Genomic DNA, 57671 nt, shown 5'->3' with positions numbered 1-57671 from the left:
GGTACCTGAATTTTTTGGTATCCCATTCTCTACTCCGTTTTTCTGGTTAGGTGAATTGTCAGGGTCTATCAAACACTAAAACAGGGTGGTTGCTGTAGTTATTCTACAAGTTGCCACCTGTTTTTCTGGTTAGCCCTTCGTCTATAGTATAAGAACCAAGCCTTACTTTGCCGCTAAAATAACAGTTAATAAAAACTCATTCATTCACGACAGTATGAACTGACCCTATTTTGTCGGGTATTATGACAGTATTTGTAGTTTTATTACATAAACCTCATTAATCCCGGTTATTTTTTACATTTATACAACAACTGCTTTTCCTTTCTCTTGTCGTTGATTTTTAGCCAACATTTAACAACTATTCAACTTACTCGCTGCTGAGTATCCAGAGACAATCGTTATGATTTGGACCCCAAGAGCCACTGTTGCCACCATTGTAGAAAAAGATCAAACCTTCTTAACCGTCAGTGAACAGGTGAAAGGCCAACTCGTTTTTAACCAGCCCGCTGGTCATATAGAGGCTAATGAAAAAATTGTTGACGCTGCTATCAGAGAAACATTAGAAGAAACCGGCTGGGAGGTAAAACCGAGTTACCTTTTGGGCATATATATTTATCGACCACCCACCAGTGACCTTACCTTCCACCGCTACTGTTTTATTGCCAAACCTGTTCAGCATCATCCTGCCCATAGGCTCGACCCAGATATTGAAGCCACTCATTGGTTAAGTTTGGAACAACTCAGCCAACCTAGTATTCACCTGCGTAGCCCACTGGTCGTAGAATGTATTAAAGACTATCTTGCAGGAATACGTTATCCATTGGCAGTTATTCACGAGGATGAGTAGAATAGCTGGCTTTTTTAACATGATGTATATGGTTTGGTTTTATAATGGTTGATGATAATCACCCCACCCGCGTTGTCGTTGGTATGTCCGGTGGTGTCGACTCCTCCGTTTCAGCCCTCTTGCTAAAAGAGCAAGGCTATCAGGTTGAAGGGCTGTTTATGAAAAACTGGGAGGAAGATGATGGCACAGAGTACTGTACCGCCAAGCAAGACTTAGCTGATGCTCAAGCAGTTTGTGACAAATTGGGAATCCCCTTACACACAGCCAATTTTGCTGCTGAATATTGGGATAATGTATTTGAACATTTTTTACATGAGTATCAGGCAGGGCGAACGCCTAACCCTGATATCCTCTGTAATAAAGAAATTAAGTTTAAAGCCTTTCTCGATTATGCCGTGGTATTAGGCGCAGATTATATCGCCACCGGCCATTATGCCCGTAAACGCATCATAGAGGGTAAAGCCTGCCTGCTCAGAGGGCTCGATCATAACAAAGATCAGAGCTACTTTTTACATGCAGTTGGCACCGAACAGTTTGCCAAAACCCTGTTCCCTGTCGGGGAATTAACCAAACCCGAAGTACGGGCTTTAGCCGAACAGCACGACTTAGTGACTCACAATAAAAAAGACAGTACGGGCATTTGCTTTATTGGTGAGCGCCGTTTTAGTGACTTTTTAAAGCAGTATCTACCTGCCCAGCCTGGCAATATCGAAACCCCTGAAGGTGACATTATTGGCCAGCATCAAGGCTTGATGTATCACACTATTGGCCAACGCCAAGGGTTAAGAATTGGCGGTCTGAAAGGCGCCCAAGAAGCCCCCTGGTATGTTGCAGCTAAAGACTTGAACCGCAATGTGCTGATTGCCGTTCAAGGGACTGACCACCCATTACTTTTTGCCCAACGGCTCACTGCACCTGTTGTGGACTGGGTAGCGGGTGAACCACCCAGCCTGCCTGCACGACTAACGGCAAAAATTCGCTATCGTCAGCAGGATCAACCCTGCTTGCTAGAGCAGCTGCCTAACGGTGACTATCAAGCAACCTTTGATCAACCACAGCGGGCAGTCACCCTTGGCCAGTCGGTGGTGTTTTACGACGATCAAATTTGTTTAGGTGGTGGGGTAATTGCAAGTAGCGATTAACAAACTAGTACTTAACAAGCAATACATTACAAGTTGTACTGCTTAAGCTGTACCCCTTAAAGCATACCATGAATGTTAAAAGTACAAAGTGATATGGCCTCCCACAACTATCATAACCAACTGATTGCTTTAGCTGGCATATTTCAAGCCAGCCACCTGGTGGAACAAATTGCAAAACAGGGTCAAGCACCAACTGATGCGCTGGATACCTCCATTAACAGTATTTTATGCACGCAACCAGAAAATGTAGAAGCCGTTTTCAATGGGTTATCTGGATTAACGATTGGCTTTAATATTCTCAAGCAAATTCTTGAGCGGACAGGTAGCCAGCCCACCCATACCGATACCATTCGCTATGCGCTGACTTTGATTCATCTGGAGCGCAAACTGAGCAAAGCATCTGGCATGCTCCGAACCATTAGTGAGCGACTAACGCAAGTACAAGACCAGGTAGCTCACTTTGGTGTTAACCATGTTAATGTCATGGCCAACCTGGCATCACTATATCTTGATACTGTCAGTACTTTCCGGCCAAGAATTCAGGTGACTGGTGACCCTCAGTACTTACAGCAGCAAACCAATGCCGATAAAATCCGGGCAACGCTGCTGGCAGGGGTAAGAGCTGCCATGCTTTGGCATCAGGTCGGTGGTCGACGTTGGCATCTACTGATTTATCGCAAGAGATTACTGTCAGCCCTAAACCAGCTTGGCTATTAACAAGCAGGTGAAATAACGATATTAATTTTGACCCATTTATTTAAACCTATTTTTTAAACCCATGAGGGTGCCACAAAACGTTATGAGCGCAGCAAAGACAAGGCAAAAATCGATGAGAAAGTGGCGTTTACATCAAATAAACGCGCATTTTGAGTTGGTTTTTAACGTAGTATTTGCAAGTGCAATAGTTTTGCAACCCTTCCTAAAGCTGTGGACAATCACCTATGCAACTCTCTGCACTCACTGCAATTTCTCCCATTGATGGCCGTTATGGCAATAAAACTGAGGCATTACGCACTATTTTCAGCGAATATGGCCTGATTCGATTCCGGGTTATCGTAGAAGTTCGCTGGCTCCAGCAGCTTGCCAAGCACCCTGGTATTAGTGAGGTGCCTACCCTTTCAACAGAAGCAAACCAAGTGCTGGACGCCCTTCTGAACAACTTTTCAGTTACAGACGCCGAGCGGGTAAAAGCCATTGAAAGTACAACTAATCACGATGTTAAAGCGGTTGAGTACTTCATTAAAGAGAAACTCGCTGACTATCCTGAGCTTGCCGCTATCAGCGAATTTGTCCACTTTGCCTGTACTTCAGAGGACATCAACAACCTATCTCACGGTTTAATGCTACAGGCTGGGCTGAGTGAAGTATTGATTCCTCAAATGGAGCAAGTGACTACCGCAATCAAGCAACTCGCTGTTCAGTTTGCTGATTTACCTATGTTATCTCGTACCCACGGCCAAACAGCCTCTCCCACTACCTTAGGCAAAGAAATGGCTAATGTGGTAGCCAGGCTCAACCGCCAGCTGACCCAACTTAAGCAAATCCCATTACTGGGTAAAATTAACGGCGCAGTAGGTAACTACAATGCCCATTTGTCGGCTTACCCTGATGTTGATTGGCAAGCTAATGCCCAGCAGTTTGTTGAAAGCTTAGGGCTTACCTGGAACCCCTATACCACCCAAATTGAGCCTCACGACTATATCGCTGAACTGTATGATGCGATCAGCCGCTTCAACACGATCTTGATTGACTATAACCGTGATGTTTGGGGCTATATCTCGCTGGGCTACTTCAAGCAGAAAACCGTGGCTGGCGAAGTGGGCTCCTCGACAATGCCTCACAAGGTTAATCCCATTGACTTTGAAAACTCTGAAGGCAACCTGGGCATTGCCAATGCCATCTTCCAACATTTGTCTAGCAAACTACCCATTTCCCGCTGGCAACGTGACTTAACTGACTCAACTGTTTTACGTAATTTAGGTGTAGGCATTGGCCACTGCGTGATTGCTTTTCAAAGCAGCCTGAAAGGTATCAGCAAGTTGGAAACCAATGAAGCTCGACTGGCTGAAGACCTCGATAATGCCTGGGAGGTATTAGCCGAGCCCATTCAAACCGTGATGCGTCGTTATGATATTCCTGAGCCTTATGAAAAGCTGAAGGCCTTAACTCGTGGTAAAGCGATTACCCAAGCCACGTTAGCTGAGTTTGTGGATACCCTTGAACTGCCTGCAGAGGTAAAAACTCAGCTTAAGCAGCTGACACCAGCCAACTATATTGGTAATGCTGTAGACCAGGCCAAGGGGATTGAATGAGCTTACTGGGCAAACTGCCAGCAGCCACTTTTCTAAAAGACTACTGGCAAAAACAACCTCTTTTAATTAAACAGGCGCTTCCACAGTTTGAAGCGCCCATCACCCCCGACGAACTAGCAGGCTTAGCATTAGAGCCAGACATAGAGTCACGAATTATCCAAACCCAAGTAGGGGAACAGCCTTGGGCTTTACGCCGAGGCCCTTTTACTGAAGAAACCTTTGCCGAGTTGGGCGAGAAAGACTGGACTTTATTGGTCCAGGCAGTTGATCATTGGGTCCCCGAAGTGGCTGAACTGCTGAAGACCGTCAGTTTCCTACCCCGCTGGCGCTTGGATGACATCATGATCAGCTTTGCAGCAACAGGGGGGAGTGTTGGTCCCCACTATGACAACTATGATGTATTTCTGCTTCAAGCAGAGGGCACCCGTGAGTGGCAACTAGGTGGACACTGTGACAGTGACACACCTTTACTTTGCCATTCCGATCTACAAGTGCTTGAGCAGTTTTCTGCTGAACAAACCTATACTCTAGAACCAGGGGATGTACTCTATCTTCCACCTCAAGTGGCACACTATGGTATCGCTCTGACACCGGGTATGACTTTTTCCATTGGCTTTCGAGCACCGGCTTACGCCGATATGATTGGCATGTTTGCTGACTTTATCGCCAGTGAGCTAGTGCCAGAGCAGCGCTACCACGACCCAGACCTTGGCGCTTCTAAAGAACCAGGAAAAATTGATGATGTCACTATAGCCCGGCTACGCCGACAACTGCTCAACATCATTGACCAGCCAGATAAGTTGAGGCAGTGGTTTGGTGAACACATGACTGAGCCCAAGTACAGCACGCCACCTGTGCTAGCAAAAGAGCAACTACAGCCCGCTGCCATAACAGAATTATCTAACTTGTTACATGAAGGTTACCAAATCGTCCTTAACCTTGACGCTCGTCTGGCCTATAGTGAAACTAATCAAGAGCTCTTGGTGTTTGCGGATGGTGTGTCGGTCACCACTTTGAAAGAAGCACTGCCTATTGTCCAGCGGCTATGCGAACGTCACTCCGTTACTTGGCAGCACCTACAGTCGAAATCAGAAGCTGTGCTAACGTTTCTTGCAACTCTTTGGACAATGGAAACAGTGACGATTCATGACGACACTGATGGAAGCATTTAAAGCAGTATCTCTGGAGCAATGGCAAGCAGTGGCTGAGGCACTTGCTGAGCCACCTCCAGCACCCGATGATGTTCACCAGCTTGATAGCGCAGTGCCTTATGTCATCGTAAAAGGGGATGACCTGTTGGTTGCATCTGTTTGGCTACTAGCAGGTGATCCTCATCGAATTGATCATGTATGGGTCAACCCCAGCTATCGGCATCAAGGTTTAGGTCAACAGTTACTCAAGTTTGTCATTGATAAAGTGGCTGACCAAGCCATCACTCAGCTACATTGTCAGGCAGATGGAAACTGGGTCAGCTGGTTTGAAGCTGTAGGGTTTCAGCGGCTCAGTCAGCTAGATTCAGGCACTTGGCAACTCTGCTGGCAACAAGGGCAATGGCCTCCAATGCCTTATATGCCACCTTCCCATACCGAGCCATTTACCATTTTAAAAGCCCCAGACAAGCCTGATTATGAGCCTCGAGCTGGCAAAACAGGAGCCAACGGCCACCCCTTCATCCTAGGTGAGCACAATGAACCGGTTCATGTGACTGGTCATGACGCCATTATCAACCACTTGGTTAGCTTAATTAACCAAGCTGATGAGCATATACGGGTTTTCTCACCTGACTTGGATATCAGTGTATTTGGCCATTCCATTGTGGTTGCCAGTTTGTCTACATTTGCACGGCGTAACCCAGTTAGTCGAGTAGATATACTGGTGGCAGATACCCAGCCATTAGTACACCAGTTTCATCCGCTTTTTGCCTTACAACAACGCATACCCAGCCTGGTGGCGGTGCACCTAGTCCACCCACATTATCCACTGGATAGTTTGGGTACTGTTTTAGTTGATCGACTAGGCTGGCTAGAAATTATGGATCGGGATCGTTATGAAGCGGTAGCGAACTTTAACGACCCTGGCTATGTCAAACAGCACAATGAGCTATTTCGCTCAGCCTGGGAAAAAAGCACCATTCCACCGGACTTCAGGAATTTAGCCATATGACAACAGTTTCTCGCTTATCTCCATTAATGGGGGTAATGGCATTTTGTCAGCTTGCTTGGGGAGAATCCTTACATACTTATACCCTTGAACCTCGCTACCAACCGGCTGAAAATTTGGTTGAAACATTAAAACCATTAGTCGCAGCAAATGGTACAGTGACTACCTTCAACAATGTCCTAATCATTAAAACGACTGCAACTAACTATCAAGAACTTACCCAGTTAATTAATCAGCTTGATAAACCTATCAAGCAACTGTTAATCAGTGTACGCGATAACAGTCGTCAAACGAATACTGACCGAGGTTTTGATACTCAGGCACGGATTAAAATTGGCGATACCACCATCAGTAACACCTACCCTGTACCTGATAAAAACCGCGTTATTATTCGTCATGGCACACTAGCCAATCAAAATAATGGGATAAAACAGGTCAGAGCAGTGGAAGGACAGCCTGCTTTTATTCAGGTAGGCCAGCAGATCCCCGTTAAAGAGCATACGAGTTATGGCAACTATCACCAAAGCAGTACTTATTATAAAAATGTAACTGCCGGGTTTTATGTGACTGTGCGGGTCAGTGGTAACCAAGCCCATATCCAATTAAACAGCCACAATAATCGAGTGAATCCACAACAGCAGCGAACCATTGATATACAAGAAACCAATACAGCGTTTACGGCACCACTAGGCCAATGGGTAAATTTTGGCGGCATTACCAACAACAGCCAAACCAATAATAAAGAATTATTAAGTCGCCACTACTCTACTGCAAACCAACAGGCACAATACGCTATTAAAATTGATACGCTTTAATATATCCAGTGCGAATGGTATAACCAGTGGTAGGCGCTTAAACTGCTAGTTGAGTTCAGTAAGCTGCGTAGTTTTTGCTTTGTATTTTTGTAGCACAGCCATTAACTGTTTAATAGTCACTGGCTTGCTAATAAATTCATCCATGCCTGCCGCCAAGCACTTTTGTTGTTCATCATTTACCGCATTAGCCGTGAGAGCGATAATCGGTGTTGGTTTATCAACGTCCAAGTCAGTCTCTAATTGACGTATAATCTCAGTCGCCTCAAAACCATCCATCACCGGCATTTGGCAGTCCATTAAAATAACATCAAACTTACCATGCTGCCAGGCTTCCACTGCGGCCTTACCATTTTCAACTAAAACCGCCTGACAACCTAATTTAGTTAACATGGTTTTAGCCACTTTCTGATTAACCGGATTATCCTCTACCAATAACACATGCAATTGAATATTGCTCGATAATGCCTGAGATTCAGACTTATGATTCTCACGAATTGAATATTTGGTTAATACTTCATTATTATCCTTAGTTGCCAACGCTGCTTGCAATAGACTCTGCAAGTTTTGTTTACGACATGGCCGAGTAATAAAAGCGTTAATACCCACTTTTTTACAAAATTCCATATCATGATGAGCAGGCTCCGCCGTAGTCATCATTAATTTGATTTGACTAAGTTCAGGCGTTTCTCGAATGGAGCGGGCAATATCATACCCATTCATAAAAGGTAATATTTTATCAACAATCACTAGTTCAAATGGGTCATTATCTGCCAAGGCCGCTTTTAATGTAGGTAAAACATCAACTGACTGATTGATACAAAAGACTCTCATACCCCAACTGTTAAGTTGTTGTTCTGACACTTTTAAATTAAAGTCATGGTCATCCACTACCATCACTCGAACACCCCGTAATGACTTTTCTGATGCCATCAATACTGGCATTTGACTGTAAGCTTGAACACCAAAAGGTATTTCAAAATAAAAGCAGCTACCTTTATTCAACTCACTTTCAACCTTTAACTCTCCCCCCATCAGTTTGACTAAATTACTCGATATTGATAATCCTAAACCAGTACCACCATATAAACGCGTGGTTGAGTTATCGGCCTGACAAAATTTCTCAAATATCAGCGTTTGCTTTTCTTTACTAATACCCACCCCAGTGTCTTGCACTGAAATTGCAATCCAAGCTTTCCCCTCACTCTCCCTGGTTTTACGAATATCTAATATCACGTTACCATACCGGGTAAACTTAATTGCATTATTTATCAAATTTGTGACTACCTGACGAACACGCCCCGGATCGCTGATTAATCGCTTAGGCACATTGTCATCAATATAACTAAATAACTCCAACCCTTTTTCTAGTGCTTTGCTATGTAATAAATCAATAATATCTTCCATTAAATCAGTTAAACTAAATTCAATATGTTCAATATCTAGTTTACCTGCTTCTATTTTAGAGAAGTCCAAAATATCATTAATAATATTTAACAAGGCATGAGATGAAGAATAAATCGTTTTAACATAATCTTTTTGCTCCACATCTAGTTGAGTGCCTTGTAACAACGAGGTCATACCAATGATGCCATTCATTGGCGTTCTAATTTCATGACTCATATTGGCAACAAACTCGCTCTTGCGGCGATTGGCTAATTCAGCCTCATTTTTTGCTTGTAGTGTTTCTTGATAAGACAGGTGCAGACTACTATTCATCTTGTTAAAGGAGTTAACCAGGTAGGCCAATTCATCATCTTTCGCTTTATAACGCTGTAGCTTGAGCACCTCTCCACCCAAGCTCGTTAAGTCAGCCTTTGCCATCATGTCAGCCATATGACGCAAATGCCTACCAACCAACAAATAAACGATCAATAAAATCAAAGCTGATACGATAAACGTTTTTATGGCCTGACTTGATAGCACAAACAGTGCCTTATCAAACAAACGCTGATAAACTGCTTCTAAACTGACAACTACCTTTAATTCCCCAAGCGATAAGGTTTCACCTTCATATTGATAAAGTAATGGCCATTGCTTGGTCATGGAATAACGGGTTGTTGAGTGACCTAGTTCGATTTTTGAGCTATCACCTTGTATCACCGCAACATATTTAACATCTGGCAGTCGTTTAATCCCTTCTGCCTGTACTGTAGCCTGGGCAATATCCTCCACCCATAAGCTGGCTGTAATCGCAGGCAGCAAGCTTTTTTCTATTTGCACGACTCTTTCGTTGATGGCAGAAACATCATTTCGATAATCAATATAAAGCGTTAAATGTGTAATAAATAGTGTTAATAAAGAGCTCGCCAGCAATATCCAAAAGATCAGCTGACGACCCAGACCCTGTTTAAATTTCAAATTCCCTGCTTCCATTGATAAAGGGAGTTCCTTAGCTTTTGCTGATTTACAAGCCGTTCAATATATTGGTGTTATCACTGAGACTTCATATTTCATATAATAGTGTAGCTGTATCCGAATCAATAAGTCATGTTGAGCTATAGTTAATTTCATGTATATATACACTACTCGATTTATAGTATTGGTAGTGGCTATGCTATCTTTATTTTTAAAGGATGAACATTTCCAGAGAAGGATCACATGAAGATAAAGCTACTGCTTTTTACTGTAATATTACATTATGTTAACCAAACCTGGGCCGGAGACGTTAACTATGTTGTTATCAAAAATCAGGCACAGCCCTTCCAAATAGAAAACGATGGTAAGCAGCATTCAGGCATCGTTACAGATATTGTAAAAGAAGTTTTCAAGAATAGCGACTATCAACTTACTACCCATACATTTCCATTTAAACGAATGATTTCAATCATGGAGGAAAAGAAGTATAAAAACTGGGTAACCTTTGGTTCTCCCGCATGGCCTGGCATTCAAAATGAAAACCTATCTGCAGTACCTATTTATAGTGTAAAAAATATTATGCTTATTAAAAACCCAGGATTTAGCTATACAAAAACATCCGACTTATTTGGAAAAACAGTTATTTTAATGGATGGTTTTGACTACCCTGGACTAGAAGAGCTGATTAAGCAAGGTAAAATAAAAGAGATTAGAGTAAAGGATCACAGTTCCGCCTTTAAAATACTAGATCGACCTGTCATGACCAAGTTTACTGGCTTTATTGAGCTTAAAGTCAGAGTTTTATATAACTTACGCAAAACTAAGCGAAATGCAGATAATTACCAAATGGTCGATGTCAGCAGTATAGCTAACAATTATGACATTCACCTGGCATACTCAAACCAAATTGACGAAAATATTCAACGCTTTATCAATGACAGGCTAAATATCATTAAAAATAATGGTAAGTTGTCTGATATAGTTAGCAAATACAACAAATGAGAAAATCATAAAACAACGCATAATAAAAGAAAGAAACAAGTACCACTATTATTATGCATTATAAAAAACAGTACTTGTTTCAATATACATTACAAACTCATAAATCATACACAGGGCACCGCTTTACATAAATGAAATTCGATAGAATACTCTTTTAGCTCCTCATAAGCTTTTGCAATTATGGTTGTTTTTAGCCCTGCATTTTTGGTGATTTTCACTAAGGCATCCTCATCACCTATCACTGGAGAAAACCCATAAAGTAAATAGCCACCTGACCTCAAATATTTAGCCCCCTCGATAAAAAAACGTTCTACTGCTGCATACCCCATATCAAACACTGATCTTTGAAGAGTTGACAGATTAGCATTCACTTTACCAAAAGGAATATTCCAATAAATAACATCAAATTTTTCATTGTCATTTATTTCAGAAAACACATCAGAATAAAAGCAACTTACTCGATCACTCAGCTGATACCTATTAATATTTAAGATAGTATTTTTTACTGCATCTTTATTAATATCCACAGCAACAACACTCTCAGCACCTTTCAATACAAACATTATTGCAGTTACTCCGGTGCCACAACCAACCTCCAATATACATTTACCAGATACTTCAGGTATATTTTGCACAAAAAATGCTGTGTCGCGAAAATATGAAGGAGGAAATACGTTGGGCAGCACGTCAAATTTATTACCTAATATTTCGATTTCATATTGTTTTTTATTTTCATTTTGACTTCGTTCCAATAATGTAATAACACCTTTAAGATAAGCATTTTTTATAGGATCTTCCGACCATACTTGCTGCATATTTTCTCCTTAACATACTCTTTTTTCGACATTACATTAAAAAACTAAGACAAGCTAAAATCATCTTCTTTAGAAAACATATGTCGTAATTTACGAGACTTAGTTTCTAAATAGTTTTCATTATGTATATTATGTCCTTCCTGCAAAGGCACACGCTCTACTACGTTAATCCCTGCAATACACAATGCTTGTACTTTTCTTGGATTATTGGTCATTAACTTTACTTTATCTATTTCTAGATAATGCAACATTCCTTCACAAAAGTGATACTCTCTCATATCCGCAGCAAAACCTAATCGCTCATTCGCTTCTACAGTATCAGCGCCTTTATCTTGAAGATGATAGGCACGTATTTTATTAAGTAACCCTATTCCTCTCCCCTCTTGTCGTAGATATAATAATGCACCACTCCCATGAGAGACTATGGTTTCCAGCGATTTCTGCAATTGAAAACCGCAATCGCAGCGTAAGCTGTATAAAGCATCACCGGTCAAGCATTCTGAATGTAATCGGATTAATGCTGGTTTAGTTACATCCAGTTTTCCATAGGTAAGCGCCAAGTGCTCAACATTATTATCGGACTGAATAAACCCATGCATAGTAAACACCCCAAACTGCGTAGGCAACTGTGCAGCATCTACATAGCGAATTAGTTTATAAGGATGTTTGTTTTTCAACTCATCACGGAGCGCCATTAACAACTGCCCTAATCGATTTTTGCCATGGCCATCGCCCCCATCTCCCCAGTAGGCATCAGAAAAACTATGCTCAACAATAGGCTGTGTTTCAGTTGCTACTAACCAATGCGCCAGTGGGTGATGCTGATGAAACTTACAGCGCAAACCTCGCATCATCACAGTTTCTTTTATATTATTCCAATCTGGTCGTACTTGTTTACTGTATTGACGACTAACTTTAAAGGCTTGCTCAGGCGTTGCTGCATGATGTATTCGGGCAATAATATCTGCAGCTAAAAACTTACTGGATTGGTAATAATGTTCTACAGTAGGCCAAGTAACCCCATCGATGACAATAGAATGCAATGAAAAATTAGACAAAAATCCATAACGCTCTTTAGGTTCATAAAACTGAATAGCATCAGCCATAGCAAATCTCACTTTATATACGGTCCCTTACTTGTAGTTTAGCAACCTACTTACAAAGTATTTATAAAATGAGCACTACCAAATTATGCCTACAAATAATAATCGTTTAATAAAAATGTTGCTATTGTGTAATGTTTTTTAATGGTTGTAATTTACCTAGTCAGCTTGAAATGGCTTGCAGGTAACAGCTACTACACTTTGTATGAATTACATTCCACCATCCTTGGCAACCACACCATGCTTTTAATACTCTGTAGGCTCAGTTTTAATATTAAGTTTTTTGCAACAGAGAACATAGCCATGTAAGTCCATATAGTCTTTATATACTTATCCTAATACCTAATTTCCCAGCACCGATGAATTTTTGCATTACGCTGAAAATCTGGATCGATAGTTATTGGGGTAATTTCTTTCACCTTAAACTTGTCCAATAAGCTTTCATCTATTTTAAATTTACGGAAATTATTGGAGAAGTACAACACCCCCTCTCTGGTCAACAACCTCATTGCCTGCATAATCAGCTCACCATGATCTCGCTGCACATCAAAGTCTTGATTTAGTTTTTTAGAATTAGAAAAAGTAGGGGGATCAATAAAAATCAAGTCATAGCGCTGAGTTTGTTCTTTTAACCAAGCCAAACTATCAGCTTCTACTAGTTGATGACGCTGCTGAGAAAAGCCATTTAATCTAAAGTTTTTATCAGCCCAATTTAAATAGTTTTTTGATAAGTCAACACTGGTTGTTTTTACCGCACCGCCTTTTGCCGCATGGACAGAGGCTGATGCGGTATAACAAAACAGGTTCAGAAACCGTTTACCTTTCGCTTGTTGTTGAATGATATGCCTAATTGGCCGGTGATCTAAAAATAAACCTGTATCCAGGTAATCCTGCAAATTAACCAGCAGCTGGCAGCCATGTTCTTCAACCTGCATAAACTCACCACGACTGTCGCGCTTTTGGTATTGCTTTTTACCTTGCTGCTGTTCTCGTCGTTTGACAATGACTTGCTTTTCTGGAACGTCCAATACCACAGGTAATGCACTGATAATATCGTTTAAACGCGCAGCTGCTTTTTCTGGGTCAATTGACTTAGGTGGTGCATATTCCTGAACATGCACCCATTCATTATAACAATCAATTGCAACCGCATACTCTGGCATATCTGCATCATATAAGCGATAGCAATGGATATTATGTTGATTGCGCCATTTTTTTAATTGTTTTAGATTTTTTCTAAGCCGATTGGCAAACATTTCAGCCCCTTTCGATAGCCGAATATGTGTTGTTGCCTGTTGAACAGATTTATCAACGGATGCGCGTTTTATGGAAGCATCCGTTGCAAAATTTTCCTCAGGAATGGCAAACAAATAAAGAGCACACTCTAATGCTCCATTATACAATTTATAATGTTTATGGGAGCGTAACTGGGTTCTTCTGGCTAGGTCTGCGCTACTGGTTAAAAAAGCTGCCTGCCAACCAGAAAAGCACTGCCGCATTTTTTCGCCTAAATGTTGATAGAGATAAACCAGGCTGGCTTCATTGCCGAGCCGCTCACCATAGGGTGGGTTTGTTATCATTAAACCAGTGGGCATGTGTTCAATAGCACTAGGAGTTAGCTGTGCCAAATCCACCTGTTTTATCTTAACAACGCCAGCTAAGCCTGCCCTTTCAATATTTGCCTGCGCTTTAGTAAGCACTTTATAACCTGGTTCAAAACCACAAATAACCGGAAACTGTTGACTCATTCCCTGCTCACGACGTTGCTTAGCTTCAGCCACCAACTTATTCCATATGGCAGGAATATGTCCCAACCAACCCTGAAAACCAAAATAGTTTCTTAACAAGCCGGGAGCGATATCGGCAGCCATTAATCCCGCTTCAATCAACAGAGTGCCAGCTCCACACATGGGATCGACCAAACTGCCTGATTGAGCTTTCAAACTTGGCCAGCCAGCGCGAACTAACATCGCAGCAGCCAGGTTTTCTTTTAATGGTGCCATCCCTGCTTCACGCCGATAGCCTCGCTCATGCAAGCTAATACCAGCCAAATCAATGGCGACTGTTACCTGGTCATACTTTAATCGGACCGATACCCGCACCCCAGGTTGCTCTTTAGCAACATTAGGGCGCCTACCAAACTTGTTTCTAAACTGGTCAACAATCGCATCTTTTACTGTCAGTGCACCAAAGCGAGTATTGCGGATAGCCTCTGAGGCGCCAGTAAAGTCAATCAAGAAATCACTATCAACATCAATATGATCAGCCCAGTCAATGGTTTGTAGTTGCTGGTATAGCTCTTCTTTCGATTTTACTGGCAACTCAGCGAGTTTGAGCAGCACTCGGTTTGCTAACCGTGACCACAAGCAGGCTCGATAAGCTGTCTCCATAGTGCCAGTAAAATTCACTGCTGCGACTGTTTGCTTGATATCACTGGCACCTAGCTGACTAAGCTCTTCAGCTAATAGCTGTTCTAGCCCTTTTGGGCAGGTGGCAGTCAATTGAAATTGGGTGGGGCTGATCATTACCGCATTGCTCATTCGCTTCAAGAGCAGCGCATTCTAACGTACTTAACGGGGTAGTCCAGTATTATAGTCTATGCCGCCCCATAAGGGTGTCGCGAAAGGGCGTGATCAGTAAATATAGTTTCCGATATGGAGTGACAGGGTGTTCTGGAACTGCTGTCGGGAACAGGAAATAGTATCCCTTGTTAACACAACAGTTACTCAACAATAAAGCCAATACATTATAAAGAATACTCATAACTTACCATTCGGCACTTTTTTCACTTGTACTGGTCCATACTTAAACATAGATTATGAGAGTAGCATTCCGGCAACTAAGAAGCTGCTGCGATAATCAACTACCACAGCTATAAGCGACAAGGACCAAGGGATAGAGGAGTGTTGTATAAAAACGAATATGTCTATTCTTAATCAATTCTTAACACAAGTTACGCAATGCGCTATTCATATCATAACGCCTCACCAAATTAAGAGTGAATTGAGGGGGTATACATAATTACCTCTAAACACTTTCAGGGTGAAGCGGGTGTAAACATTGTCCTTTGCAGGGCATTACTTACTTGTGGCACAGTTCAGTTGTTACAAGTGCAACTTAGGCAAAACCAAAACCTCAAGAGAAGTTTCTGGAAAGAGTCCAGTGTATAACCAGTGAGGCTATTCACACTATGAGAAGACACAAAAGAAGCAAAGCTGAAAGAGCATTTCAAAAGGGTTATCAAGTTGGAATTTCAGGCCGTTCACAGGATGTCTGCCCCCACGGTCAAGATGAAGTAAAGCAGTCGTGGTTAAATGGCTGGCGAGAGGGGTGGTCAGATCAGTGGGACGGTTACACCGGCGTTTCCGGTGTTCATAAAATATACTCTAAACATTACTGACTTTCATGATTCACACTGGCCCGCTTAGGCGGGCCATTTTATTTCTGGTAATTTTCGAATAGCCTAAAAGAAACTACTCAAACCAAAATACCAGCAACCAAGCTACCTACAAGCAGAGAAAAAGGCCTTTATTTTAGCTACTACTCTTTGCTGACCTCACGCCTTCCGCTGCATCACGAATTAGTTGTGGACCCTGATAAATAAAACCGCTGTAGATTTGCACCAATGCGGCCCCCGCCTCAATTTTAGCCGCAGCACTGGCAGCATCATGAATCCCACCCACACCAATAATGGGAATTTGCCTCTTAAGTACTTGGGCAAGCTGCTTAATAACCTCAGTAGACTGCTCAACCAGTGGCTTTCCACTTAAGCCCCCCTGTTCATTGCCATGGGGTAAATGGCTGACCTGATTTTTATCAATGGTGGTATTGGTTGCTATGACCCCATCAATCTGATGAGCTAAGAATACCTCCGCCACTTGGCTGATTTCTTCGGCAGTCATATCAGGCGCAATCTTTACCGCCAGGGGTACTTGCTTTTGATATTGGCTAGCTAACTTTGCCTGGGCCTCTTTTAAACGGGCTAATAATGCCGCCAATGCATCACCGTATTGCAAGCTTCTCAAGCCAGGTGTATTAGGTGACGAAATATTAACCGTCACATAATCTGCATAGGGGTAGACTTTATTCAAACAAATCAAATAATCATCTACTGCCTTTTCTACGGGAGTATCTAAGTTTTTGCCAATATTAATCCCTAGAATTCCTTGATAACGGCTGCACTTTACTTGCTCAACCAGGTGATCTACGCCTTTATTGTTAAACCCCATTCGATTAATAATAGCTTCCGCTTCTGGTAATCGGAATAAGCGTGGCTTCGGATTACCAGGCTGAGGCCGAGGAGTAACAGTACCCACCTCAATAAATCCAAAACCTAAAGCACCCAGCCCTGCTAGGTAATCAGCATTCTTATCCAGCCCAGCTGCCAGCCCAACAGGGTTAGGAAAACGAAGCCCCATCACTTCAACAGGTTGCTCTGGGATGGGTTTAATAAAACGCTGAGTTAACCCCAACCGTTCACCAGCACCAATCATATCCAACCCTAATTCATGGGAAGTCTCGGCGGAAAACTTAAACAGCAGTTGACGCACAAGCTGATACATAATACCCCTTAAATAAAAAAATGCTGATTAACGGCGAGCGCTGCCCCCTACTTATAGATACCACTTGTTTAGTGATATCTATAAGAGGAAGAGGCGGTGCTGCATTATAACCTTGGCAAGTTAGCTAGCACCACACCTCCTTCGAGGTTGTCGCAAAACTACTGTGCTTGCAAATACTGCGTTAAAAATCGACTCAAAATGCTTATTTATTAAATATAAACTCTGCTTTTTCGTCGATTATTAACTACCCTTCACTTGCTGATCAGCGGCCTGCTCTTTTTCAATTAAGGTACGATGTAAATGAACCGGGTCTTTGGATTTTCCACGGGCTTTTAGGTTGAGTAGCTCCACTATCACAGAAAAGGCCATGGCAAAATAAATGTAACCCTTAGGAATGTGCATATCCAAGCCTTCGCCAACCAGCGCCGTGCCAATTAGCACAAGAAAGCTTAGTGCCAGCATTTTTATAGTGGGGTTTTTATCAACATAATCACTGATTGCTTTTGCAGCCAGCATCATCACTAAAACCGAAATAATAATTGCCAGCACCATCACTGGTACATGCTTGGCCAATCCTACCGCAGTAATCACTGAGTCTAGAGAAAAAACCATATCAATAATGGCAATTTGCACCAGGATTGCCGCGAAGCTAGCAGCTGCCTTATGCTGACCATGCTCCCCTTCACCTTCCAAGGAATTATGAATTTCCAAGGTACTTTTACCAATTAAGAATAATCCACCACCGAGCAAGATAAGGTCTCGCCCAGAAATATCCTGACCGAAGGCGCTAAACAAATTGTCTGTTAACCCCATTACCCAAGACAGCGACAAAAGCAGACCAATTCGCATAAACATGGCCAGGCCTAACCCAATAATACGAGCTTTTTGTCGTTGCTCTTCAGGCAAACGCCCAACCAGAATTGAAATAAATATAATGTTGTCTATACCAAGCACAATCTCAAGTGCAGTTAAGGTAGCCAGTGCTACCCAGGCTTCTGGCTGAGCAATCCACTCCATAATCGTTCCAATTAGTCTCGTTAGTTAAAAATATTGTTCCATACTACACAAGGCGGCTTGTTACTGCTAACTTCCACGCCGTTGTTAAATATCCCAATGAATATATTTAGCGGGAACCTGGTCTGTTAGCCAAATACTATCAATCGCTTGATAAAACTTATAACCTGCTGCTGCCATGCTTTTTGCGTCAACAGCCAAAATACGAGGCACCCCATGACGGGTACCCACCTCATGAGCAGATGCAGTATCCTCGGATAAATGCACATGCTGGCGCCTCATCGACTTAACCCCTTCACGACGAATGGCCTTAAGAAATCGGGTCGCTGTACCATGATACAGTACATCAGGAGGTGTAAGTGCAGGCAATGACAATTCAACAGGTATTGAATGGCCACGATTAGCACGAATTTTCTTTCCACACTCACTTAGGCTAAAGCGTTGCTTATCATTGGTCTTAACAATGAATAAAAGCTTTTCTTTATCTAGAGGAATTTTTTTCTGCTGGGCAGCCTCTAATAACCCACTTACATCAACCCAGCCATGTGGATCTATGCTTATCCCCACTTCATCTGGCCGATGCCTGAGCACATAACTTAACCACTTACTGCAATGAATATCAGACTTTGACATATTAACTACTTACTTTGGACTTTCTCTGTACATCAAATACAACAACTTAATTGTGCTAACGCAGGAAAAACCAATCCCTACTGAAACACTACACCTTAATTATACTAGGGGCTGCTAATGTTTGCCTGAGGCTCGTTGTTGTGACTCCAAAAAAGTCGGCTGCCTCAAGCAACAGCTCCAGCCCTTTTATATCACTCCATTTTTCTCAGCGTTTGCGACATCCTCAATAGTAGTTGCAAGAATGGTGAAAATGAACTATTACATGTGAAACATATTAAAAGATCACCTGTCAAAGTAATTACATGTGATACAACATAGACTTCCTCCAACCTTACAGGTAAACTCTAGATCATTACATGTAACAAACAACATGTATAACACTTAGGAGAAAAGCATGACTCGCAAGTCTGGCGCCCACTATCAACGCATGTTTAGAGAGCGCTTGCGGGCACAGGGCCTGATCAAAAAAGATGTCTGGATATTGCCTGAACATGCTTCTACTCTGCGACAAGTAGAGAAAGTTTTACGCCTACCAGACACGCAACCGAGCGATATAGAGAGGATCACAATGGCTGAAGAAACATTATGGAACACCCAGTCGCTGTATGAAGAGCTCAACAATGTTGAGCTATTTAAATCAGATGCAGCCACTTTAGAAATAATTGAAGGTACCGACCAGTGTTTGCACATTGTTATGCATGAGTACGCTGATATTCCCATCTTCCTCAGCGTGTCTGGTGAACAAATTCTGGCTGAAGTGATTCTCTGGTCAACAGAAGAAATCAATGACATCACTGCCTTTAATGAAGAAGTACTACGCACCCACAAGCTACTACCTCTATCGAGTATTAGCCTGGACCGCTGGCCAGATGGTAAAGATTACTACTGTTTATTTGGTGCATTAAGTGCTTCGTCAATCATCCCTAGTATTGTATTTGAAATAGAGACCCTGGCGGACAATGTTATCAAAGCATCTGAAGCCTATGAACGTTTTTTGGTTAAACCGGAAGGAGCAAGCGCATGAGCATCTGGAGTAAACTAATGACAGCCGTTCGTGGTGGTGCAACAGAAATTGGCGAAGTGATTGTTGATAATCAAGCCTTGCGCATCCTTGACCAGGAAATTCGTGACGCTGGTGAAGAGCTTAACCGCTCGAAAACCGCTCTAGCGAATATTATGGCCAAAGAAAAACTCGCCAACGATAAATGCAGCCAACTAAAAACTAAAATCAGTGAATATGAAACCTATGCCAGCCAGGCTTTAGAAAAAGGCAATGAAACATTAGCAGTAGAAATTGCAGAAAAAATTGCAGATTATGAGTCACAGCTGGCAACCGAAGAAGAATTAAAAAGCGGCTTTAGCCAAAGCGTCGAAAACTTACGAAAAGCCGTTACCCATGCTGAAAGCAATTTGAGGCGCCTTAAACAGCAAGTCGATACAGTAAAGGCAACCGATAGCGTGCAAAAAGCCCAAGCAGCCGTTGCAGCCCGCTATAGTGGGGCCAATTCAAAAATGCAAACTGCAACTGATTCACTCGACAGAATCAAGAAAAAACAAGCAGAACGTGCTGCCCAAATGGAAGCCGCGCAAGAAATGTCAGAAGAGCATAGCGATACCAACTTAGAGTCAAAAATGAAAGCCGCTGGAATTAAACCTGGCGCATCCAGTGCTAACGATATTCTGGCCCGTTTAAAAGCCAAAAAACAAGGCTAATCTTTTCACTAGCCCCACTCTCTAGGGGCTAGCTATTTTCTTCATTAATTTCCTTCCCACTCTTTTAATGCTTGCTTTCTTGCGGGTTGTTGTTCAGCATTAGCTCCCGTTTGAAAAATGAGGAAGCAACCATGACCTCCTTATCTGCTGAAGTGCTTGCGCAGATGAAATCAGTAGCCAAACAAGCCGCAGCCAATGCCTACTGCTGTTACAGTCAATTTCCTGTGGGAGCAGCCTTGTTAACAGCTGATGGACACATGATTCCTGGCTGTAATGTGGAAAATATTTCCTATGGCCTCACTAACTGCGCCGAAAGAACCGCTATTTATTCAGCTACTGCACAAGGGATTAACAAGCAAGCCATGCAAGCCATGCTCATCTATATGCCTGGTAATAAGCTTTATTCTCCTTGTGGTGCTTGCCGCCAGGTCATCGCTGAATTTTTAGCGGCAGATGCACCTATTTATGCTGCATGTGATGATGAAAATCAGCTACAACAGTGGACTGTCCAATCACTATTGCCAGCCGGCTTTAGTTTTGATGGACTATAAAGCAAGTAGTCAGCACTACACATAACGTTTAGTTAATAAAATAAAAATTCTTAAAATATAAACACGTTTCAATAACCAGCGGAATCGCAACACTTTTAAAAAAACGGCTCAAAACTTAACCAATGGGACAAAAAGCGTTTGCGATAGGCAATGAATTTGTAATAATTGGCCGCTTTAACGCTGGTTGAGGTAGACCCATGATCCTACAAATAATAATTAGCCTCGGGGGGATGCTCGTCCTACTGGGGATTGCCTTAGCACTATCAAGTAACCGAAAAGCCATTAACGTTCGCACCATAGGGGGAGCATTTGCACTTCAATTACTAATAGGCGCTTTTGTTTTATATACATCTATTGGCCAGGATGTCTTAAATGCCATGGCCAGTGGCGTCAATGCTGTCATCACTCAAAGTAAAGTAGGCACTGAATTTTTATTTGGCGATCTAGCCAAATTTAAAGTGGGCTTTGTCTTTGCAATTAATGTATTAACCGTCATTATCTTTTTCTCTTCACTAATTGCCGTGCTTTATTATTTAGGCATCATGCAGTTGGTCATTCGTTTTATTGGTGGCGGCATCCAAAAATTATTGGGTACCAGCCGTCCAGAATCTTTATCTGCAACTGCCAATATTTTTGTTGGGCAAACCGAAGCCCCGCTGGTGGTAAAACCCTTTATCCCTACCATGACTCAATCAGAGCTATTTGCCATTATGGTTGGTGGGTTAGCCTCTGTTGCTGGTACCGTACTTGCGGGTTATGCCGGTCTAGGGGCTGATATGAAGTTCTTGATTGCAGCCAGTTTTATGGCAGCACCAGGTGGGCTATTAATGGCAAAAATAATTATGCCTGAAACGGAAGAGCCCCATCAGAATTTTGATGAAGTATTAGATGATGCAGATAAACCCGCCAATGTCATTGATGCAGCTGCTGTAGGTGCTTCCAATGGTTTACGCCTGGCAGTTAATGTGGGCGCTATGCTAATTGCCTTTGTTGGGTTAATCGCCTTGTTAAACTTTTGGCTAGGTGGAATTGGTGAATATTTTGGTGTTCAAGGGTTAACTTTCCAAGGTTTATTGGGATGGTTCTTTTCACCCATTGCCTTTGTTTTAGGCGTACCTTGGAGTGAAGCGCATCAGGTAGGCTCATTAATTGGGCAAAAGCTGATTTTAAACGAGTTTGTTGCCTACATGGATTTTGCCAATATTAAAGACAGCTTATCACCCACTTCTCAAGCAATCGCTACCTTCGCTCTTTGTGGCTTTGCCAACCTGTCTTCTATTGCCATCCTGTTAGGGGGGCTTGGTAGCTTAGCGCCTTCTCGCCGTCATGATATTGCTAGAATGGGGATTAAAGCAGTGATTGCAGGAACCCTTTCCAACTTAATGAGCGCTACTATTGCCGGAATCTTTTTAACCTTGGCTACCTTATAGCTCGCCAAAGTATTCTCATACTCAAGGACACTGCAGAATAAATATGGAGTAACAGTATTGTTACTCCACTTTATAAAAGGGTGTCGAAAAAGTTAGTCGATATAGGGGAAACAGGGTGTTCTGCACCTTTTTAGCGCTTGACGGGTTTAACTCTTGATGGGCCAGAGATGGCCTTTCAAGAATGGCGGAAGAATGCACTGTTATTCCCTATCAAACACCAAACCTACTTTACACCCTGTCACTCTATATTCTCCAACTTTTGCAAAAACCTATTCAAAAATAACCTTTCAGTAGCCCCTTTGTTTTTTATCAAGTTTTCCCACAATATTTTCCAATTTCACTTGATTTTACACCCAGGAAAAGGCATAAGAAAAAACCAGACCGATTGGACAACTTTTTTAGATTCACATAGAGTAGTAACCCTATTCAGCCTAAGCTTCATCATATAAAGCAATAAGAGAAAAGTATGACTCAATTAGCACAAGCTGCACAACAAGCGCTTAACTTAATGGACCTGACCTCCCTCAATGACGATGATACTGAAGCGAAAATTATTCAGCTTTGTCACCAGGCCCATAGCCCTGCAGGAAATACAGCCGCGGTTTGTGTTTACCCTCGATTTATCCCTATTGCCAAAAAAACGTTAAAAAGCCTGAACTGTGAAAATATCCTGGTTGCCACTGTCACTAATTTTCCAGCGGGTGGAAACGATGTCGCTATTGCGGAAGCAGAAACTCGTGCTGCTGTTGCCTACGGTGCCGATGAAGTGGATGTGGTATTTCCCTATCGAGCACTAATGGCTGGAAATGAAACGATTGGCGCGGAACTGGTTGCTGCTTGTAAACAAGCTTGTGGTGACAAGGTTAAGCTCAAAGTGATTATCGAAAGTGGTGAGTTAAAAGACCCAGACTTAATCGAAAAAGCCAGTCTGATCAGTATTCAGGCAGGAGCTGATTTTATTAAAACTTCCACCGGCAAAGTACCTGTTAATGCCACTCTAGAAGCGACAGAAATCATGCTAAAAGCCATCAAAGCTACCGGCAGCCAGTGCGGTTTTAAAGCAGCAGGAGGCGTGCGTAACGCTGAGCAAGCAGCAGAATACTTATCGCTAGCCCACAATCTGTTAGGTGATGACTGGGTTTCTACACAACACTTTCGCTTTGGTGCCAGCAGTTTATTAGCAAGCTTACTCACCACCTTAGGCCACCAACCAGAAAACCAAGTAACAGGTAGCGGTTACTAAACACTATCAACAACAAAAATACGCCATTAAAAATCAACTTTAAATACCCTTCAGAATGCCTCTGTCATTCATGAAGGGTATAAAACCAATAGGGGCGCGTAAGATGTATTTACCTCAAGAAATTATTCGCCAAAAGCGCGATGGCCACTCGTTAAGTAAAGAGCAAATACAATTTTTTGTTGAGGGGATTACCTCTGGCAAAGTCAGCGAAGGACAAATTGCGGCATTAGCCATGGCTGTTTATTTTAATGATTTTACTATGGCTGAACGAGTTGCTTTCACACAAGCCATGCAGCACTCGGGGGATGTACTCGACTGGAGTGATTTACAGTTACCTGGCCCTATCGTAGATAAACACTCTACTGGAGGCGTAGGGGATGTCGTCAGCCTCATGCTAGGACCAATGATTGCTGCCTGTGGTGGCTATGTACCGATGATTTCAGGCCGTGGCTTAGGTCATACTGGCGGCACACTGGATAAACTCGACAGCATTCCTGGCTATAACACCAACCCAGATAACACCCAGTTTAGAAAAGTCGTCAAAGACGTCGGCGTTGCCATCATTGGCCAGACTGCCAACCTAGCACCTGCAGATAAGCGGGTTTATGGTATCCGCGATGTCACCGCTACCGTTGAATCCGTAGCAATGATCACCTGCTCCATCCTCGCTAAAAAGCTTGCAGCTGGGTTGGATGCATTGGTGATGGATGTCAAAGTCGGCAACGGTGCCTTTATGCCCAGTTACGAAAAATCCAAAGAACTGGCTCAAAGTATTGTCCAAGTCGCTAATGGTGCTGGTGTTGCTACCAGCGCACTGTTAACCGATATGAACCAAGTACTTGCCAGTACTGCCGGTAATGCCGTGGAAGTTCGAGAAACAGTTGATTATTTAACCGGGCGCTATCGCAACCCTCGATTACATCAGGTAACCATTGAGTTGTGTGCTGAGCTGTTGCTGCTGGCCAATCTGGCAGGCTCAATCTCCGAAGCCCGTGATAAGCTCAACATCGCCTTAGACAGCGGTAAGGCTGCCGAGATTTTTGCCAAGATGGTCAGCGCCCTGGGTGGCCCTGCTGATTTACTGGAAAAGCCAGAACGTCTCTTGCCCCTAGCTTCTATCAGTAAGCCACTACTAGCACCACAAGCTGGCGTCGTATCCACTATGAACACCCGAGAGTTAGGTATTGCCGTTGTGCAGTTAGGCGGTGGCAGACAACGTGCGTCAGATAAAATCGACTATCAAGTAGGCTTATCTGATATTGTGACGTTAGGCACAAGGGTTGACAAAGGCCAGTCATTAATGACAATTCATGCCCGCAACGAAACTGACTGGCGAGCAGCCGCAGAGTATATTTTAGCCAATGTAACCTTATCGGCTGCAGCACCAGAAACAACATCGTGTGTCTATGAGCGCATTGATTTAGTAAGCTGCCAAGAGAAGCCCCTATGAAACGAGCTTTAATTTTAGTACTGGATTCCTTTGGTATTGGTGCCACCGCCGATGCACACACTTTTGGTGACACGGGTGCTGATACCCTTGGTCATATAGCTGAAGCTTGTGCAAAAGGTAATGCTAATAATGGGCGCAGCGGCCCACTGAACTTACCGAACCTGACCAAACTAGGTTTAATGCATGCCGCAAGAGGCAGTACTGGTAGCTTTCCCATGGGTGTGGATACCCAAGTTGACCTTATTGGCGCCTATGGGTTTGCCAAAGAGCTCAGTAGTGGCAAAGACACGCCAAGCGGCCATTGGGAAATAGCTGGCGTACCCGTGCTTTTTGATTGGGGCTATTTTTCTGAGCAGGAACAGAGCTTTCCTCCCGAATTACTGGAACAGCTGATTGAGCGAGGCAAATTACCTGGCGTATTAGGTAATTGCCATGCCTCTGGCACCACAATTATTCAACAGTTAGGTGAAGAGCATATCAACAGTGGCAAACCCATTGTTTATACCTCAGCTGATAGCGTGTTCCAAATTGCCTGTCATGAAGACAGCTTTGGTTTAGAACGGCTGTATGAGCTGTGTGAAATTGCTCGTGAGCTTTGTAATGAGTACAACATTGGTCGGGTCATTGCTCGCCCCTTCGTTGGTGATCATCCAGATAAATATGCACGTACAGGCAACCGTCGTGACTATGCGGTATCTCCTCCCGCCCCAACCGTACTGGATAAACTGGCTACTGCAGGTGGTGAAGTCATCAGTATCGGTAAAATTGCCGATATTTATGCACACCAGGGCATTACTCAAAAAGTCAAAGCCACCGGTTTGGACGAATTATTTGATGCAACCCTGACAGCAATGGACAACACTGGCGACAACAGTATTATTTTTACCAATTTTGTCGATTTTGATTCATCCTATGGCCATCGCCGTGACATTAATGGTTATGCCTGTGCCTTAGAACATTTTGATCAACGCTTGCCTGAACTACTCAATAAAATGCAGCCTGATGATATTGTCATCATGACCGCCGATCATGGCTGCGACCCCAGCTGGCCCGGCTCAGACCATACTCGGGAACATATTCCTGTGTTAGTTTATGGTCAGTCCGTTCCCGCTCAAGACCTGGGCCAACGGGAAACTTTTGCAGACATCGGCCAAAGTCTAGCAAGCTACTTTAAGTTAACGCCGATGGAATACGGCACTTCATTTTTATCTTAACGCATTCATTTTTGTTTTTAGAACGAACAAAACGGAGAAAAAACATAATGGCTACTCCTCACATCAGTGCAGCCCCAGGTGATTTTGCCGAAACTGTATTAATGCCAGGCGACCCGCTAAGAGCTAAATTTATCGCTGAAAATTTCTTAACGGATGCTCAGTGTGTCACTGAAGTCCGTAATATGTTTGGTTACACCGGTACTTATAAGGATCGCCGTATTTCAGTCATGGGCTCCGGCATGGGAATTCCTTCCATATCCATTTATGCCAAAGAATTAATTACTGATTATGACGTTAAAAAAATTATTCGGGTGGGTAGCTGTGGAGCCGTTGATGACAGCATCAAATTGCAAGACATTATTATCGGCATGGGCGCCAGCACAGACTCCAAAGTTAACCGGATTCGTTTTAATGATTATGATTTTGCCGCTATTGCGGATTATCAATTATTAGCCAATGCCGTTACTGCCGCTAAGCAAAAACAATTACCAGTGCGAGTGGGTAACGTGTTTTCATCCGACTTGTTTTATACCCCTGACCAGCAACTATTTGAATTAATGGCAAAATACCAGGTATTGGCTGTTGAAATGGAAGCGGCTGGTTTATACGGAGTGGCCGCTGAATATGGTGCGCAAGCACTGGCTATTTTCACTGTTAGTGACCATATTACCCGCAACGAAAAACTCAGTGCAGAAGCACGTCAGACCAGCTTTAAGCAAATGATTGAGTTGGCATTAGATTCTGTTTTACTAGACAAATAGCGTTTAATATGGAATAACAGGAAATGCTTCCTACAGAACACTCTGTTACTCCATATACATTAGCTTTTGCGATAATCTCTGGTGGCTTTTTATTTAGGATACCTTAATTAAAAGCCTCTTTATAGAACACCTCTAATAATTGCTTATGGCCTCTCTGCAAGCTGATGGGGTTTTGAACTGTTATTAGAGGCGCCCTATATAGAAAACTTCACTTCCTCACCATTATTTGACCGATTTTGAGTAAACTGCCTGACGATTTCATCGGGGCTGACTGGCTCACAAAATAAATACCCCTGGGCTTCATCACACAACAACTGTTGTAGATACTGTTGTTGCTCGATAGTTTCCACACCTTCAGCAACAGTTCTGATCCCCATGCTTTTGGCCAAATGAATAATGGCCCTGACAATGCCGGCCTGATCCGCCTCATGCCCCCCTGTCGTAGAAATTTGATGAATAAACTGCTTGTCAATTTTAACGCAATTAATAGGTAGCCGGTTTAAATAACTTAAGGACGAATAACCTGTACCGAAATCATCAATGGCAACACCTACTCCAAGATCTTTAAAGGCATGGAGTAATACACTGTTTTTTTCGACATTTTTCATTACAGCGGATTCAGTTAATTCAATTTCCAGGTCACTGCCAGCCAGCCCATACTCTGACAACACTTGTTGGATAAATTTGTGTAACTGATTATTTTGTAGCTCGGTAGCTGAAACATTCACCGCTATTTTTACTGAGAGCCCTGCCGCCTTCCATTCCTGAGACTGCCGACAAGCCTCTGTTACAATCCAACGTCCCAGGCTATGAATTAATCCTGAATTTTCTGCAATAGGAATAAACTCCAACGGCATGACCTCGCCAAATTCAGGGTGTGTCCAGCGTGTTAATACTTCAACACTGGTATATTGCCCAGTAATTAAATTGGTTCTGGGCTGAAAGGTCAGGTACATTTGTGGCGAACCAATGGCTTTTTGTAAGTCTTTTTCTAGCCTTACTCGCCGCTGCATAACCTCTGCCTGCTCTTCCTTAAACAGCGATACATGTAATCCCTTATGTTTGGCCTGATACATCGCAATATCGGCATTTTTAAACAGCTCGCCTAAGTTATCACCATCTTCCGGATAGCAGGCGATACCAATACTGGCACCTAATTCAATTGGGTGATCATTAATTTGACATGGTTCATTTAAGGCTTCCCTAATTCGATTTGCTAATTGCAAAGCCGTCAATGAATTGCACTCAGGCAAAATGATCGAAAACTCATCTCCACCTTGACGACACAAGGTGTCTACTTCGCGTAAACTGGATTTCACTCGCTGACCAATTTCTATTAATACCGCATCGCCCACGTCATGACCCAAAGTGTCATTAATTTGTTTAAACTTATCCAAATCAATCACCATCACCCCCATACTTTTTTTCTGGCGTTTGGCCATGGCTAAGCTTTGCCTAGCTCGTTCCATCAGTAAACGACGGTTTGGCAAATTGGTAAGCGAATCATAAAACGCCAGATTTTCAATTTGCTCCATCCGTCTTACCCGCTCAGATATATCTTTATGAATACCAATGACTCGACGGGGATTCCCTTCCACATCAATATCCACCACTTTACCGCGGGACAACACATGAATTAATTCGCCGTTACTGCGATACATTCGAAACTGGTCTTCATATTCACCATAGCGACAAATATGATCACTGATAAAGGCTTTGGCCTTTGGTAAATCATCAGGATGAACATATTGCAGCCAGGCCTGGGGATCATCTTCAAATTCAGTGCTTGCATAACCCAGCATGGCAATATACTGCGGGCTATAAAAAATACTTTGGGTTACCAGGTCATAATCCCAAATGCCTTCATCTGCCACTTCAAACGCATAACGCAACTGTTCCTCACTGCGTTTTAAGCGCTCTTCTGCTTCTTTACGCCGGGTAATATCAGTTAATGTGCCAAGCAATCTGATTGGTTTACTTTCTCGATCAAACTGGGCTTTGCCCCGTTCCAGCACCCAAATATAATGACCATCACGGTGTTTTTTACGATGCTCACTTAAATAAAACTCACTGCCTTCGCAGGTATGCGCCTGACATTCTTTGATCGTTCTTTCGCGATCCTCAGGATGAATTAAGCTTAACCATTCCTCTCCATTTAAAATCATGTTTTCCTGGCTATAGCCAAGCATTTCATACCAGCGAGGCGAGTAAAACAGCATGCAATCTTGGATTTCCCAATCCCAAATGCCATCCTGGCTCCCTTCTAAAGCTAACTGCCAACGTTGCTCAGAACGTACTAATTTGTTAATGGCACGATGTTGTTCAGTAATATTGACAGCAAATGCAATGACGCCACTGATAAAACCATCACTACTCAATACAGGGGTATAACGAAAGTCATAGACTTCTGCTTCTCGATCAGGAGCCTCATAACGACGCTCAACCTGGACAGTTTCACCGCGAATAATTTGATTTAAAAAGCGAATGCCTTCATCTTCACTGGAAAACTCCACGGCAACGGGTAAAAAATCCATGCCCAATTTAATGTCGGTATTTGCATAACGCTTCATTAACTCAAAGTGTGTTTCATTGAAAAAGGTATATTTAAAATCCATATCCAATGAAAAAACCTGGATCGTGGGATTATCCAATAAATCATGTCCTCGCCACTCAGTCAGACCGGATTTCAGTAATTCATCGTCGCCTGCTTCAACAGCTTTTTCAGGGTTTTGTAGCAATTCCAATGTTCGCTGTGTTTCCAATAATTCTTGCTGAAGCTCTTTTAAATTACGAAATATTGAAAAAATGGGTTTTCGCCATTCAGATAAATCTGGCAAAGGCTCAACTCGTAAGCCAATCGCCATCCATACACATGCCATTGAAGTTGCTATGCCACTGGCCAGCCAAGCATAAGCCAATAAATCTTGTCCCGCTAAATAACTGAGCTCTGCTAGGTTATGACGCAAGACAGAATCAACCAGCAAAATCAACAGCATGGTAATTCCCAGCCGCAGAGCCGCTGAAATACCAGGCATAAACCACACCAGGATTTCCCATAAAATTGCCATCGATACCAGCATTAACATGGAAATAGCGGCACTGACCAAGGAGGGTAATACCATAGAGCGTACATGCAGAGGTGAACCATCAGCCACCAAACTGGTATTAAGTGAGGCAAGCCCTAGATTAATAAGCGGTACCAGGCTACTAACAATAATTAAACCAATAGCCACTCTTGCCGCAAAAGGCCCTTCATAAAGATAAAGGAGAATAACCCCAAAGATCATGCCACTGTAAACAGTAATATCTACCAGCATGAGTGACAGTGGCTCTTTGACTATACGAAAATCGGCATAGCCATAACGCCAGGCCAAGACACTGAAAATAACCAATGCCCCATACAATAATGCCAGGGTAAATTTTTGCCGAAGTCTATGACAAAGGCAAACTAACCCATGAATAACGATCAGGTTGACCACAAAGCTCGGCAGCTCTTCAAGCACGCCAACCCCCTTGGATGAAAACAGCTACTTTTTAAAAATGCTTTTTCATAACTTTAGCCCAGCAAATGCCATTATGCTGGTTGTACTCACTACTTATATCCCTCGAAAGTTAACAGGTAACTCGCTACAATGCCGTCACAACTCGGTATTGATATTTAGTAGGGTTAACGCTTGTCATCTCAACAACCACCTCATGCAGAGCTTTCCTGGGATTCACAGGGGCTCCCTATCGCCACCACATTCGACGATGTTTATTTTTCAAAAACCAATGGCCTAGCAGAAACACGCTATGTATTTCTTGCCCACAACCAGTTAGCAGAACGCTGGCAAAATCTTCGAGACAATTTTTTTACTATTGCTGAAACAGGCTTTGGTACCAGTTTGAATTTTCTCTGTGCCTGGCAGCTTTGGCAGCAACATGCGCCAACAACAGCACAGCTGCATTATATTTCCTGTGAGCAATATCCATTAACCAGGCAAGACTTATTGCAGGCATTGGCTTTATGGCCTGAATTAGCGCCCTTTGCTAATGAATTGCTAACACAGTATCAGATATTGGGACCTGGCATTTATCGCTTCCAATTTGCTAACGGCAAAGTCTTACTTACCTTATTGATTGGGGATGCCAATGAGAGTCTTCCACAGTTGGATGGTTCTGTTAATGCCTGGTTTCTAGATGGTTTTGCCCCCGCCAAAAATCCTGCACTATGGCAGCCAAGCTTATTTCAAGCGATGGCTAATAAAAGCACTGTAGGATCTACCTTCAGTACTTTCACTGCTGCTGGGATCGTTCGCCGTGGTTTACAAGCGGCTGGTTTTACGGTCAGTAAAGTCAAAGGATTTGGTAGCAAGCGGGATATGCTGTGCGGTATTAAAGAAAATACCATCTCTTCTGGAACAACCACTAAAACCCCATGGTTTGATCGCCCCCAACCACTTCAGGCTGCTCAAGCCAAGCAAGCCCTAGTAGTCGGTGCAGGTTTAGCAGGAGCCTCCACAGCAGAAGCCTTGCGCCTGAGAGGCTTTAAGGTCACGGTGTTAGATCAGCAAACAGCTCCAGCTGAAGCCGCTTCAGGCAACCCTCAAGGTGTGCTTTATGCCAAGCTATCTGCTCACCTAACGCCATTAAACCAATTAGTTAACCAAGGCTATCGCTTTAGTTTGCAGTGGTTGAACAATATCCAACAGCAATTACCCCAACAGCCTTTTTGGTCTGCTTGCGGGGTGATTCAGCTGGCATTTAATGATAAAGAAGCCGAGCGTCAGCAGGCTATTATTAACAGCGGTTTATACCCTGAGAGCATGGTACAAGCTGCCACTGCTGCCATGCTTAGTCAGCTAGCAGGTACAGAAATAAAATACCCAGGGCTATTTTTTCCCGAAGCAGGCTGGGTATCACCCAAGCAATTATCCACCAGCCTCTTGCAGCAACCTGGCATTTGCTTTATACCACAGGCGGAAATTATTGATATTCAATGGCAAGCAGATGCGCAGCAGTGGTATTTAACTGACCACCAACAGCGTCAATGGCAAGCACCTGTAGTGGTCATTGCTGGAGGCACACTAAGCAATCAACTGAAAGCCAGTCGCTATTTAAAGCTAGCAGCCATTCGAGGCCAAACCAGCTACTTCCCTGTTAATGAAATCAGCCAGCAGCTGAATACCGTCATTTGTGGTGATGGTTACTTAGCACCAGCTTTTGCTGGTCAGCATTTAGTAGGTGCTACCTTCAACCACCATACAACAACTGTTGCACTAACCGCTGAAGACCATTTACTGAACTTAAACCGTTTACAACAGTTAGCCCCTAATTGCTATACTGCTTGCCAACAGCAACAGCCAACCGGGTTTACCACGGGAAGAGTTGGCTTTCGTTGTACAACACCTGACTTTTTACCTGTCATTGGTCCACTTGTTACAGAGCAAGCCTTTATTGAAACATACGGTGATTTGCGGAAGAATGCTCGACAACCCTTTACTCAACCAGCTCCTTACCAGCCAGGCTTATTTGTTACTACTGGGCATGGCTCAAGGGGGTTGATTTCTGCGCCACTTGCAGGGGAAATTCTTGCCTGTTATGTAACAGGTGAGCCTATGCCTGTGAGCCATGAGTTACTCGCCGCTCTTCACCCTAGTCGCTTTTTGGTGAAGGACTTAATTAAACGTAAGCGTTAAAACCAAAAAGAATACGGCTTATGAGGCATCAGGACTTTGTTCATAGTGACAATTATCCCACATCTTATTACGCTGCTAGTGCTAATCAGCAACCTGTTTACCCCCGTTTAAGCGAACATAAAACTGTTGATGTTTGCATTATTGGCGGAGGATTTACTGGTCTTGCTGCCGCTCTGGAATTAGCCGAACGCAATTATCGAGTGTGCTTGTTAGAAGCCCGTAAGGTCGGATGGGGGGCCTCGGGCCGAAACGGTGGTCAACTGATTAGAGGAATTGGACATAGTGCTGAGCCATTTCGCGCATTGATTGGCCAGGAAGGCATTGATGCAATTTGGCAAATGGGCATTGAAGCCGTAGAAATCGTTAAAGAGCGCGTTAATAAATACCAAATAGATTGCGACTTAACCTGGGGTTATTTTGATGCAGCGAATAAACCCAAATACCTTCGTCAACTCGCTGATTACTACCAAGCATCCACTCAACGCAATTACCCTTACCCATTAAAATGGATTAGCCAGACAGAACTCAGCACAGTAATTGGTACAAACTGTTATATCGGTGGACTAGTCGATATGGGCAGCGGCCATTTGCATCCATTAAATCTTTGTTTAGGAGAAGCCATTGCAGCCACCCAGCTTGGGGTTGAAATCTATGAAAAAAGCCCTGTCACCGCCATTGAGCCGGGGCTACACCCCACAGTAAAAACGCCCTATGGTCAGGTCAAAGCCAATGCTGTTGTGGTCGGCTGTAATGCCTACCTTGGCCAGCTAGTGCCACAGTTAGCAGGTAAAGTGCTTCCCGCAGGCAGCTATATCATTGCGACTGAGCCACTGACTGATAGCCTTGCTCAACAGTTATTACCTCAGAATATGGCTGTCAGTGACCAGCGAATAACTCTGGACTATTTTCGTCTATCTGCAGACAAACGGCTGTTATTTGGTGGTTTATGTCATTATTCTGGCCAGCACCCCAGCAATATTCATCATGCATTACGACCCAATATGCTTAAGGTTTTTCCACAACTGGCCAGTGTGAAGATTGATTATCAATGGGGAGGCAATATTGGCATTGGGGCGAATCGAATGCCCCAACTCGGAATACTTGATCAAAATATCTATTATGCTCAAGCCTACTCAGGTCATGGTTTGAATGCCACCCATATGATGGGACGGCTTATTGCTGAAGCATTGAGTGGTCAGTTAGAACGTTTTGATGTGTTTGCTAAAATCAAACACATCACGTTTCCTGGAGGTCCCTTATTAAGATCCCCCTTGTTAGCGTTAGGGATGCTGTATTACCGCTTAAAAGACTACTTTTAATTTAAATAAAGACTGATTGTTAAGTATGACTATTAAGCATGTTGCTTGGTTTTTAGTTGTCCATCATGTTGCCACTCACAACGCACTTTTAATTCTTCACCCGGTGAATGATAACTTTTCTCTGCATGCCAGCTAAAAGTATGGGTGCCAGCCAGCTCAGTTTCTAAATGTACGGTGGCAGAGTTCCAATACATTTGCTTTAAAATAGCTTCAAACTTTTTTATCCATTGCTCCCAGTCACACTCCACAGCACAATAAGATGCTCCAAAGTGGATAACTTGGGTTATATAAGTACCTTGCTCAGGCTGGCTGCCTGAAACAGCAAAAAAGTCACGAGACAAAAAAGGCCACTCATCCCCTCCAGGCAATGAATGAATAGTGCGTAAATTATGGTATCTACGTTTAAGCACTTCTGTCTCATTACCAAAAGGTAAGTCTTTTATACAACCATAAACTATTGACTCACGGTCCAAGTGATACTCCTTCCTGAAAAGACCGACAAATGCCGTATTGTAGCGCAAAAAAACCAATACTTAGGGACACTTGATAAATAACGTGAAAAATGTTGTTTATTTGAGTGTTCCGTCGTATTACTCAAGCATTACTGACGGTCTATTTATTTGTTCAGCGAGCGCTAATTGACAAATAGTTTCAGGTTTGATACTTCATTCCCTGAAGCAATAATTGTGTCGAACGCCTCAATCAACCTATACCCTTCCAACCTATACCCTTCGCTTTGGCTATATTAATTAGTTACTGCACCAAGTATTTTTTAGCTGTTTATAGGGTAAATTGGGGATTTGCAGTATGACTCAATTAACAGTAACTGATTCCCCTCCTAGGCTTCGATTATGCTACCAACTTTCTAGAGAAAGAAGCACCTAAGCAAGGGTTTGTTCACAGACTGGTGTTTTTTTGAAAAGAGTGAGACTTAATTACTCTAATTCAGCCAAACAACCATTGCCAAAAGCTGGGCTTATTTAACTCTTCTTCACATTGCTTTAGTTGATAGCGATACCGCTTAGCTTTTTTTTCAACACGCTTAGCCACCCCCATCAACCAGGGCTTACGTCGGTAGGTACGGCGCTGGTAACCACCCCACCCTTCATGATAATTAAGGTATTGATTGCGCGCATCAGATAATTTGACACCATTAATGCGTAGCGATTTATTGGTATACCAGCCAATAAAATCAACAGCATCAGCAAATTCATCCCGATCACCCCAGGCACCTATCTCTGTACGATAATCATCCCAAACACCATCTAGTGCCTGAGCATAACCATAGGCTGTTGAAATACGAGGCCCTGGAATAAATCCCCAATACCATCGCCGTGGCGGTCGTGCATTCGCCACATAGCTGGACTCATGATACATAATGGACATCATAACAGGGATCGGTGTTCCCCACCGCTGGGTACTCTTTTTAGCTTCGTGGTACCAGTCTTCTTTTTCTTGGAATATATTGCAAATATTATGAGGGTTTTCGGGTGGTGGAGCATGGGCACAGCCTGTCAAAAACAAACTGATCCCCACTATTAACCCCACCATGCGTTTACCCGAAGTTGTAGCGTAATGGCGCTTGATTAATTGCCAGCGACAACCAGGTAAACCAGAATTACGAATAAAGCTAACTTTCGCCAGAATGATACTGCTCCAACAATGCGATTAAGGCTTGCTCATTGAGTATATCAACACCTAAAGACTCCGCTTTTGCCAGTTTTGAGCCTGCTTTTTCGCCAGCAATAACGGCAGTTGTCTTATTTGACACTGAACCGGATACTTTTGCTCCCAGCGCTTGTAATTTTTGCTTAGCCTCATCACGAGACATTTGTGACAAGGTACCCGTTAATACATATGTATAGCCAGCTAATGGCTTTTCCTGAGCATGTTCTACTACAACTGTTGGCCATTGCACGCCATAGTCAATCAATCGCTTAATAACGGCCAAATTATGTGGCTCACTAAAAAATACGGCAATATGCTTCGCTACGATAGGCCCAACATCCGACACCTGTTGCAAGCTTTCCTGATCAGCCTGCTGCAACGCTGTTAGGTCACCAAAATAATTGGCCAACTGTTGTGCAGTTGCCTCTCCTACTTCACGAATACCCAGCGCATAAATAAACCGGGCCAATGTCGTCTGCTTAGCCTCAGCTAACGCATTAATTAAGTTTTCTGCTGACTTAGGCCCCATTCTTTCTAGTTTAGCCACCGCTTCTGCGGTTAGGTTAAATAAATCAGCCACATCGTTGATCAGATCCTGATCAACTAATTGTTCAACGAGCTTTTCACCTAATCCATCAATATCCATCGCTCGGCGGCTGGCAAAATGCTTAATGGCTTCTTTACGTTGTGCAGCACAAATTAAACCACCACTACAGCGTGCAACCGCCTCTCCTTCAACCCGTTCAATCTTTGATTCGCAAACAGGGCAGTGATCAGGCATCGAAACCGGCTGCGTATTAGCTAACCGTTTTTCAACAATAACTTTCACCACTTGAGGAATGACATCCCCTGCCCGACGAATAATCACAGTGTCACCCGCTCTTACATCCAGGCGAGCCACTTCATCCATATTATGTAGTGTGGCATTGGTGACTGTCACACCGCCGACAAACACAGGCTTCAAACGAGCAACAGGTGTGATTGCCCCTGTTCTTCCCACTTGAAACTCCACTTTTTCTAATACAGTACTTTCTTCCTGGGCAGGAAATTTATAGGCAATTGCCCAGCGAGGGGCCCGTGCTACAAAACCTAATTGTTGCTGCTGAGCAAGTGAGTTCACTTTATACACAATGCCATCAATTTCATACGGCAACTGTTCCCTTTTTTGCTCAAGCTGGGTGTAATAATCTTGGGCTTCAACGACACCAGTCACTACTTTAATTTCTGCATTCAGTTTAAATCCCCACTTACCCAGCAGAGCCAGTACTTCATTATGATTATCCGGCAGATCGCCACCTTCGATAATACCGACGCCATAACAGCACATTTCCAACGGGCGGTTAGCGGTAATACTTGAATCAAGCTGACGTAAACTACCTGCAGCTGCATTACGTGGGTTAACAAAGGTTTTTTCACCTTTTTCTGTCGCTATTGCATTTAAGGCTTCAAACCCCGCTTTGGGCATATAGACTTCACCACGTACTTCTATTCGGTCAGGTATTTGATCACTCATTAGTTGTAATGGTATAGAAGGTATGGTCCGAATATTTAGCGTAATATCTTCACCAGTATTGCCATCCCCTCGAGTTGCCGCTCTTACCAGCACTCCTCTTTCATAAAGCAGGCTGACAGCAATACCATCAAGCTTAGGTTCACAGGTGTACTCAATTGAAGTATCAGTTTTCAATCGGTCTTGAAGTCGTCGCTCAAAATCAGCTAATTCTTGTTCATTAAATGCATTATCCAATGACAACATGGGAAGTTCATGCACCACTTCATTAAACCCAGCCAGTGGGGCAGCACCCACTCGTTGCGTAGGTGATGAGGGAGTGACAAGTTCTGGGTATTGCCGTTCTAAGCTTTGTAATTCCCGTAGCAAGCGGTCATATTCGGCATCAGTGACAAGCGGATCATCTTTAACGTAATAGTAATAATTGTGCTCATTAATAGTCTTTCTTAACTGTTCAACTTGTTGTTTAACTGCACTTGATGCTGACATTTATTTCCCCAACAATCAGCTAAAAAACGTCAGGCCTGCAAAGCAGGCCTGATATCATAGAAGTTAGTATGAAAAAAAGAGTTTATTGAACGGACTGTTTTCTAACCAGGACACGACGTTCGTAGTCCATAATGCGCTGGCGACAGTGCTCTAGGGTTTGCTGTGTCATCACACTGTGCTGCTCATCTTTCAACTCACCTTGCAATGAGCGGGACAAATAGTAAGCCGCCATCGCCATTTCCTCAAAGGCTTTCATTGGCTCTGGAGGCCCAGGCAAACTCATGAATAAGCTTACTACTGATGTTTGCAACCGCTCCATAGAAGCTAAATCAAAGTAGCCTGGTTCTACGCCATTAGCTGCACTGAATAAAACACAACCATTACCATCAGGCTGTTCATGACGATGGAAAATTTGCATCTCACCAAACTTGAGACCATTTGCCAATAATGCATGCAGCAGCTCACTACCAACAAACCCTTCTTCAGTTTTTGCAACAACATTAATAATGATCACTTCCTCAGCAGCAGCCCGATTGGACTGATCCATCACTGTGGTAGCAGGCTCTTGTTTAACGGTTTTTACTGGCGCTCGTTTGGTGGTTTTCTGTTTACTGGTACTTTTATTGATAACACGAGCAGCCGTAGGCTTAGTCACAGGTGTTGTATAGTGATCAGTCTTATCAGCTATTAACACATCATCATCCACCTCAGCATCAGAAGTAATTATAGGCTTAGCCGTTGACGCTCTTTTATTTATTACTGAGTTATTACTAGCCCCTGATACCTTAGCTGTTTTATATTGCTGTAGTGGTGTCACTTTATCTGTTTTTTCTGCAGCCACTGGCGTATTGATCAGTGGTGGCTCTGGTGCCACGGTTTCTTCAGCCACGGTGGGCACTTCATCATCCAGTATCACTGGCTGACCTGCTTGAGCTATAACACGAGCTCCCCCGTTGGGTAACTCACTATTAAAATCATCAACGTCATTTTGTAACCCAGCTCCCATTCCTAAAGACAAATCTCTAGCACGACGCCGGTTAATTTTCATCCGACGATAACCATCAAATAAAATACCGGCTATCACAATCATGCCGATAATAATTAACGATTCTCGTAACCCGATATCCATTGTGTTTGTCAACCTTATTACTAATTAGGCTATCATAACCCTACTCAGCCACTTCTTGGCACAACCGTCAGATATTTTTGTGAAAGCTTTGATAAATAAACACTGCTAACACAAAACATTGAACCATCGACCTCCAGCTTATGAGCGGTTACAACAGACTTTAACTTGCGCTTGTTGTTTGCTATACGACAATTTACAGCAACAATCTAGAGCGGCAATGCTTCTTACGTCTTACAATAATTATGGTGCATATTTTTCAAGCCGTGCAATATTTAGCCGCTTTTTAGCCATAAATTTTTATCTAAGACTTACGCGCAACCTGTTTCCTATTCATTGCTTGATTCTAGTTTGCTGCCAGTGCAGCTGCTGCTTCTACATCAACGGCTACCAAACGAGATACACCAGGCTCTTGCATGGTTACCCCCATTAATTGGCTGGCAGCTTCCATCGCTATTTTATTATGGGTAATGTAAATAAATTGTACTGATTTAGACATTTCCGTCACCATGCGAGCATAGCGTCCCACATTAGCATCATCTAACGGTGCATCAACTTCATCCAACATACAAAATGGCGCAGGATTTAACTGGAAAATCGAAAACACTAACGCGATGGCTGTTAATGCTTTCTCACCACCTGACAGCAAATGAATCGTGCTGTTTTTCTTACCTGGAGGTCTGGCCATTATCGCCACACCCGTATCTAATAAATCCTCACCTGTTAGTTCTAAATAAGCACTTCCGCCGCCAAACACCTTCGGGAAAAGGGTTTGTAACCCATTATTGACCTTATCAAAAGTACTCTTAAACCGATTACGCGTTTCTTTATCAATTTTTCTGATGGCATCCTCAAGCGTATTTAATGCCTCTTGTAAATCGTCATTTTGGGCATCTAAATAACGTTTACGCTCCGACTGCACTTCATATTCTTCAATCGCTGCCAAGTTAATGGCACCCAGTCGCTGGATTTTATTAGCCAGTTTTTCCAGTGCTTCAGTCCAGATGGTTTCATCAGCATCGTCAGGAAGCTCAGCAATGACTTGCTCTAAATCAAACTGCTCTGCCTGTAGTTGTTCTTGCAAAGTATTTAATCTAACTGCTAAACCTTGCCACTCAATACGTTGCTGCTCTAATTCACCACGAATTTTAGTCGCTTGCTGTTCCGCACCACTACGTAGTTTTTCATATTGTCGTATTTCATGATCAACGGCTTCAAGCTCTCGACGAGCGTTGCCTAATTCATCTTCAACTTGAATTCGACGCTCTAATTGCGCTTCAAGTTCCATAGCCCATTCAGCTAGCGGTAATTCCGTTTGAGCAATAGTCTCTTTTATTTGGCTCTGCTGTTCAGCAAAACGTGACACCTGGCTGGTTAACCGGCTTAACCCCTGCTCAATTGACTGAAGCTGTGTTGTCAAAGACTGCTGACGTAACGCCAACTGGTGCGACTTATCTTTATCATAACGGGCCTGCTGACGTGCTTGATCAAGTGCCGCCCTAATTTCATCACGGCTAGCTAACAGCTGCTCACGCTGCCCTTCATCATCTGCCATTAAGTCCAACGCTTCTTGTAACAGCAATCGTGCTTCACCAATATTCTGCTGCTCTTGGTGCTGTTGAGAGGATAGCTCTTCTAGCTCCTGAAGCACCCTGCTGCGCCGTTCAAGCACCTGCTCTACCTTTACCTGCTTACCACTCAGAGCAGCTTTACACTCTCCCTGTTGTCGATTGAGTTCAGCCAGGGTTTTCTGAAGCTGCTCTCGCTGCTGTTCTGCAGCTCGATGCTGATCCTGCATTTCAGTCAGTTGCTGGTTGTGAGTAGCAATGGTGGTTTCCAGGTGATCAATGGAGTTTGCCAGACTTTCCAGCGCTTGCTTGCGCTTTAAGATGCCTGCCTGGGCATTGTCGCCTTTGGCCACTCTTAGCCAGTTTGGTCCTACCCAAATACCTTCCTGGCATACTACTGACTCATGGGCAGCCAGCTCATGGCGATGGGCCAGGGCTTCTGATAGGGTTTCAGCTAGGTAAATTCCTGATAGCAAAGGGGCTATATGGCTTTCATCATTCACTACCGACAACAAAGATGTTTTGCCATTGTGTGAGGTTGTAAGCTGCGAACTTTGCGGTTCAAGCAATGTTACGGAGCCCTCTTTAAGCATGGCCAGCTGATTGGCGGATGTATCCAGCTGATCCACGACTATTGCTTGCAAACAGTCACCCAGCACAGTTTCTAATGCTGTTTCCCAACCCGGTGTGACCGACAACTGCTCTGCCAGCCTGGTTTGCTCTGCTAGCCCAACGTCAGTGATCCAGCTATTGGCCTGGTCATTGTCTCCCATAGCAGCTTGTTGCAAGGCCTCTAAAGATGCAAAGCGCCCACGGGCCTGTTGTAGCTCACTGCGCAACTGGTCCAATGCTTCCGTTAATTGCTGCTCTTGTTGACGATAATGGTCAATTGACTGGGCAACCGTTTCTACTTGCCCAACTTGTGACTCTGCATTCAGCTCCAACTCTGATAGCTGTTCTTGCAGTAAAGCAATTTCTTCTTCCAAAGGCCCTGCTGAAAGCCCTAGTTGCTCTTCTTCCAAGCGATGAATCCGCTCATGAAGTCGCTTGAGTACTTGTTCTAAGTGTTGAATGCGGGACTGTTCAACTTCTGCTTTTCGTTTAGGCTCTGCTGATCGCTGGTTAAACTGGTCCCAATTGTTTTGCCAGTTTTGCATTGATTCTTCTGCTGTTTGTAACGCAATGGCAGACTCCTCTTCAGCAGCGCTAAGTAATTCCAGCTCAGGGGTTATTTCTGCTAGCTCTTCGGTTAATTGGGCTTGTAGCTGCTGATCATTAGCTAAATCTGCGTTAGCCTCTTGTAAGTTGCTTTCACTGGCCTGCAAGTCTTGCTGAAGCTCCGCCAACCTGGTCTTAGCATGTTGGATGCTTTGCTCTACCCGAGCAACCTCAGCACCAATGCTGTAATAACGGCCTTGGACCTCATTAAACTGATCAGTTAGAGAAATATGCTGCTCCCGCTGCTTTTCAATGGCGGAATCTTGCGATCGCTGGCCTGCAACTTCTGCTTCCAGCTTAACTTCCAGCTCACCAATTAATTGTTTTTTAGTTTCCACCTGCTGATGAATGGCCCGCCAGCGCAACCCTTGTAGTTGGGCTTTTTTCAACCGCTCTTCGTCTCTAAATGCTTTATATTTTTCGGCTGCTTGTGCTTGACGATGCAGGTGGTGTAGTTGACGCTCCAGTTCTTCACGTAGGTCAGTCAATCGCTCAAGGTTTTCAGTGGTACGGCGAATACGGTTTTCTGTTTCACGGCGGCGCTCTTTATATTTTGATATCCCCGCCGCTTCTTCAATAAAAACCCTTAACTCTTCAGGCTTTGATTCAATTAAATTAGAGATAATTCCCTGGCTGATAATGGCATAGCTCCGAGGCCCTAACCCCGTACCTAGGAAAATATCAGTAATGTCTTTACGCCGACATTTTGTACCATTTAGAAAATATTGGTTTTTACTATCGCGGGTGACTCGGCGCTTAACTGAAATTTCACTGTATTTGGCGTACTCTCCCACCAATGAGCCATCACTATTATCAAAAATCAACTCAACCGAGGCTTGCCCCACAGGTTTCCGTGCATTTGAGCCATTAAAGATAACATCGGTCATTGACTCGCCACGCAGGTTTTTAGCGGAACTTTCTCCCATTACCCAACGCACAGCATCGATGATATTTGATTTTCCACAACCATTAGGACCCACTACACCACACATATTACTGGGTAGGGGAACATTGGTGGGGTCAACAAAAGACTTAAAGCCTGCCAGTTTGATTGATTTAAGCCGCATGTAACATTAAATCTCAATAAACTTACTTTATAAGATGGCGGGACAATAATAAGACTAGTTGTAATTGTCTAAGCCTGCCGTATTAAAGGCACCCCAAAAGACCGCTTAATAGCACTTTTACTCAAGGATGCATGCACATAGGCTTAACAACTAACATTTTTAACAGGTAAGAGCTTGCTTAGAAAGCTTATTACTTACTAACAAATTACTTACTCACAAAACCACTCCACTAGGCTGCTATATAGGCTTTAAAAAGCATACAGCCCACATTCTGCTTATTTCACTTTAATCATACAGTGGCAGAACAAGGTGAGTGGTTTTAGTATGTAGAGTAACCGCTTTACCAATACAACTAACTACAGTCCCCAACTAAAGCAAGTTTACACAGGCAGTGAACTGAATGCACCTAGAAAGTTGTATAGATAGAAGTCAGTAGCATTATCAAAATAACGCTACTGTTCTCAATCAAAGGTAGAATCGATTAAAATTAGATCAATTTCATTTAATATTCACGACCTCCTACAACTTTCATTAGCATATCCCGGTGGTGTTTACCGTAGGCAGCAACAACTTGTCTGATTTGCTGTTGATCTCTTTGTTCAACTACCTGAATTAACGCCTTAAAAAAGCCTAAGCTTTTAACAATATGATCCTCATATTTGCTTGCGACTAAGAAATAGGTTCGATGGATAGCAGGCTGAACATTGGCTAAAATTTGTTCCAAGTAGGAATTATCAGCAATCGGTAGTGCTTGACGTAAAATATCAAAGCTTACCTCAATGTAACGCTCAATATTGCGTTGCTCAGCTAATAGCTCAAGCTCTTTTAACGTTGCCTTGAACGGTTTCAGCTGAACTTCAGCCTGCCAATTCTCAGCCACTTTCAAAGCAAGAAATGAATACAACTCCACCACCATTTCATATAGGCTTTGCACTCTATGCTCAGTTAATTCAGTGACCATTGCACCACGACGGGGCAAAATATCAATTAAATGCTTGCGTTGTAATATCAGCAAGGCTTCTCGAACAGAACCACGGCTTACTCCTAACTCGCTTGCTACCTTTAATTCCTGAATCCTTTCCTTAGCAAGTAGCTCTCCTTTAATAATTTTACTTGCTAAGTGTTGTGCAATTTGTTCAGAAAGACTATCAGATGCTTTAAAGACCATTACTGATTCCAGTTATGTAATTTATTATTTCATTATTCACACAAAGATACATAATAATTATTGAAAGCTAAACAGTCATCATATAAGTACAATTATTTTTCTATTTATACGACAAAAACTGTACAAAAAGCTACACTTTTCGATTGAAAATTTTATTGTTAGACAGGTAGAAATAAAAAAGACTGTATTTTTACAGCCTTTTCAATGTTTACAACATGATATTCAGAACATCATATAGCTAAAACGAGTTGTTTTATAATCTTAATTTCTAAGCTTTTAGTCTAATATTTAGGAACTACTGGCAATTGCTCAAAGAAACTACTGAAGGATATTTTTTATAGGCAAGAGGGGGAGGTACGCTATGTTGTCAGCCACATGAATAATTGACAACACAGCATCGTGAAATACTAACTACTGCTTTTAGAGATGGCTAAACGTACAACCCCTTTATGATTCACTTTAATATTTTGCTTGCTGACTACATAGTCACTTTGAGTAGCATCTCCTGAAATAGAGATTTTAGCAATCACATCAACCATCTGATATTGAGACAATTTATTTCCAGCTATCATGACTTTTGAGTCATTAAGTTTTACCAAAGCAGGTAGTTCACTAATCTGGAGTGGTACAACTGCAACAGGCATTCTCATGCTAGCGTGCTTAGCTAACACATAAACCTTCGCCTGCTTAGGCAACTGTTGTAGTAATGTTTCATCCAATTCCACTAAAACACTGATTTCTGCATCAGCGAGTTTTTCTCCATCAACTTGTTTAGACGCAGGCTTATCTGCCTCTTGTGGTTTTGATGGAGCACTTTCTGTACTCGCCAATTGTTGTGCTTTTGCTATTCCCTGCTGTAACGCAGTGGCTGTTGCATGATCAGGGCGAGTAGCTAACACTTGTTGCCAATAATGAATTGCCTGTTGGTAATCCCCTGACTCAAATGCCGCAATTCCCATAATGCCAAGCGCCGTGGGTTGGTTCGGCTGAATAGTCAATGCTTGCTGAGCAAGCGTTGTGACTTCTTGAGTGATTTTATTATTTTGCCTTAAGTATTTAACCTGCGCTAACTGCGCAATGACTGATGGGTCATCCGGAGCTTGTACTTTTAATACTGTAAAAGCCTGCTCTGCCTTTCCCAACTGATTCATTGCCATATAAGTACGGGCCAATAAATAATGCACTTGTGGTTGGTTAGGATAGTCAGCAGCTAATGTTTCCAGTGAATTAACCAACTCTTTGCCACTGGCATTATCCCAGTCAATTGCTTTTAGCTCTTGGGTAAATGCCAATTGCTGACTTCCACCCAATAATAAATAAAGGCCAATTGCAGCCACAGGCAAGCTACCCCCTGCCAACCAAGTTATTGTGCTCAACCGGGTTGACTTTACCTGTTGATAATCGGCCAGTAAGCGTTTTCCTAAGGCATTTTTTTGCTCTTCATAGTCCAGGCTATCTAGCTGGCCATCCGCATGAGCAGAGTCTAGCTCGGCTAATTGTTGCTGGTAACGAGCAACCTGCTCAGCTTGCTGTTGTTGGCTGGCTTCATTTAATCGCCTGTTAAGACGGGGAATTGGTAATAATATAAACAACACAGCAATGATTAAAAATACTGCTGCAGTAACCCAAAATAACATCATGACTTCGGTTCTTCATGCTGGTGAATAATAGCTTCAATTTGCTGCTGCTCAGCTTCCGATAATGAAGCTGAAGCGGGAGCAGTAGATGACTGCCCCTTCCTAATTAATCGATAAAAAATCCCTGCCCCCACTACTAACAAAATAAATGGCCCTATCCACAATAACCAGGTTTTCTTACTAAAGGCAGGTCGATATAAAACAAATTCTCCGTAACGAGCTACCATAAAGTCAGCAATGGCTTGGTTTGACTGTCCAGCTAGCAACTGTCGGTATATTTCTTCACGAAGATCTTTCGCAATGGGCGCATTGGAATCAGCAATATTCTGGTTTTGACATTTAGGGCAGCGAAGCTCATCCGTTAACTGTTTAAACCGCTGGCGTTGCTCTTCAGTTTGAAATGGATAAGTATCAATAGCAGCCCAACTAACTGACAACCACCCCACAGTGCTCACCAGCAAAATCAGCAGTGGCTTTAAACACGCTTTCATATTCATTGCTAACGACATCCCACTAGCCTGCATCCTGTTGTACTGTTCCTGCCGTATTCATTTTTAAGGCATCGTATTTTGGTTTAATTTTAGTCAGCCAAACCTGTTCATCTACCACACCAACATGCTTATAACGAATAACCCCTTCCCTATCGATTAAGTAGGTTTCAGGTGCACCATAAACACCTAAATCCAATCCAAGCCGTCCTTTCTCATCAAACACACTAAACACATAAGGGTTCTTTAGCTTAGTTAGCCATTGCTGAGCAGCCGCACGATCATCCTTATAATTAACACCGATAATTTTCACCCCTTGCTGGGCCAGCTTGAGTAAATAGGGATGCTCTACCTGACAAGAAGGACACCAGGTCGCCCATACATTAACCAGTGCAACTTCTCCTAATAATGCCTGTTTACCAACATTAGTTTCAGCAGACTGCACAGTAGGAAGTGAGAATGCTGGAAATGGCTTATTCAGTAATGCGGATGTCAGGCTGTCATCTTTGTCATAAATACCTTGATAAAGAAAACCTACTAACGCAATAAACAACAGTAAGGGAATAAATAACTTAAGCCGTGCCATCAGCAACCACCTCAGCCTTGACTACGTGGGAATTCGTTTGTTTTGCAGTCAATCGCAGGCGATAACGTTTATCAAGCGCCGCCAGCACGCCGCCTAGAGCCATCAATAAAGCACCCAACCAAATCAACCGAACAAATGCTTTAAAGTGTACTCTTACTGCCCAGGCACCACTTTCATCAAGCGGTTCACCTAGTGCTACATACAAATCACGGAATAAACCTGGATCAATTGCGGCTTCGGTCATAACATTTTGCTGCACCGGATAACGGCGCTTTTCAGGCTTTAATGATGCAACCACCTGCTCATCTTTGGTTACAACCAACTGGCCCTGTTGGGCAACATAGTTTGGCCCTTGTTTTTCTTGAATCCCTTTAAATAAAAACTGATAACCAGCCAAGTTAACGGAATCCCCAGGTGCTAGCTTTATATCCCGCTCAATACTGTAAAAACTGGTCAATACCGCCCCCGCTATAGTGACCGCAAAGCCAATATGCGCAAACCACATACCATAGTAATGCCTCGGTAGCCGACGTAAGCCAGAGATAAAAGACGACTGATTTCGGGTTTTATAATAAAGCTGTTTGACTGAAGCGAGACATATCCAGGCCACGAGCGAAACAGCCAACCAAGCAGGTAATAACCAGCCATCACCGTAACTGAAGCAAAATACAACACCTAAAATCACACTGACCAAGCCAATATACCGCAGTTGTTGCCATAAAAAGCTTGCCTTAGACTGCTTCCAGTTGGCCCAAATGCCAATTCCCAAACAAATAGCCAGAGGAGCCATAAATACCGAAAACATTAAGTCAAAATAGGGTTTACCTATAGAAATACTGTTATCCCCTAAGGCTTTTGCAATCAGTGGGTATAGGGTACCAATTAAAATCATGGCAGTAGCCACTGATAGAAATATATTATTTAGCAACAATAATGCTTCTTTAGACTGCCAGCTAAATCGCTGCTGACTGGCCACTGCTGGTGCGCGAAAGGCATACAAAGTAAACGAGCCACCAATTACAATCAGCAATAACACTAAAATAAAGACACCACGGGAAGGATCACTGGCAAACGAGTGAACTGAAGTTAATACGCCAGAACGAACTAAGAAGGCTCCTAACAGACTCAAGGAAAAAGAAAAAATCGCTAAAAAAACGGTCCAGCTTTTAAAAACGCCTCGTTTTTCTGTCACAGCCAATGAGTGCATTAATGCCGTTCCCACCAACCAGGGCATAAATGAAGCATTTTCCACAGGGTCCCAGAACCACCAGCCTCCCCAGCCAAGCTCGTAGTATGCCCACCAGCTACCTAGTGCAATACCAACGGTTAAAAACGCCCAGGCAACAGCTGTCCAAGGTCGAGACCAACGGGCCCAAGTAGCATCTAAACGTCCTTCCAACAATGCGGTAATAGCAAAGGCAAATACCACAGAAAAGCCTACATAGCCCACATATAACAAAGGTGGATGAATGATTAAGCCAAAGTCTTGCAGCAAAGGATTCAGATCACGCCCATCCGCTGGGGTATTGGGTAATAAGCGCTCAAAGGGGTTTGAGGTAATCACCAAAAACAGTAAAAACCCAACTGAGCACCAGCCTAAAATAGCTAACACCCTTGCTGTTACTCGCTCAGGCAGATGGTTACTGGCTAGCGCTACCGCAAAAGTCCAGCAGGCCATAATAAGGCACCAGAGTAGGAACGAGCCTTCATGGGCACCCCATACAGCACTGAATTTATAAGGTGTTGGCAGCAGTGTATTAGAGTTTTGGGCAACATAGGCAACAGAAAAGTCATCCACTAAAAAGGCATAAGCTAAGCAGCCAAAACTGAGTGCTAGGAAGACCAGCTGGCCAGTTGCCAGGGGCTTAGCCAGCCCCATCATGATGTGGTCTTTACAGTAGCTGCCCATTAGTGGCACAACAGCGAGTAATACAGCCAAACACAAAGCAATTATTAATGCCAGGTGGCCAAGTTCTGGAATCATGCTATTTTTTCTCCAGCTGACACAAGGTTATTTATCTGTCCCATCATTGTGCAGATGCCTGGGTGTTACGACCAGGATGCCCAGCCTTTTCAAGTGCTTCCTGTACTTCTGGCGGCATATAGTTTTCATCATGTTTAGCCAATACCTCATCAGCTTCTACAACCTGATTAGCTGACAATTTGCCTAAGGCAATGATTCCTTGCCCTTCGCGGAACAGGTCCGGCAAAATACCTTCATAGCGAACAACTGCCGTGGCTTGTTGATCGGTAATGGTAAACTCCACCTTTAAACTCTGAGGATCACGCTTGACTGATCCCGGTACAACTAAGCCACCCACTCGAATTTTCTGATCCAGCTTGGCTTCACCTGCCTGCAACTGCTGGGGAGAGTAGAAATAGTTGACGTTTTCTTGCAGAGCAAACAGTGCTAACCCCACAGCCAAGCTAACACCAAGCACAATGAATATCACCACCAACAGCCGTTGCTTACGTACTGGATTCATGACTGACCTACCTCTTCCCGGCGGATACTTCGTAAGGTGTCTTTAATCAGCTGCTTACGCTTTAACCATGGGCTCAAAACGTTGTACAAAACCACCATCAGGCCAATCGCATAACTGACCCACACATAGGGACCATGCCCCCCCATTAACCAAAACTGCTGCCATGACTCAAAATACATAAAACACACCTATTGAAACCGCTTCATCCAAAGCCGCACCCATTGTGTGCGCCGTTCTCGCCATAGAATTTCATTGCGTAGCCGGTATAAAAAGACCACCAGAAAAAAGCAATAAAACCCCGCAATACATATCAGCAATGGCACTAACATTTCGGGTGCCATGCTAGGCTTTTCGGTGAGTTTTAAAGTGGCAGGTTGATGTAGCGTATTCCACCACTCCACGGAGTATTTGATAATCGGGATATTAACCAGCCCAACCAACGCCAGCACTGCACACGCTTTGGCTGCAGTTTGAACATTATCAATGGCGTTTTCTAAGGCAATAAAACCTAAATAAAGAAATAATAAAATCAGCATTGAGGTAAGTCGGGCATCCCACTCCCACCAGGTACCCCAGGTAGGTTTGCCCCAAATAGCACCTGTGAGTAAAGCAAGGATGGTGAAAGAAGCACCAATGGGGGCACAACATTTAGCTGCCATATCGGCCAGTTTCATTTTCCAAATTAAACCTACTGCCCCTGCAATTGCCATCGTGACGTAGCAGGCTTGGGCGAGAAAAGCACTGGGTACATGAATAAAAATAATGCGGTAGCTATTACCTTGCTGGTAATCAGGTGGTGCAAACGCTAGCCCCCATACAACCCCTGTCGTTAGCAAGCCAATGGATACCCAGACCAACCAGGGTAGCCATTTACCACTTTTCTCAAAAAACCACTTAGGAGAGCCTAAGCGGTGAAACCAGGTCCACTTCATGAGTAAACAATCAATACCAGTTATTCAGAAACACTTATTCGCAACCCTGCTGCAATGGCAAAAGGTGCCAGAGTAATGCCTAACACTAACAATACAGCCAGCCACAATAGCTGACCTTCATAGGGTAACGCTTGGGTAGCAGCAATCACAGCACCCGAGCCAAAGATCAATACCGGAATATTCAGCGGCAACACCAGTAATGACAATAATACCCCACCTTTTTTCAAGCCAACAGTTAAGGCTGCACCAATAGCGCCAATTAAACTTAATAAAGGTGTACCTAATAGTAAACTAGCCAACAGTGGCCACCAGGCAGTATCAGGCAGGTGCAGCATTAACGCCAAAATCGGGGTGAATAGTAGTAGAAGCGCTCCACTCACCAACCAATGGACCAGCACTTTCGCTAGTGCCAGCCAAAATAAGGGCACAGGGGATAACACTAATAGATTTAGCGAACCATCATCATAGTCATGTTTAAACAGCTGATCCAAAGACAACATCACTGCTAACAAAGCGGCTACCCAAATCACTCCTGGTGCAATCAAGGCAAGCATTTTTCGCTCAGGGGTAATGCCCAGCGGAAACAAAGACGCTACCAGTAAGAAAAAAATCAGTGGATTAACTATTTCTGCCCGACGACGAAACGCGAGCAACAAATCCCGCTTTACTATCAATTGAAATGCACTTAACAAACCCACAATTGTCTCCTAGTGAGCCTGATAATCAAGCAGTGATAGATGATGAAGTTGGTGGTAATCAAGGTTCAGTTGATGGTGAGTGGTTAAAATAATAGCTTTGCCCGCTTTGGCTTTTTCCAGCAACAATTGTTCAAGTTCTGCCACACCTGTTTTATCGATAGCCGTAAAGGGTTCGTCTAAAATCCACAGGGGTTGAGTGGCTAATTGCAAGCGTGCCAGAGCAACTCGCCGCAACTGACCAGCAGATAGATGGTGACAAAGTACATCTTCATAGCCAGTTAAACCAACCTGAGCCAACGCCTCCATTACTGCCTGACTGGATACATCACCATACATTCCCAAATACCAGGATAGGTTTTCAATCGGTGTCAAATGGGCCTTAACTCCAACCTGGTGTCCCGTATACAACAGTGACTGCTGAAAGCTTGCCCGTAGCATTTGAATAGGTGTGCCTTGCCATAACACCTCACCCGTTTGGGGCATCAGTAAGCCGGCCAGAATACGCAGTAAAGTGGTTTTACCAGAACCGTTAGGGCCTTCCACCTGCCAGATTTCGCCTGGGTTAACCTGGAAGCTTAACTGTTGAAACAACCAGCGATCATCTCGTTCACACGCCAATTGTTGCACATTGAGAAAGTCTGACACCAAAACCCCTTCACTGCACTGAGCTTATTCGATCAGGCCACGTTAAATTGCAGTAGCCTCCACTGGTGGGGCATTATACGCATCAGAACCATTTGACCCAAGTGATAACAAGAGTTTCATTTTACTTAGCTTGCACTAATAAGCACTTTTATTGATATCCCGCAAAAGCCACTCTCACATCCAGAAGTAATCAATCAGTAAAAAATAAGCTATAGCTTTAAGATAAAGTTAAATATTGGCACTAAAAGGACAACGGATTGGCTGATTTAATCCCTGGTAAGCCAGTGGAACCTACTGCAGCTCCCAAACCAACAAGTAACGTAACAGCTGGCACCAATTTGCAGGGGGCTACCACCACTAACAACCCTCAACAAACCCTTGTGGTTAATCAGGTTCTCACTTCTGTTCCTGCCAACCAGAAGAGTCAATTGTTACAGTTAGATCAAAATGGTCACTATGTTATTGAAGCTAAAGATCAGGCAGGAAAATCCTGGTGGTTTCGCAGTAACACGCCTTGGCCAAATAATAGTATTTTACACGTTAGTTTACCCAAATCAGGTAACCAGTTGACATTGTTGCGGGAGGTAACACTACCGAGCCCTCAACAACAATTACAAAACCTTAGCCGTATACTAGAAGCTAACCCGCAGCCATCTGGCCGACAAGGGCAAGTGCTGAATAGTTTACCTACCCCTCACCTTAGAACATCAATACCCTTAGGTGAAGGCGGTAATCGGTTATTGCCTGTTCTACTAGGTCAAAACAACCAAGTATTTTGGCTCAACACAGATCAACCCATTTTGCCTGGCCACATCGTTAATCTATATCGCACTCACCAATGCATTCACTTGCAAAGCCTACCCTACCAGCAAAGTCAGTGGTTAACTCTCAACCAGTCATTGCAACAAACAGTGGCCCATAGCCTACCGGTTCATCAGGTACTCAAGCAGCTGGCACAAACCATTCGACACAATCAGCAACATCCCAATAACCTACCAAAAATATTCAGTGACTTTGTTAGCCAATTACCGACGATCAAGCAATTAACCACACCCAAAGAACTGAGCCAGTGGCTAAAAAATAGTGGCTTATTTTTCGAACAAAAAATAGCTAATCAACCCGCAGTCGCTCAGCAATCAATAAAAGAGTCTCAAGATCTGAAAGGCCTATTACTCCAATTAGTCAAGTTGCTAAGCAAAACCAGCCAGCCACTCTCTTCCCCTGGCACAGCTCGGCAGTCCCCATGGGCACAGTTATATAAGGCTATGCCACAGCCACTTAATCACCAGTTTCCCTGGCTTACAGCCGCTGTCACCAAGCCAAATACACAACTAGAATTAGTGCAGCTGTTAAAACAGGCTGTTTACCGTTTACAAAGCAACCAGCTAATATCTTTGCAACCAACTCTAGCAACACCAACTGCTGATGCCCCAGTTATTCAGCAATGGCAATTGGAAATTCCTCTGTTTATACAAAACCAGTGGCACAGTATTCAATTAGAACTACAAAAACAAAATGACCAAACCAACTCATCATCAACAGAAGAACAAGAAATTCTCTGGCAATTTCAACTCAGTTTTGACATCCCTCCTATTGGACCGTTATATGCCAGAGTCAAATTACGCGGTAATAAAGCAAGTGCCTCTTTTTGGGCTGAGCAACAAGCCACTTATCAGGTAATTAATCAGCATATCGAAGATCTACAACAAGCGTTAACCAAGCGGGGAATACAAGTTGAGACACTGACGTGCCAGCAAGGCACTCCCGCCAGACAAAATACGTTTATTGAACAACATTTAATTGATATTAAAACCTAATGGATAACACACAACAAACAGCAGTTGCTTTATTTTATGATGGTGAAGCAGCGCCTAAAGTAACGGCTAAAGGATCAGACGAAATTGCCGAAGCGATAATTGCTATCGCTACTGAATGTGAAGTGCCTTTATATCAAAATAAAGAGCTAGTCCATTTACTGGCTGGATTAGAATTAGGAGAAGAAATACCTGAACTTTTGTATTTTACCATCGCTGAAATTATTGCTTTTGCTTATAAACTTCAAGGAAAATACCCTAAGGGTTGGCAGGATACTACTGAGAATAATCAACAGGAAGTCAATAAACAGGAAGATAGTCAACAGAAAAACAGCCAACAAAATAATAGCAATCAGCTACCTCATTTGCCTGACCCTGATGAGTGAGGGGAAGGTCTATGTACCAAAGCAACTAACTCTGCTTCTGCTTTCGATAACCCACAAGCATCCATGATTTCTTCTACCGACGCTCCCATTGCACATAATTTATTTGCTTGTGTATATGACAACTGCCCAGCATCACGCTGCTCAAGAATTTCTTGTTGATCGATAGTTTTTGTCAGTTTGGTTTCTACCTGCTGCAAACGCTGTCCTACCCCAATAGCCCCTGCACCCACGGCCTTGATATCCTGTTGTAACTGCTGAATCGTAAGCTGCTGTTTATTTATTATTTTTTTTTGTTGCCAACAATAAATCACTGCGGTGATGGCAAAGATACAACTGCTAAAAGCAACCAAATAAGCCCCGGCTATTTCACTCATACATTCACTGTCAGGGCCGATTATTTTATCTTTACATCTCTCCGATGTCGGCCCACTCACCTTCTGACATTAATTTATCTAGCTCAACAAGAATTAATAGTTCATTATTTTTATTACAAACACCTTGAATAAACTTAGCGGTTTCTTCATTGCCGACATTAGGTGCCGTTTCAATTTCTGACTGTCTTAAATAAACCACTTCTGCCACACTATCAACCAAAATCCCTACTACTTGTTTTTCCGCTTCAATAATGACAATCCGGGTGTTATCTGTTACTTCAGCCGGTTGCAAACCAAACCGCTGACGAGTATCAATAACAGTGACTACATTTCCCCTCAAATTAATAATACCCAGCACATAAGTGGGCGCACCAGGTACAGGAGCAATTTCGGTATAACGTAATACTTCTTGCACTTGCATTACATTAATACCGTAGGTTTCATCATCTAAACGAAAGGTTACCCACTGTAGAATGGGGTCTTCCGAGCTTTGACTTTGTGTAGTATGTGTTGCCATAAACTGCTCTCTTCCAACATAATTCCCCGGTTTGCATCTTTAACTATAATATAGGGCTATCAAAATGCTTACTTTTTGGCAACATGCCCATCATCTTTGCTATCAGCAGCTTCTGAATTATTAGATGAGCGGTTCAGACTCGCTTGTTCATCAAATAGTTTTGCCAGTTTTGCTATATCCAGTAAAGCACACATCTCATCAATCACAATGCCAGCCAACCAAGGCCGTTGAGTTTTCTTAGTACGCCATCTCACCGCATCAGGACTGATTCTAACTGCATGGGCCAGATCATGTACCGCTATCCCCCAACGTGTTTTATCAACACTAATAATATAGTGATAGTTATCCTTAGCTTGGGTCTTGTAACGTTCTGGCATCACCCACCAGGCGGTATCGACAACAGAAAGCGACTGATCATGGTGTTTATAGAGCCCTAAAACCCAGTCTGGCTGCCCAGCCACTTGAGTAACTGAGTCATTAAAGAGATAAACACCCCCTAAACACACAAGTGGGACTGCTAACGTGAGTCCTGCCACATTGAATAACAGGCATTCAAAAGGATTTTCAGCCCAATCAGGCCTTCCCTGATCAACGGCTGTGACTGGCGGTGCCGATTGAGCCTTAGCAATAATCAGTTCAGCCAGAGAGGCCTTTTGCAGCTTTTGTAAGTCAGTAACGGTATCTAGCTCAGGGGCTGCTATTGTCTGTTGTAGTGCTTCAACTGGAGGGGTTAATACTTGTTGAGGGAATAATACCTCAGGAAGTAGACGGGTAGTTGTAGCAGCTGTTGACTGCTGCGACGATGATGCCTGTGGTTGAGTCATTAACGCTTCCTGCTTTACTGAACTTGCATCTGCTGTCAAGCTTCCATTACTTGGCTGCGTGTGTTGTGTTGATAATGGCTTGTCCAAAGCTGGCTCTGCTATACCATGGTTGTCATGCAACAGGTCACTCAAATAATCTTCCAACGCATCATTTACTGATTGATTAGGTCCTTCTAAAGGCTTCATAAGCTAACTCACCGCCTTTGATATCACCTTGGCTTGCAGGTTTAATAAATCTTTTAGTAAGTGCTGATAGGCTTTTACCCCACGAGAGTGGTTATCCAACTCATGAATGGTAACCCCCTGCTCACTGGCATCGCGAAACTTAGTATCTACCGGAATATAAGACTGCCAGACTTGTTCAGAGTAGTTAGCCCGCAGTGCTCTTAAAGCAGCAATACTGGCATGGGTACGTCGGTCAAAGAGGGTAGGTACAATCAAATAAGGGAGTTGCTTTTTTCTAGAGTGATTAATCATATCCAAGGTATGCATCATCCTCTCTAACCCCTTGATAGCTAAAAACTCGGTCTGAACTGGAATCAACAGTCGTTCACTGGCAGCCAAGGCATTAACCATTAGTACACCTAACTGAGGAGGCGTATCAAGTAATACAAAGTCAAAATGCTCCCATAAATGAGCCAGTGCTTTTGATAGTACCAGCCCATATCCCCCTTCTCCGGCGAGCTTTCGTTCTAACGTAGCAATAGCCGTCGTGGCAGGCAAAAAATTGACATTAGGGTGACTGGTTTCTAACACTAGTTGACCAGGCAGATTTTCTGGCACATTACCCTGATGTTGAAATAAGTCGAATACACTATGCTCAAGGTGGTCAGGGTCATACTTAAAATAACAAGTCAAAGACGCATGGGGATCTAAATCAACCAACAGAACTTTTTTATTTACACTACCCAGCAAGCCCCCAAGTGTGACAACTGTGGTGGTTTTACCTACTCCACCCTTTTGATTAGATACTGCCCAAACTCTCACTATTCACTCCCATGCCAATTGAATTCCCACTCAATTACAACAAGTCTAAATGGCAAAAGACGCAAGGATTAAGCCAAGCAATCATTATTATTACAGTATAGCTATTGTTTTAAGCAGAAGGTTTAAGAGTATAGTCAGGGCCTGGCAGGATTATTACGCCCTCCTGCCGTATTAACACTATTTCGAACATCCAGATTTTTCGAAATGACTAATATCACTCGGCGATTTTGACGCCGCCCCTCTGGGGTATCGTTGGTTGTAATAGGCTGAAACTGGCCATACCCCACTGCAGCCATTCGCCTAGGATCTACCCCATAACTAGCCAATAGCCTGACCACTGCCGCCGCCCTTGCAGCAGAGAGCTCCCAGTTGGTCGGAAATTGATTAGTATTAATTGGCCTATTATCGGTAAAACCTTCTATATGCAGTGGGTTTTGATAGTTTTTCAATATATCTGCCACCTGTTTTATAATATCAAAGGCTGCATTAGAAGGTATCGAGTCACCACTGAGAAATAATAAATTGCTTTTTAATTCAATTTCTACCCACAATTCATTGCCCGTAATGGTTAATAAATCTTTACTGATTAAGTCTGAAAATGTTTCACTGAACTGGCTTTCTAACTGCGCCAAAGTGTCATCTTGAGGTTGCTCAGTTTTACTGTCATCCAAGGTCATATCAAATGCATCTGGCACTTGAATAATATCCACTGGTTTATCAGGAAAACGCTGGGTAATATCACCTATTTGGATGGGTTTTAGGGATCGATCTGGCTCACTAAAAACCCCTACTAAGGTTTCTGATAAAATACGGTACTTGCCTTCATTCACTGAAGAAATTGAATACATTACTACAAAAAAAGCAAATAATAAGGTAATAAAGTCGGCATAGGAAACTAACCACCGCTCATGATTTTCATGCTCTTCTCGCATTCGTCGTCTTGGCATAAATCAGTTGGTAAATCCTTGCAGTTTTAGTTCAATTGCACGAGGATTTTCACCATCAGCAATCGATAATATTCCTTCTATCATCATTTCCCGATAAAGGGATTGGCGATGAATACAAAACTTTAACTTGTTTGCAGCGGGTAATAAAAACAAATTAGCAAAGGCTACACCATAAATTGTAGCAACAAATGCTGTGGCAATACCGGCACCTAATTGCGAAGGATCTGCCAGATTCCCCATCACATGAATTAACCCCATTACCGCCCCAATAATACCAATAGTCGGAGAATACCCGCCCATACTTTCAAACACCTTGGCTGCCTGCATATCACGGGTTTCAACCGCATATAAATCTACTTCCATGACATTTCTCAACACTTCCGGCTCACTGCCATCTACCAATAGTTGCAACCCCTT

Annotated in this window: 51 protein-coding genes (2 of these 51 running past the window's edge); 21 read left to right on the top strand and 30 right to left on the bottom strand. The window is 43.2% G+C overall.

The features are described from left to right. Positions 1-26, bottom strand: partial view of an NADP-dependent isocitrate dehydrogenase gene (icd, locus tag OQE68_RS22650; protein WP_180567454.1) — the beginning only. The gene continues 1234 nt to the left of window position 1, outside the view; the window shows 26 of its 1260 coding nt (coding positions 1-26); the start codon lies at positions 24-26; the stop codon falls past the left edge of the window. 374 nt (positions 27-400) lie between these two features. Between icd and OQE68_RS22645 the strand changes: the two genes are divergently transcribed. The 7 genes from OQE68_RS22645 to OQE68_RS22615 all read left to right on the top strand — a co-directional run bounded on the left by OQE68_RS22645 (position 401) and on the right by OQE68_RS22615 (position 7276). Continuing rightward, positions 401-847 (top strand): NUDIX hydrolase, encoded by a 447-nt coding sequence (locus OQE68_RS22645; RefSeq protein WP_180567455.1) that lies wholly within the window; start codon positions 401-403, stop codon positions 845-847. A 44-nt stretch (positions 848-891) separates the two neighbouring features. Continuing rightward, positions 892-1989, top strand: coding sequence for a tRNA 2-thiouridine(34) synthase MnmA (mnmA, locus tag OQE68_RS22640; RefSeq protein WP_180567456.1), 1098 nt, complete (start codon positions 892-894; stop codon positions 1987-1989). 72 nt (positions 1990-2061) lie between these two features. After that, positions 2062-2706, top strand: a complete 645-nt coding sequence (gene hflD, locus OQE68_RS22635; protein WP_255490797.1) for a high frequency lysogenization protein HflD — start codon at positions 2062-2064, stop codon at positions 2704-2706. 224 nt (positions 2707-2930) lie between these two features. Next, a complete protein-coding gene (purB, locus tag OQE68_RS22630) occupies positions 2931-4301 on the top strand; it encodes an adenylosuccinate lyase (RefSeq protein WP_180567457.1) in 1371 nt (456 codons plus the stop codon). After that, a complete protein-coding gene (locus tag OQE68_RS22625; protein WP_180567458.1) occupies positions 4298-5473 on the top strand; it encodes a cupin domain-containing protein in 1176 nt (391 codons plus the stop codon). Before purB ends, OQE68_RS22625 begins: the two co-directional genes overlap by 4 nt. Next, positions 5448-6464 carry a GNAT family N-acetyltransferase gene (locus OQE68_RS22620; protein WP_180567459.1) on the top strand — a complete coding sequence of 339 codons (1017 nt, stop codon included), beginning with the start codon at positions 5448-5450 and terminating at the stop codon, positions 6462-6464. The genes OQE68_RS22625 and OQE68_RS22620 overlap by 26 nt, the downstream gene beginning before the upstream one ends. Further along, the gene (locus OQE68_RS22615) at positions 6461-7276 is read left to right on the top strand and encodes a secretin N-terminal domain-containing protein (protein WP_180567460.1); all 816 of its coding nucleotides are present in this window, start codon (positions 6461-6463) and stop codon (positions 7274-7276) included. The genes OQE68_RS22620 and OQE68_RS22615 overlap by 4 nt, the downstream gene beginning before the upstream one ends. A gap of 45 nt (positions 7277-7321) precedes the next feature. Here the strand turns inward: OQE68_RS22615 and OQE68_RS22610 are convergent, their stop codons facing one another. After that, positions 7322-9634 (bottom strand): response regulator, encoded by a 2313-nt coding sequence (locus OQE68_RS22610; protein ID WP_180567461.1) that lies wholly within the window; start codon positions 9632-9634, stop codon positions 7322-7324. Positions 9635-9874: 240 nt separating this feature from the next. Here OQE68_RS22610 and OQE68_RS22605 point away from each other — a divergent pair, with 240 nt between their 5' ends. After that, positions 9875-10633 carry a type 2 periplasmic-binding domain-containing protein gene (locus OQE68_RS22605; RefSeq protein ID WP_180567462.1) on the top strand — a complete coding sequence of 253 codons (759 nt, stop codon included), beginning with the start codon at positions 9875-9877 and terminating at the stop codon, positions 10631-10633. 104 nt (positions 10634-10737) lie between these two features. Here the strand turns inward: OQE68_RS22605 and OQE68_RS22600 are convergent, their stop codons facing one another. The 3 genes from OQE68_RS22600 to rlmKL all read right to left on the bottom strand — a co-directional run bounded on the left by OQE68_RS22600 (position 10738) and on the right by rlmKL (position 15076). Continuing rightward, positions 10738-11448, bottom strand: a complete 711-nt coding sequence (locus tag OQE68_RS22600) for a methyltransferase (RefSeq protein ID WP_180567463.1) — start codon at positions 11446-11448, stop codon at positions 10738-10740. Positions 11449-11492: 44 nt separating this feature from the next. After that, positions 11493-12554, bottom strand: coding sequence for a GTP cyclohydrolase II (gene ribA / locus OQE68_RS22595; protein ID WP_180567464.1), 1062 nt, complete (start codon positions 12552-12554; stop codon positions 11493-11495). Positions 12555-12886: 332 nt separating this feature from the next. Continuing rightward, complete coding sequence (rlmKL, locus tag OQE68_RS22590) at positions 12887-15076, bottom strand: bifunctional 23S rRNA (guanine(2069)-N(7))-methyltransferase RlmK/23S rRNA (guanine(2445)-N(2))-methyltransferase RlmL (RefSeq protein ID WP_180567465.1); 2190 nt, start codon at positions 15074-15076, stop codon at positions 12887-12889. 665 nt (positions 15077-15741) lie between these two features. On the opposite strand from rlmKL, the gene rmf reads away from it, so the two are divergent. After that, entirely contained in the window at positions 15742-15951 is a 210-nt protein-coding gene (rmf, locus tag OQE68_RS22585) for a ribosome modulation factor (RefSeq protein WP_180567466.1), read from the top strand. Positions 15952-16084: 133 nt separating this feature from the next. Here rmf and OQE68_RS22580 read toward each other — a convergent pair whose 3' ends face one another. The 3 genes from OQE68_RS22580 to OQE68_RS22570 all read right to left on the bottom strand — a co-directional run bounded on the left by OQE68_RS22580 (position 16085) and on the right by OQE68_RS22570 (position 18760). Continuing rightward, a complete protein-coding gene (locus tag OQE68_RS22580; RefSeq protein ID WP_180567467.1) occupies positions 16085-17113 on the bottom strand; it encodes a quinone-dependent dihydroorotate dehydrogenase in 1029 nt (342 codons plus the stop codon). A gap of 240 nt (positions 17114-17353) precedes the next feature. After that, the gene (locus tag OQE68_RS22575; RefSeq protein WP_180567468.1) at positions 17354-18130 is read right to left on the bottom strand and encodes a TerC family protein; all 777 of its coding nucleotides are present in this window, start codon (positions 18128-18130) and stop codon (positions 17354-17356) included. 84 nt (positions 18131-18214) lie between these two features. Beyond that, entirely contained in the window at positions 18215-18760 is a 546-nt protein-coding gene (locus OQE68_RS22570; RefSeq protein WP_180567469.1) for an RNA 2'-phosphotransferase, read from the bottom strand. 394 nt (positions 18761-19154) lie between these two features. Here OQE68_RS22570 and OQE68_RS22565 point away from each other — a divergent pair, with 394 nt between their 5' ends. The 8 genes from OQE68_RS22565 (at position 19155) to deoD (ending at position 27122) form a co-directional block, all read left to right on the top strand. Next, complete coding sequence (locus OQE68_RS22565) at positions 19155-19784, top strand: YjfI family protein (RefSeq protein WP_180567470.1); 630 nt, start codon at positions 19155-19157, stop codon at positions 19782-19784. Beyond that, on the top strand, positions 19781-20473 hold the full coding sequence (locus OQE68_RS22560) for a PspA/IM30 family protein (protein ID WP_180567471.1): 693 nt from the start codon (positions 19781-19783) through the stop codon (positions 20471-20473). The genes OQE68_RS22565 and OQE68_RS22560 overlap by 4 nt, the downstream gene beginning before the upstream one ends. Before the next feature lie 131 nt (positions 20474-20604). Beyond that, complete coding sequence (gene cdd, locus OQE68_RS22555) at positions 20605-21024, top strand: cytidine deaminase (RefSeq protein ID WP_180567472.1); 420 nt, start codon at positions 20605-20607, stop codon at positions 21022-21024. 197 nt (positions 21025-21221) lie between these two features. After that, positions 21222-22454: a NupC/NupG family nucleoside CNT transporter gene (locus OQE68_RS22550; protein WP_180567473.1), complete on the top strand. Its 1233-nt coding sequence runs from the start codon at positions 21222-21224 to the stop codon at positions 22452-22454. 466 nt (positions 22455-22920) lie between these two features. Continuing rightward, entirely contained in the window at positions 22921-23697 is a 777-nt protein-coding gene (gene deoC / locus OQE68_RS22545; RefSeq protein ID WP_180567474.1) for a deoxyribose-phosphate aldolase, read from the top strand. A gap of 103 nt (positions 23698-23800) precedes the next feature. Further along, positions 23801-25147: a thymidine phosphorylase gene (gene deoA / locus OQE68_RS22540; RefSeq protein ID WP_180567475.1), complete on the top strand. Its 1347-nt coding sequence runs from the start codon at positions 23801-23803 to the stop codon at positions 25145-25147. Continuing rightward, complete coding sequence (locus OQE68_RS22535; protein WP_180567476.1) at positions 25144-26361, top strand: phosphopentomutase; 1218 nt, start codon at positions 25144-25146, stop codon at positions 26359-26361. Before deoA ends, OQE68_RS22535 begins: the two co-directional genes overlap by 4 nt. A gap of 47 nt (positions 26362-26408) precedes the next feature. Further along, a complete protein-coding gene (gene deoD / locus OQE68_RS22530; protein WP_180567477.1) occupies positions 26409-27122 on the top strand; it encodes a purine-nucleoside phosphorylase in 714 nt (237 codons plus the stop codon). A gap of 194 nt (positions 27123-27316) precedes the next feature. Here deoD and OQE68_RS22525 read toward each other — a convergent pair whose 3' ends face one another. Further along, the gene (locus tag OQE68_RS22525) at positions 27317-30625 is read right to left on the bottom strand and encodes an EAL domain-containing protein (RefSeq protein WP_180567478.1); all 3309 of its coding nucleotides are present in this window, start codon (positions 30623-30625) and stop codon (positions 27317-27319) included. Positions 30626-30796: 171 nt separating this feature from the next. Here OQE68_RS22525 and mnmC point away from each other — a divergent pair, with 171 nt between their 5' ends. Together mnmC and OQE68_RS22515 are read left to right on the top strand one after the other, a co-directional pair. Then, a complete protein-coding gene (mnmC, locus tag OQE68_RS22520) occupies positions 30797-32800 on the top strand; it encodes a bifunctional tRNA (5-methylaminomethyl-2-thiouridine)(34)-methyltransferase MnmC2/FAD-dependent 5-carboxymethylaminomethyl-2-thiouridine(34) oxidoreductase MnmC1 (protein WP_180567479.1) in 2004 nt (667 codons plus the stop codon). A gap of 20 nt (positions 32801-32820) precedes the next feature. Next, a complete protein-coding gene (locus OQE68_RS22515; RefSeq protein WP_180567480.1) occupies positions 32821-34119 on the top strand; it encodes an NAD(P)/FAD-dependent oxidoreductase in 1299 nt (432 codons plus the stop codon). Positions 34120-34151: 32 nt separating this feature from the next. On the opposite strand, the gene OQE68_RS22510 is transcribed toward OQE68_RS22515, so the two are convergent. The 15 genes from OQE68_RS22510 to ccmA all read right to left on the bottom strand — a co-directional run bounded on the left by OQE68_RS22510 (position 34152) and on the right by ccmA (position 51405). After that, positions 34152-34592, bottom strand: a complete 441-nt coding sequence (locus tag OQE68_RS22510; protein ID WP_180567481.1) for a hypothetical protein — start codon at positions 34590-34592, stop codon at positions 34152-34154. A 472-nt stretch (positions 34593-35064) separates the two neighbouring features. After that, positions 35065-35670, bottom strand: coding sequence for a transglycosylase SLT domain-containing protein (locus OQE68_RS22505; protein ID WP_180567482.1), 606 nt, complete (start codon positions 35668-35670; stop codon positions 35065-35067). A 79-nt stretch (positions 35671-35749) separates the two neighbouring features. Next, positions 35750-37786 carry an NAD-dependent DNA ligase LigA gene (gene ligA, locus OQE68_RS22500; protein ID WP_180567483.1) on the bottom strand — a complete coding sequence of 679 codons (2037 nt, stop codon included), beginning with the start codon at positions 37784-37786 and terminating at the stop codon, positions 35750-35752. Positions 37787-37868: 82 nt separating this feature from the next. Continuing rightward, positions 37869-38915, bottom strand: coding sequence for a cell division protein ZipA (gene zipA / locus OQE68_RS22495; RefSeq protein ID WP_180567484.1), 1047 nt, complete (start codon positions 38913-38915; stop codon positions 37869-37871). A gap of 343 nt (positions 38916-39258) precedes the next feature. Next, positions 39259-42765 carry a chromosome segregation protein SMC gene (smc, locus tag OQE68_RS22490; protein WP_180567485.1) on the bottom strand — a complete coding sequence of 1169 codons (3507 nt, stop codon included), beginning with the start codon at positions 42763-42765 and terminating at the stop codon, positions 39259-39261. Between the two features lie 502 nt (positions 42766-43267). Then, a complete protein-coding gene (locus OQE68_RS22485; protein WP_180567486.1) occupies positions 43268-43933 on the bottom strand; it encodes a GntR family transcriptional regulator in 666 nt (221 codons plus the stop codon). 407 nt (positions 43934-44340) lie between these two features. Further along, complete coding sequence (ccmI, locus tag OQE68_RS22480; RefSeq protein WP_180567487.1) at positions 44341-45573, bottom strand: c-type cytochrome biogenesis protein CcmI; 1233 nt, start codon at positions 45571-45573, stop codon at positions 44341-44343. Then, a complete protein-coding gene (locus tag OQE68_RS22475; RefSeq protein WP_180567488.1) occupies positions 45570-46061 on the bottom strand; it encodes a cytochrome c-type biogenesis protein in 492 nt (163 codons plus the stop codon). Before OQE68_RS22475 ends, ccmI begins: the two co-directional genes overlap by 4 nt. A gap of 22 nt (positions 46062-46083) precedes the next feature. After that, positions 46084-46644, bottom strand: coding sequence for a DsbE family thiol:disulfide interchange protein (locus OQE68_RS22470; protein ID WP_180567489.1), 561 nt, complete (start codon positions 46642-46644; stop codon positions 46084-46086). Continuing rightward, the gene (locus OQE68_RS22465) at positions 46631-48628 is read right to left on the bottom strand and encodes a heme lyase CcmF/NrfE family subunit (RefSeq protein WP_180567490.1); all 1998 of its coding nucleotides are present in this window, start codon (positions 48626-48628) and stop codon (positions 46631-46633) included. Before OQE68_RS22465 ends, OQE68_RS22470 begins: the two co-directional genes overlap by 14 nt. 43 nt (positions 48629-48671) lie before the next feature. Further along, a complete protein-coding gene (ccmE, locus tag OQE68_RS22460; protein WP_180567491.1) occupies positions 48672-49130 on the bottom strand; it encodes a cytochrome c maturation protein CcmE in 459 nt (152 codons plus the stop codon). Further along, the gene (gene ccmD / locus OQE68_RS22455) at positions 49127-49309 is read right to left on the bottom strand and encodes a heme exporter protein CcmD (protein WP_180567492.1); all 183 of its coding nucleotides are present in this window, start codon (positions 49307-49309) and stop codon (positions 49127-49129) included. The genes ccmE and ccmD overlap by 4 nt, the downstream gene beginning before the upstream one ends. Before the next feature lie 9 nt (positions 49310-49318). Next, positions 49319-50062 (bottom strand): heme ABC transporter permease, encoded by a 744-nt coding sequence (locus tag OQE68_RS22450; RefSeq protein WP_180567493.1) that lies wholly within the window; start codon positions 50060-50062, stop codon positions 49319-49321. Positions 50063-50082: 20 nt separating this feature from the next. Further along, positions 50083-50760, bottom strand: coding sequence for a heme exporter protein CcmB (gene ccmB, locus OQE68_RS22445; RefSeq protein WP_434801419.1), 678 nt, complete (start codon positions 50758-50760; stop codon positions 50083-50085). A gap of 9 nt (positions 50761-50769) precedes the next feature. Continuing rightward, complete coding sequence (gene ccmA, locus OQE68_RS22440; protein ID WP_180567494.1) at positions 50770-51405, bottom strand: cytochrome c biogenesis heme-transporting ATPase CcmA; 636 nt, start codon at positions 51403-51405, stop codon at positions 50770-50772. Between the two features lie 257 nt (positions 51406-51662). Between ccmA and fliK the strand changes: the two genes are divergently transcribed. Next, the gene (fliK, locus tag OQE68_RS22435; RefSeq protein ID WP_180567495.1) at positions 51663-53222 is read left to right on the top strand and encodes a flagellar hook-length control protein FliK; all 1560 of its coding nucleotides are present in this window, start codon (positions 51663-51665) and stop codon (positions 53220-53222) included. Beyond that, positions 53222-53605, top strand: coding sequence for an EscU/YscU/HrcU family type III secretion system export apparatus switch protein (locus tag OQE68_RS22430; RefSeq protein ID WP_180567496.1), 384 nt, complete (start codon positions 53222-53224; stop codon positions 53603-53605). The genes fliK and OQE68_RS22430 overlap by 1 nt, the downstream gene beginning before the upstream one ends. On the opposite strand, the gene OQE68_RS22425 is transcribed toward OQE68_RS22430, so the two are convergent. The 6 genes from OQE68_RS22425 to OQE68_RS22400 form a co-directional block, all read right to left on the bottom strand. Next, positions 53581-53979 carry a DUF2802 domain-containing protein gene (locus OQE68_RS22425; protein WP_180567497.1) on the bottom strand — a complete coding sequence of 133 codons (399 nt, stop codon included), beginning with the start codon at positions 53977-53979 and terminating at the stop codon, positions 53581-53583. The two genes, OQE68_RS22430 and OQE68_RS22425, sit on opposite strands and share 25 nt — an antisense overlap. Before the next feature lie 31 nt (positions 53980-54010). Beyond that, positions 54011-54496: a chemotaxis protein CheW gene (locus OQE68_RS22420; protein WP_180567498.1), complete on the bottom strand. Its 486-nt coding sequence runs from the start codon at positions 54494-54496 to the stop codon at positions 54011-54013. A 68-nt stretch (positions 54497-54564) separates the two neighbouring features. After that, positions 54565-55506, bottom strand: a complete 942-nt coding sequence (locus OQE68_RS22415; RefSeq protein WP_180567499.1) for a chemotaxis protein CheW — start codon at positions 55504-55506, stop codon at positions 54565-54567. Positions 55507-55509: 3 nt separating this feature from the next. Next, positions 55510-56307, bottom strand: a complete 798-nt coding sequence (locus OQE68_RS22410; RefSeq protein ID WP_180567500.1) for a ParA family protein — start codon at positions 56305-56307, stop codon at positions 55510-55512. A gap of 134 nt (positions 56308-56441) precedes the next feature. Next, positions 56442-57254, bottom strand: a complete 813-nt coding sequence (gene motD / locus OQE68_RS22405; RefSeq protein ID WP_180567501.1) for a flagellar motor protein MotD — start codon at positions 57252-57254, stop codon at positions 56442-56444. Positions 57255-57257: 3 nt separating this feature from the next. Then, positions 57258-57671, bottom strand: partial view of a flagellar motor protein gene (locus OQE68_RS22400; RefSeq protein ID WP_180567502.1) — the 3' portion only. It continues 327 nt past the right edge of the window; only the last 414 of its 741 coding nucleotides appear in the window; its start codon lies beyond the right edge, outside the window; the stop codon is at positions 57258-57260.

Source organism: Spartinivicinus marinus (assembly GCF_026309355.1).
Taxonomy (GTDB): domain Bacteria; phylum Pseudomonadota; class Gammaproteobacteria; order Pseudomonadales; family Zooshikellaceae; genus Spartinivicinus; species Spartinivicinus marinus.
Note: the sequence above shows the minus strand (reverse complement) of the source record. Positions and strands in the feature narration are given on the sequence as shown.

What these genes read in the sequence shown, in the direction of transcription:
- OQE68_RS22645 (WP_180567455.1), top strand. Translation starts at nt 401, where the DNA reads ATGATTTGGACCCCAAGAGCCACTGTTGCCACCATTGTAGAAAAAGAT.
- mnmA (WP_180567456.1), top strand. Translation starts at nt 892, where the DNA reads ATGGTTGATGATAATCACCCCACCCGCGTTGTCGTTGGTATGTCCGGT.
- hflD (WP_255490797.1), top strand. Translation starts at nt 2,062, where the DNA reads ATGTTAAAAGTACAAAGTGATATGGCCTCCCACAACTATCATAACCAA.
- purB (WP_180567457.1), top strand. Translation starts at nt 2,931, where the DNA reads ATGCAACTCTCTGCACTCACTGCAATTTCTCCCATTGATGGCCGTTAT.
- OQE68_RS22625 (WP_180567458.1), top strand. Translation starts at nt 4,298, where the DNA reads ATGAGCTTACTGGGCAAACTGCCAGCAGCCACTTTTCTAAAAGACTAC.
- OQE68_RS22620 (WP_180567459.1), top strand. Translation starts at nt 5,448, where the DNA reads ATGACGACACTGATGGAAGCATTTAAAGCAGTATCTCTGGAGCAATGG.
- OQE68_RS22615 (WP_180567460.1), top strand. Translation starts at nt 6,461, where the DNA reads ATGACAACAGTTTCTCGCTTATCTCCATTAATGGGGGTAATGGCATTT.
- OQE68_RS22605 (WP_180567462.1), top strand. Translation starts at nt 9,875, where the DNA reads ATGAAGATAAAGCTACTGCTTTTTACTGTAATATTACATTATGTTAAC.
- OQE68_RS22600 (WP_180567463.1), bottom strand. Translation starts at nt 11,448, where the DNA reads ATGCAGCAAGTATGGTCGGAAGATCCTATAAAAAATGCTTATCTTAAA.
- ribA (WP_180567464.1), bottom strand. Translation starts at nt 12,554, where the DNA reads ATGGCTGATGCTATTCAGTTTTATGAACCTAAAGAGCGTTATGGATTT.
- rlmKL (WP_180567465.1), bottom strand. Translation starts at nt 15,076, where the DNA reads ATGATCAGCCCCACCCAATTTCAATTGACTGCCACCTGCCCAAAAGGG.
- rmf (WP_180567466.1), top strand. Translation starts at nt 15,742, where the DNA reads ATGAGAAGACACAAAAGAAGCAAAGCTGAAAGAGCATTTCAAAAGGGT.
- OQE68_RS22580 (WP_180567467.1), bottom strand. Translation starts at nt 17,113, where the DNA reads ATGTATCAGCTTGTGCGTCAACTGCTGTTTAAGTTTTCCGCCGAGACT.
- OQE68_RS22575 (WP_180567468.1), bottom strand. Translation starts at nt 18,130, where the DNA reads ATGGAGTGGATTGCTCAGCCAGAAGCCTGGGTAGCACTGGCTACCTTA.
- OQE68_RS22570 (WP_180567469.1), bottom strand. Translation starts at nt 18,760, where the DNA reads ATGTCAAAGTCTGATATTCATTGCAGTAAGTGGTTAAGTTATGTGCTC.
- OQE68_RS22565 (WP_180567470.1), top strand. Translation starts at nt 19,155, where the DNA reads ATGACTCGCAAGTCTGGCGCCCACTATCAACGCATGTTTAGAGAGCGC.
- OQE68_RS22560 (WP_180567471.1), top strand. Translation starts at nt 19,781, where the DNA reads ATGAGCATCTGGAGTAAACTAATGACAGCCGTTCGTGGTGGTGCAACA.
- cdd (WP_180567472.1), top strand. Translation starts at nt 20,605, where the DNA reads ATGACCTCCTTATCTGCTGAAGTGCTTGCGCAGATGAAATCAGTAGCC.
- OQE68_RS22550 (WP_180567473.1), top strand. Translation starts at nt 21,222, where the DNA reads ATGATCCTACAAATAATAATTAGCCTCGGGGGGATGCTCGTCCTACTG.
- deoC (WP_180567474.1), top strand. Translation starts at nt 22,921, where the DNA reads ATGACTCAATTAGCACAAGCTGCACAACAAGCGCTTAACTTAATGGAC.
- deoA (WP_180567475.1), top strand. Translation starts at nt 23,801, where the DNA reads ATGTATTTACCTCAAGAAATTATTCGCCAAAAGCGCGATGGCCACTCG.
- OQE68_RS22535 (WP_180567476.1), top strand. Translation starts at nt 25,144, where the DNA reads ATGAAACGAGCTTTAATTTTAGTACTGGATTCCTTTGGTATTGGTGCC.
- deoD (WP_180567477.1), top strand. Translation starts at nt 26,409, where the DNA reads ATGGCTACTCCTCACATCAGTGCAGCCCCAGGTGATTTTGCCGAAACT.
- OQE68_RS22515 (WP_180567480.1), top strand. Translation starts at nt 32,821, where the DNA reads ATGAGGCATCAGGACTTTGTTCATAGTGACAATTATCCCACATCTTAT.
- OQE68_RS22505 (WP_180567482.1), bottom strand. Translation starts at nt 35,670, where the DNA reads ATGGTGGGGTTAATAGTGGGGATCAGTTTGTTTTTGACAGGCTGTGCC.
- ligA (WP_180567483.1), bottom strand. Translation starts at nt 37,786, where the DNA reads ATGTCAGCATCAAGTGCAGTTAAACAACAAGTTGAACAGTTAAGAAAG.
- zipA (WP_180567484.1), bottom strand. Translation starts at nt 38,915, where the DNA reads ATGGATATCGGGTTACGAGAATCGTTAATTATTATCGGCATGATTGTG.
- smc (WP_180567485.1), bottom strand. Translation starts at nt 42,765, where the DNA reads ATGCGGCTTAAATCAATCAAACTGGCAGGCTTTAAGTCTTTTGTTGAC.
- OQE68_RS22485 (WP_180567486.1), bottom strand. Translation starts at nt 43,933, where the DNA reads ATGGTCTTTAAAGCATCTGATAGTCTTTCTGAACAAATTGCACAACAC.
- ccmI (WP_180567487.1), bottom strand. Translation starts at nt 45,573, where the DNA reads ATGATGTTATTTTGGGTTACTGCAGCAGTATTTTTAATCATTGCTGTG.
- OQE68_RS22475 (WP_180567488.1), bottom strand. Translation starts at nt 46,061, where the DNA reads ATGAAAGCGTGTTTAAAGCCACTGCTGATTTTGCTGGTGAGCACTGTG.
- OQE68_RS22470 (WP_180567489.1), bottom strand. Translation starts at nt 46,644, where the DNA reads ATGGCACGGCTTAAGTTATTTATTCCCTTACTGTTGTTTATTGCGTTA.
- OQE68_RS22465 (WP_180567490.1), bottom strand. Translation starts at nt 48,628, where the DNA reads ATGATTCCAGAACTTGGCCACCTGGCATTAATAATTGCTTTGTGTTTG.
- ccmE (WP_180567491.1), bottom strand. Translation starts at nt 49,130, where the DNA reads ATGAATCCAGTACGTAAGCAACGGCTGTTGGTGGTGATATTCATTGTG.
- ccmD (WP_180567492.1), bottom strand. Translation starts at nt 49,309, where the DNA reads ATGTATTTTGAGTCATGGCAGCAGTTTTGGTTAATGGGGGGGCATGGT.
- OQE68_RS22450 (WP_180567493.1), bottom strand. Translation starts at nt 50,062, where the DNA reads ATGAAGTGGACCTGGTTTCACCGCTTAGGCTCTCCTAAGTGGTTTTTT.
- OQE68_RS22430 (WP_180567496.1), top strand. Translation starts at nt 53,222, where the DNA reads ATGGATAACACACAACAAACAGCAGTTGCTTTATTTTATGATGGTGAA.
- OQE68_RS22425 (WP_180567497.1), bottom strand. Translation starts at nt 53,979, where the DNA reads ATGAGTGAAATAGCCGGGGCTTATTTGGTTGCTTTTAGCAGTTGTATC.
- OQE68_RS22420 (WP_180567498.1), bottom strand. Translation starts at nt 54,496, where the DNA reads ATGGCAACACATACTACACAAAGTCAAAGCTCGGAAGACCCCATTCTA.
- OQE68_RS22415 (WP_180567499.1), bottom strand. Translation starts at nt 55,506, where the DNA reads ATGAAGCCTTTAGAAGGACCTAATCAATCAGTAAATGATGCGTTGGAA.
- motD (WP_180567501.1), bottom strand. Translation starts at nt 57,254, where the DNA reads ATGCCAAGACGACGAATGCGAGAAGAGCATGAAAATCATGAGCGGTGG.